59 protein-coding genes (2 of these 59 cut by a window edge) are annotated in these 55,796 nt (G+C 62.9%); 44 read left to right on the top strand and 15 right to left on the bottom strand.

The window, feature by feature from the left end; translation table 11 throughout:
- Nucleotides 1–131 carry the 3' portion of a trans-3-hydroxy-L-proline dehydratase gene (locus OKW20_RS27920; RefSeq protein WP_429177433.1) on the top strand. 901 nt of this gene lie to the left of the window's left edge, so only the last 131 of its 1,032 coding nucleotides appear in the window; its start codon lies beyond the left edge, outside the window; the stop codon is at nt 129–131.
- 70 nt (nt 132–201) lie between these two features.
- Here OKW20_RS27920 and OKW20_RS27915 read toward each other — a convergent pair whose 3' ends face one another.
- Nucleotides 202–822, bottom strand: coding sequence for a helix-turn-helix domain-containing protein (locus OKW20_RS27915; protein ID WP_429177430.1), 621 nt, complete (start codon nt 820–822; stop codon nt 202–204).
- 226 nt (nt 823–1,048) lie between these two features.
- Between OKW20_RS27915 and OKW20_RS27910 the strand changes: the two genes are divergently transcribed.
- The 15 genes from OKW20_RS27910 (at nt 1,049) to OKW20_RS27840 (ending at nt 19,082) form a co-directional block, all read left to right on the top strand.
- Complete coding sequence (locus tag OKW20_RS27910; protein ID WP_429177428.1) at nt 1,049–2,626, top strand: ABC transporter substrate-binding protein; 1,578 nt, start codon at nt 1,049–1,051, stop codon at nt 2,624–2,626.
- Between the two features lie 63 nt (nt 2,627–2,689).
- Nucleotides 2,690–3,631, top strand: a complete 942-nt coding sequence (locus tag OKW20_RS27905; protein ID WP_429177426.1) for an ABC transporter permease — start codon at nt 2,690–2,692, stop codon at nt 3,629–3,631.
- A complete protein-coding gene (locus tag OKW20_RS27900) occupies nt 3,628–4,497 on the top strand; it encodes an ABC transporter permease (protein ID WP_429177424.1) in 870 nt (289 codons plus the stop codon). The genes OKW20_RS27905 and OKW20_RS27900 overlap by 4 nt, the downstream gene beginning before the upstream one ends.
- A gap of 1 nt (nt 4,498) precedes the next feature.
- On the top strand, nt 4,499–5,512 hold the full coding sequence (locus OKW20_RS27895; RefSeq protein WP_043613545.1) for an ABC transporter ATP-binding protein: 1,014 nt from the start codon (nt 4,499–4,501) through the stop codon (nt 5,510–5,512).
- A gap of 2 nt (nt 5,513–5,514) precedes the next feature.
- Entirely contained in the window at nt 5,515–6,522 is a 1,008-nt protein-coding gene (locus OKW20_RS27890; protein ID WP_371258845.1) for an ABC transporter ATP-binding protein, read from the top strand.
- Between the two features lie 24 nt (nt 6,523–6,546).
- Nucleotides 6,547–8,349: an aminopeptidase P family protein gene (locus OKW20_RS27885; protein ID WP_429177422.1), complete on the top strand. Its 1,803-nt coding sequence runs from the start codon at nt 6,547–6,549 to the stop codon at nt 8,347–8,349.
- Nucleotides 8,350–8,578: 229 nt separating this feature from the next.
- Nucleotides 8,579–9,310, top strand: coding sequence for a DeoR family transcriptional regulator (locus OKW20_RS27880; RefSeq protein WP_429177421.1), 732 nt, complete (start codon nt 8,579–8,581; stop codon nt 9,308–9,310).
- 173 nt (nt 9,311–9,483) lie between these two features.
- A complete protein-coding gene (gene deoC / locus OKW20_RS27875) occupies nt 9,484–10,497 on the top strand; it encodes a deoxyribose-phosphate aldolase (protein ID WP_043613541.1) in 1,014 nt (337 codons plus the stop codon).
- A gap of 5 nt (nt 10,498–10,502) precedes the next feature.
- Complete coding sequence (locus OKW20_RS27870) at nt 10,503–12,887, top strand: aldehyde dehydrogenase family protein (RefSeq protein ID WP_429177419.1); 2,385 nt, start codon at nt 10,503–10,505, stop codon at nt 12,885–12,887.
- 136 nt (nt 12,888–13,023) lie between these two features.
- Nucleotides 13,024–13,476 carry an RbsD/FucU family protein gene (locus OKW20_RS27865; RefSeq protein ID WP_429177417.1) on the top strand — a complete coding sequence of 151 codons (453 nt, stop codon included), beginning with the start codon at nt 13,024–13,026 and terminating at the stop codon, nt 13,474–13,476.
- A 101-nt stretch (nt 13,477–13,577) separates the two neighbouring features.
- Entirely contained in the window at nt 13,578–14,510 is a 933-nt protein-coding gene (rbsK, locus tag OKW20_RS27860) for a ribokinase (RefSeq protein WP_429177415.1), read from the top strand.
- On the top strand, nt 14,507–15,382 hold the full coding sequence (locus tag OKW20_RS27855; protein ID WP_429177413.1) for a carbohydrate ABC transporter permease: 876 nt from the start codon (nt 14,507–14,509) through the stop codon (nt 15,380–15,382). Before rbsK ends, OKW20_RS27855 begins: the two co-directional genes overlap by 4 nt.
- Complete coding sequence (locus OKW20_RS27850) at nt 15,379–16,407, top strand: carbohydrate ABC transporter permease (RefSeq protein ID WP_429177411.1); 1,029 nt, start codon at nt 15,379–15,381, stop codon at nt 16,405–16,407. Before OKW20_RS27855 ends, OKW20_RS27850 begins: the two co-directional genes overlap by 4 nt.
- 40 nt (nt 16,408–16,447) lie before the next feature.
- Nucleotides 16,448–17,905, top strand: coding sequence for an extracellular solute-binding protein (locus OKW20_RS27845; RefSeq protein WP_429177409.1), 1,458 nt, complete (start codon nt 16,448–16,450; stop codon nt 17,903–17,905).
- A gap of 85 nt (nt 17,906–17,990) precedes the next feature.
- Nucleotides 17,991–19,082 carry an ABC transporter ATP-binding protein gene (locus tag OKW20_RS27840; RefSeq protein ID WP_429177407.1) on the top strand — a complete coding sequence of 364 codons (1,092 nt, stop codon included), beginning with the start codon at nt 17,991–17,993 and terminating at the stop codon, nt 19,080–19,082.
- 42 nt (nt 19,083–19,124) lie between these two features.
- Here the strand turns inward: OKW20_RS27840 and OKW20_RS27835 are convergent, their stop codons facing one another.
- The 5 genes from OKW20_RS27835 to OKW20_RS27815 form a co-directional block, all read right to left on the bottom strand.
- Nucleotides 19,125–19,631 (bottom strand): GAF domain-containing protein, encoded by a 507-nt coding sequence (locus tag OKW20_RS27835; RefSeq protein WP_192449675.1) that lies wholly within the window; start codon nt 19,629–19,631, stop codon nt 19,125–19,127.
- A gap of 67 nt (nt 19,632–19,698) precedes the next feature.
- Nucleotides 19,699–20,439, bottom strand: coding sequence for an ABC transporter ATP-binding protein (locus OKW20_RS27830; RefSeq protein WP_429177405.1), 741 nt, complete (start codon nt 20,437–20,439; stop codon nt 19,699–19,701).
- A complete protein-coding gene (locus tag OKW20_RS27825; protein WP_429177403.1) occupies nt 20,436–21,269 on the bottom strand; it encodes an ABC transporter ATP-binding protein in 834 nt (277 codons plus the stop codon). Before OKW20_RS27825 ends, OKW20_RS27830 begins: the two co-directional genes overlap by 4 nt.
- On the bottom strand, nt 21,269–22,174 hold the full coding sequence (locus OKW20_RS27820; protein ID WP_402322037.1) for an ABC transporter permease: 906 nt from the start codon (nt 22,172–22,174) through the stop codon (nt 21,269–21,271). The genes OKW20_RS27825 and OKW20_RS27820 overlap by 1 nt, the downstream gene beginning before the upstream one ends.
- A 13-nt stretch (nt 22,175–22,187) precedes the next feature.
- Nucleotides 22,188–23,177, bottom strand: coding sequence for an ABC transporter permease (locus tag OKW20_RS27815; protein ID WP_429177629.1), 990 nt, complete (start codon nt 23,175–23,177; stop codon nt 22,188–22,190).
- Nucleotides 23,178–23,389: 212 nt separating this feature from the next.
- On the opposite strand from OKW20_RS27815, the gene OKW20_RS27810 reads away from it, so the two are divergent.
- The 3 genes from OKW20_RS27810 (at nt 23,390) to OKW20_RS27800 (ending at nt 26,227) form a co-directional block, all read left to right on the top strand.
- On the top strand, nt 23,390–24,073 hold the full coding sequence (locus OKW20_RS27810) for a helix-turn-helix domain-containing protein (protein ID WP_429116605.1): 684 nt from the start codon (nt 23,390–23,392) through the stop codon (nt 24,071–24,073).
- Nucleotides 24,074–24,083: 10 nt separating this feature from the next.
- Entirely contained in the window at nt 24,084–25,673 is a 1,590-nt protein-coding gene (locus tag OKW20_RS27805; RefSeq protein WP_429177401.1) for an ABC transporter substrate-binding protein, read from the top strand.
- Between the two features lie 125 nt (nt 25,674–25,798).
- On the top strand, nt 25,799–26,227 hold the full coding sequence (locus OKW20_RS27800; protein ID WP_429177399.1) for an OsmC family protein: 429 nt from the start codon (nt 25,799–25,801) through the stop codon (nt 26,225–26,227).
- A gap of 80 nt (nt 26,228–26,307) precedes the next feature.
- Here OKW20_RS27800 and OKW20_RS27795 read toward each other — a convergent pair whose 3' ends face one another.
- The 5 genes from OKW20_RS27795 to OKW20_RS27775 form a co-directional block, all read right to left on the bottom strand.
- Nucleotides 26,308–27,603, bottom strand: a complete 1,296-nt coding sequence (locus OKW20_RS27795) for an MFS transporter (protein ID WP_429177627.1) — start codon at nt 27,601–27,603, stop codon at nt 26,308–26,310.
- 185 nt (nt 27,604–27,788) lie between these two features.
- Nucleotides 27,789–28,184: a MarR family winged helix-turn-helix transcriptional regulator gene (locus tag OKW20_RS27790; protein WP_043613607.1), complete on the bottom strand. Its 396-nt coding sequence runs from the start codon at nt 28,182–28,184 to the stop codon at nt 27,789–27,791.
- Between the two features lie 69 nt (nt 28,185–28,253).
- Nucleotides 28,254–28,805 carry an N-acetyltransferase family protein gene (locus OKW20_RS27785; protein WP_429177396.1) on the bottom strand — a complete coding sequence of 184 codons (552 nt, stop codon included), beginning with the start codon at nt 28,803–28,805 and terminating at the stop codon, nt 28,254–28,256.
- The gene (locus OKW20_RS27780) at nt 28,795–29,316 is read right to left on the bottom strand and encodes a hypothetical protein (protein ID WP_043613605.1); all 522 of its coding nucleotides are present in this window, start codon (nt 29,314–29,316) and stop codon (nt 28,795–28,797) included. Before OKW20_RS27780 ends, OKW20_RS27785 begins: the two co-directional genes overlap by 11 nt.
- Before the next feature lie 50 nt (nt 29,317–29,366).
- Complete coding sequence (locus OKW20_RS27775) at nt 29,367–29,792, bottom strand: Lrp/AsnC family transcriptional regulator (protein ID WP_043613515.1); 426 nt, start codon at nt 29,790–29,792, stop codon at nt 29,367–29,369.
- 92 nt (nt 29,793–29,884) lie between these two features.
- On the opposite strand from OKW20_RS27775, the gene OKW20_RS27770 reads away from it, so the two are divergent.
- The 8 genes from OKW20_RS27770 to OKW20_RS27735 all read left to right on the top strand — a co-directional run bounded on the left by OKW20_RS27770 (nt 29,885) and on the right by OKW20_RS27735 (nt 37,146).
- Nucleotides 29,885–30,967 carry an ornithine cyclodeaminase gene (locus OKW20_RS27770; RefSeq protein ID WP_429177625.1) on the top strand — a complete coding sequence of 361 codons (1,083 nt, stop codon included), beginning with the start codon at nt 29,885–29,887 and terminating at the stop codon, nt 30,965–30,967.
- 1 nt (nt 30,968) lies between these two features.
- Complete coding sequence (ctlX, locus tag OKW20_RS27765) at nt 30,969–31,940, top strand: citrulline utilization hydrolase CtlX (RefSeq protein WP_429177383.1); 972 nt, start codon at nt 30,969–30,971, stop codon at nt 31,938–31,940.
- Nucleotides 31,941–31,971: 31 nt separating this feature from the next.
- On the top strand, nt 31,972–32,775 hold the full coding sequence (locus tag OKW20_RS27760; protein WP_043613513.1) for a dimethylarginine dimethylaminohydrolase family protein: 804 nt from the start codon (nt 31,972–31,974) through the stop codon (nt 32,773–32,775).
- A 28-nt stretch (nt 32,776–32,803) separates the two neighbouring features.
- Nucleotides 32,804–33,604: a transporter substrate-binding domain-containing protein gene (locus tag OKW20_RS27755; RefSeq protein ID WP_077964471.1), complete on the top strand. Its 801-nt coding sequence runs from the start codon at nt 32,804–32,806 to the stop codon at nt 33,602–33,604.
- A 164-nt stretch (nt 33,605–33,768) separates the two neighbouring features.
- Nucleotides 33,769–34,482 carry an ABC transporter permease gene (locus tag OKW20_RS27750; protein WP_043613509.1) on the top strand — a complete coding sequence of 238 codons (714 nt, stop codon included), beginning with the start codon at nt 33,769–33,771 and terminating at the stop codon, nt 34,480–34,482.
- Nucleotides 34,482–35,183: an ABC transporter permease gene (locus OKW20_RS27745; RefSeq protein WP_043613507.1), complete on the top strand. Its 702-nt coding sequence runs from the start codon at nt 34,482–34,484 to the stop codon at nt 35,181–35,183. Before OKW20_RS27750 ends, OKW20_RS27745 begins: the two co-directional genes overlap by 1 nt.
- 36 nt (nt 35,184–35,219) lie before the next feature.
- On the top strand, nt 35,220–35,984 hold the full coding sequence (locus tag OKW20_RS27740) for an ABC transporter ATP-binding protein (protein WP_043613505.1): 765 nt from the start codon (nt 35,220–35,222) through the stop codon (nt 35,982–35,984).
- Between the two features lie 10 nt (nt 35,985–35,994).
- The gene (locus OKW20_RS27735) at nt 35,995–37,146 is read left to right on the top strand and encodes a M20 aminoacylase family protein (protein WP_429177379.1); all 1,152 of its coding nucleotides are present in this window, start codon (nt 35,995–35,997) and stop codon (nt 37,144–37,146) included.
- A gap of 24 nt (nt 37,147–37,170) precedes the next feature.
- Here the strand turns inward: OKW20_RS27735 and OKW20_RS27730 are convergent, their stop codons facing one another.
- On the bottom strand, nt 37,171–38,547 hold the full coding sequence (locus OKW20_RS27730) for an FAD-containing oxidoreductase (protein ID WP_429177377.1): 1,377 nt from the start codon (nt 38,545–38,547) through the stop codon (nt 37,171–37,173).
- Entirely contained in the window at nt 38,544–39,011 is a 468-nt protein-coding gene (locus OKW20_RS27725) for a DUF4126 domain-containing protein (protein WP_429116628.1), read from the bottom strand. Before OKW20_RS27725 ends, OKW20_RS27730 begins: the two co-directional genes overlap by 4 nt.
- Before the next feature lie 333 nt (nt 39,012–39,344).
- On the opposite strand from OKW20_RS27725, the gene osmF reads away from it, so the two are divergent.
- The 14 genes from osmF to OKW20_RS27655 all read left to right on the top strand — a co-directional run bounded on the left by osmF (nt 39,345) and on the right by OKW20_RS27655 (nt 52,011).
- Nucleotides 39,345–40,256: a glycine betaine ABC transporter substrate-binding protein OsmF gene (gene osmF / locus OKW20_RS27720; RefSeq protein ID WP_192449690.1), complete on the top strand. Its 912-nt coding sequence runs from the start codon at nt 39,345–39,347 to the stop codon at nt 40,254–40,256.
- Between the two features lie 98 nt (nt 40,257–40,354).
- Complete coding sequence (locus OKW20_RS27715; protein WP_429177375.1) at nt 40,355–41,524, top strand: ABC transporter permease; 1,170 nt, start codon at nt 40,355–40,357, stop codon at nt 41,522–41,524.
- A complete protein-coding gene (locus tag OKW20_RS27710; protein WP_429177373.1) occupies nt 41,521–42,459 on the top strand; it encodes an ABC transporter ATP-binding protein in 939 nt (312 codons plus the stop codon). The genes OKW20_RS27715 and OKW20_RS27710 overlap by 4 nt, the downstream gene beginning before the upstream one ends.
- Nucleotides 42,459–43,196, top strand: coding sequence for an ABC transporter permease (locus OKW20_RS27705; protein ID WP_043613488.1), 738 nt, complete (start codon nt 42,459–42,461; stop codon nt 43,194–43,196). Before OKW20_RS27710 ends, OKW20_RS27705 begins: the two co-directional genes overlap by 1 nt.
- Nucleotides 43,197–43,274: 78 nt before the next feature.
- Nucleotides 43,275–44,087 (top strand): pirin family protein, encoded by an 813-nt coding sequence (locus tag OKW20_RS27700; protein WP_429177370.1) that lies wholly within the window; start codon nt 43,275–43,277, stop codon nt 44,085–44,087.
- Nucleotides 44,088–44,350: 263 nt separating this feature from the next.
- Nucleotides 44,351–45,508 carry a Gfo/Idh/MocA family protein gene (locus OKW20_RS27695; RefSeq protein WP_429177367.1) on the top strand — a complete coding sequence of 386 codons (1,158 nt, stop codon included), beginning with the start codon at nt 44,351–44,353 and terminating at the stop codon, nt 45,506–45,508.
- A 13-nt stretch (nt 45,509–45,521) separates the two neighbouring features.
- Entirely contained in the window at nt 45,522–46,406 is an 885-nt protein-coding gene (locus OKW20_RS27690; RefSeq protein WP_043613481.1) for a carbohydrate ABC transporter permease, read from the top strand.
- Nucleotides 46,403–47,260 carry a carbohydrate ABC transporter permease gene (locus OKW20_RS27685; RefSeq protein WP_429177365.1) on the top strand — a complete coding sequence of 286 codons (858 nt, stop codon included), beginning with the start codon at nt 46,403–46,405 and terminating at the stop codon, nt 47,258–47,260. Before OKW20_RS27690 ends, OKW20_RS27685 begins: the two co-directional genes overlap by 4 nt.
- 38 nt (nt 47,261–47,298) lie before the next feature.
- Entirely contained in the window at nt 47,299–48,528 is a 1,230-nt protein-coding gene (locus OKW20_RS27680; RefSeq protein WP_429116641.1) for an ABC transporter substrate-binding protein, read from the top strand.
- Between the two features lie 95 nt (nt 48,529–48,623).
- A complete protein-coding gene (locus tag OKW20_RS27675; RefSeq protein WP_402322104.1) occupies nt 48,624–49,757 on the top strand; it encodes an ABC transporter ATP-binding protein in 1,134 nt (377 codons plus the stop codon).
- Between the two features lie 155 nt (nt 49,758–49,912).
- Nucleotides 49,913–50,689 carry a helix-turn-helix domain-containing protein gene (locus tag OKW20_RS27670; protein ID WP_429177362.1) on the top strand — a complete coding sequence of 259 codons (777 nt, stop codon included), beginning with the start codon at nt 49,913–49,915 and terminating at the stop codon, nt 50,687–50,689.
- Between the two features lie 113 nt (nt 50,690–50,802).
- The gene (locus OKW20_RS27665; protein ID WP_429116647.1) at nt 50,803–51,198 is read left to right on the top strand and encodes a VOC family protein; all 396 of its coding nucleotides are present in this window, start codon (nt 50,803–50,805) and stop codon (nt 51,196–51,198) included.
- Nucleotides 51,199–51,253: 55 nt separating this feature from the next.
- Nucleotides 51,254–51,658 carry a VOC family protein gene (locus OKW20_RS27660; RefSeq protein ID WP_429177360.1) on the top strand — a complete coding sequence of 135 codons (405 nt, stop codon included), beginning with the start codon at nt 51,254–51,256 and terminating at the stop codon, nt 51,656–51,658.
- The gene (locus OKW20_RS27655; protein WP_429177358.1) at nt 51,655–52,011 is read left to right on the top strand and encodes a DUF1801 domain-containing protein; all 357 of its coding nucleotides are present in this window, start codon (nt 51,655–51,657) and stop codon (nt 52,009–52,011) included. The genes OKW20_RS27660 and OKW20_RS27655 overlap by 4 nt, the downstream gene beginning before the upstream one ends.
- A gap of 36 nt (nt 52,012–52,047) precedes the next feature.
- On the opposite strand, the gene OKW20_RS27650 is transcribed toward OKW20_RS27655, so the two are convergent.
- Nucleotides 52,048–53,523 carry a M81 family metallopeptidase gene (locus OKW20_RS27650; protein ID WP_429177356.1) on the bottom strand — a complete coding sequence of 492 codons (1,476 nt, stop codon included), beginning with the start codon at nt 53,521–53,523 and terminating at the stop codon, nt 52,048–52,050.
- A 122-nt stretch (nt 53,524–53,645) separates the two neighbouring features.
- Nucleotides 53,646–54,143, bottom strand: a complete 498-nt coding sequence (locus tag OKW20_RS27645; protein WP_429177354.1) for a hypothetical protein — start codon at nt 54,141–54,143, stop codon at nt 53,646–53,648.
- A 114-nt stretch (nt 54,144–54,257) separates the two neighbouring features.
- On the opposite strand from OKW20_RS27645, the gene OKW20_RS27640 reads away from it, so the two are divergent.
- The 3 genes from OKW20_RS27640 to OKW20_RS27630 all read left to right on the top strand — a co-directional run.
- Nucleotides 54,258–54,647 (top strand): RidA family protein, encoded by a 390-nt coding sequence (locus OKW20_RS27640; protein WP_043613462.1) that lies wholly within the window; start codon nt 54,258–54,260, stop codon nt 54,645–54,647.
- 71 nt (nt 54,648–54,718) lie between these two features.
- Complete coding sequence (locus OKW20_RS27635) at nt 54,719–55,582, top strand: MurR/RpiR family transcriptional regulator (RefSeq protein WP_043613460.1); 864 nt, start codon at nt 54,719–54,721, stop codon at nt 55,580–55,582.
- A gap of 21 nt (nt 55,583–55,603) precedes the next feature.
- Nucleotides 55,604–55,796 carry the beginning of an SDR family oxidoreductase gene (locus tag OKW20_RS27630; protein WP_043613458.1) on the top strand. Its footprint extends 584 nt past the window's final position, so only the first 193 of its 777 coding nucleotides appear in the window; the start codon lies at nt 55,604–55,606; its stop codon lies off the right edge, out of view.

Raw genomic sequence — 55,796 nt, 5'->3', positions numbered from 1 at the left:
GCCGCCCGGCGATCGTGCCCGAAATCTCCGGTCGCGCCTGGATCACCGGCACCCATCAGGTGATGCTCGATCCGGCCGATCCGTGGCCGGCCGGCTACCGCCTTGCCGACACCTGGCCGCGCAAGCAGTAAGGCCTGACCTTACGGGCCGCCTTGTGCGGCCCGTACCTTTCGGCCCTGTCCTTTGGATAGTTCCGGCGGTTCAGTCTTCCTTGATGATCCGGGTGGTGCCGACCCAGAGTTCGCGGGCTGGTCCCGCGCCGACATTGCGGGCACGGTGGGGCAGCGAGGCGGGGAAGTGCAGTGTGTCGCCAGCCTTTAAGAGATAGTCCTTGCCGTCGATCTGGTAGAGCATCTCGCCCTCGATCAGGTAGAGGAAATCCTCGCCCTCGTGGCTGGTCAGTTCCGACGCGTAACCGGGCGGCATATGGGTGATACAGCCATTGAGGGCAGCGCCCGGAAAGCCGCGCTCGATCAGTTCGTAGACACGCTCCTTGGTCTCGACATTGTATCCGGGGCGTTCGCCGGCATGCGAGACCATCGAATGCGAATGCTGCGGCGGCTGCGACAGGAAGGTATCGACGCTGGTGCCGAGCGCGTTGGCGACGTTGTAAAGCGAGATCAGCGACGGGGTGGAAATGCCGCGCTCGATCTGGCTGATGAAGCCCTCCGTCAGCCCGGCCTCGCGCGCCACGTCCTTCATGGTCTTGCCGATTTCCTTGCGGCGGGCTCTGAGCATTTGCCCGAGCGAGGCGGGTGTCGAGGCTGCGGGGAGGGAGGCGCCTTCATGGGCTTCGGGCGCCTCTTCGATCTTCAGGGGCATGACTTTCTTTCCGCTTGACTCACGTCTATCGATGTACTTTAGTCCAGCTAAAGTTGGTTCGGCAAGCCGATCAGATCGCGTGCCGCCTTCTTGAAAAGGGGAACTACAAGAACGTCTTCGCGGCAATCCGTCGGCGGCAAAAAACACTAAGAAAAATTGGATCCAATATCCAATAAACGTGTTTGGCACACGATCGATGACGGCTGCGGTCAAAAGGAGGAGTGAGATGAAACGTATATTGCCTATTCTGCTCGGCACGACGCTGGGTCTGCTTGCGGCCACCTCGGCCTTTGCGATCGAGCGCGGCGGCGCAATGACCTTTGCGCGCTACGACGACTCGACCGTCATCGATCCCGTTTACGCCGACCGCAATCCCGATCTCTGGATGGTGAACGGTCTCTACGAGACGCTGCTGCGCAACGGGCCTGACGGTTCGATCGTGCCGGGTCTCGCCGAAGCTCACGAGGTTTCGGCCGACGGCAAGACCATCACCCTTACTCTCAGAAACGCGCTCAAGTTCTCCGACGGCTCAGACCTGACCGGCACGGACGTCGTCTTCTCGCTCGACCGGGCGCGCAATGCCGAACTCGGCCCCTGGGCCGGGTTGCTCGGCGCGGTCGACAAGGTCACGGCCGATGGCAGCAAGATCACCGTGTCGCTGAAGAACCCCGACCCGACGATCATCTCGATCCTCGCAACCTTCAACACCGGCATCATGCCGAAGGCAGCCTTCGAAAAGGCGGCAGGTGCCACGGATCAGGAAAAGGCGCGCGCCTTCTTCTCGGCCGGTCCAGTCACTTCGGGGCCTTTCGTCATGAAAAGCCACGTGCAGGGCTCGAGCATGAGCTTCGAGCGCAACCCGAACTACTGGCGCCAGGGCGAAGACGGCAAGCCGCTGCCCTATCTCGACCGGGTGGAATTCCTCGTCATTCCCGACGATGCGACCCGCATCCTCAAGCTGCAGGCCGGCGAGGTCGACGCCGCCGAGTTCATTCCGTTTGCCCGCGTCGGCGAACTCGGCGCCGATCCGAACCTGAAGATGGAGCTCTTCCCCTCGACCCGCATCGTGTATGCGCCGATCAATACGCGCGAGGCGAAGAAGGACGGAGCGAAGAACCCGCTTGCCGACGTCAAGGTGCGCCAGGCGCTGAACTATGCGACCGACAAGAGCGTGCTGATCAAGCTCGTGACCTTCGATACCGGCAAGCCGATGACCTCGCTGATGTCGGCAGCGACGCAGCTTCATTATGGCCCCGAGCCGCTCTATCCCTATGATCCGGAAAAGGCCAAGCAGCTGCTGGCGGAAGCCGGTCTCAGCGGCGGCTTCGAGGTGAAGCTCACCACGCTTGCAGGCAGCGCCGACGATGCGACGCTGTTTACAGCACTTCAGCAGATGTGGGCGCCGCTCGGCGTCAACCTCAAGGTCGAGCAGGTCGACAACCCGACCCGCGGCGAGAAGAACCGGTCCGGCGACTTCGATATCCACACCTACGGCTGGGCGAACGACGTCAACGACCCCGCACAGGTGACCGGCTGGCTCGGCTACTACAAGCAGCGCCAGGCCGTCGGCACCGGCTGGAACAACCAGGAATTCAACACGCTGTTCGAGGCCTCCAACGTCGAGACCGATCCGGCCAAGCGCAAGGACGAATACAAGCGCATGCAGGAAATCTACGCGGCGGAAGCGCCGTTGCTCTTCCTGTTCGAAACGCCCTTTGCCGTCGCCGTGTCGAAGTCGATCGAAGGCTACGCCCAGACGCCGCTCGGCGCCAACGACTTCTCCGAAGCCTGGCGCGCCGATTGATAGCGGAACGATCTGCAAGAGCCGGGCGGCAAGCCGCCCGGTTTTCCGTTGAAGGTTGGAACCATGCCCTCACTTTCCTATCTCGTGGCACGGCTGCTGCAGATCATCCCGACGTTCCTGTTGGTAATGATCTTCATCTTCCTGCTCGTGCGCATGCTGCCGGGTGACCCGGCGATCGCCATGGCCGAGGCCAAGGCGACCGATGCCCAGCTTGAACAGATCCGGCACAATCTCGGTCTCGACCAGCCGCTGCCGATGCAGTTCCTCGTCTTCGTCAAGAACACGCTGACCGGCGATCTCGGCCGCTCGATCATGCTGAAGGCGCCGGTGACCGAGGTCATTCTGAGCCGGTTGCCGACGACGATATTCCTGGCGCTCTATTCGGTCGTGCTCGCGGTCTTTCTCGCGGGACCGCTGGCCTTTCTCGCGGCATCGCGCGTCAACAGTCCGGTCGATGTCGCCATCCGTGGCGTCTTCCAGGTTGGCCTGTCCATGCCGGTCTTCTATATCGGGCTTTTGCTTTTGACGGTGCTTGCGGCGCAGCTGCGCTGGTTTCCGGTCGGCGGCTACGGCAGGACCTTTCTTGCAAACCTCTACCACCTGATCCTGCCCGCACTCAGCGTCGCGCTCTATACCTCGGCGATCATCCTGCGCAATCTCCGGGCCTCTCTGATCGAGGTGCTCGACGCGGAATACGTGCAGTTCGCCCGTGCGAAGGGCCTGTCGCCGCGCATCATCATGACCCGGCATGTGTTGCGCAATGCGCTGGTCTCGACGGTGACGCTGCTCGGCCTTTCGATCGGCAACCTGATGAGCGGCACGCTGGTGACCGAGACGGTCTTTGCCATTCCCGGTGTCGGGCGGCTGATGCTGGAGGCGATCTTTGCCCGCGACTATCCGCTGATCCAGGGCCTTACGCTCACCTTTGCCGTGCTCGTCTCCGTCGTCTTCCTTTTGACGGATGTCGTGCAATCCTGGCTCGATCCGAGGCTTCGCCAATCATGACGGTCCTGACCCAAACCCATCCGCGGACGCAGGGACGGCTGGCCGCCTTTCTGGCGCGCGCCTTCGCCCGCCCGTCCTTCGTGATCGGCATCGCCATTCTCGGCCTGTCGCTGGCCTTTGCGCTGTTTCCTCAGCTCTTTGCGCCCTATGATCCGCTCGCCTTCGATCTGCAGGCGATCCAGCAGGGGCCAAGCCTTGCGCATCCCTTCGGCACCGACAATTTCGGCCGAGACGTGCTTTCGCGCGTCATCTGGGCCTATCGGGTCGATATGCAGATGGCCTTTTTCGCGACCATCTTTGCGCTTTTGATCGGGCTCACCGTCGGCGCCTTCGTCGGCTATTACGGCGGCATTGCCGACATGATCTTCGGCCGTTGCGTCGACGCGATCATCACCTTTCCGTTCCTGGTGCTGGTGATCGCGATCGTCGCGGTCCTCGGCCCCGGTCTCGTCAACATGTATGTGGCGATCACCGCGGTGAACTGGGTCTATTACGCACGGCTGACGCGCGCCGAAATCATGGCGCAGAAGGCCAACGACTATGCGGCCGCCGGCCGGGTGCTCGGCTATTCTGATCGCCGCATCATCTTCCGCCATCTTCTGCCGAACGCGATCTCGCCGATCCTCGTCTACTGGATGACCGACATGGCGCTCGCGATCCTGCTCGGCTCGTCGCTCGGCTATCTCGGCCTCGGCGCGCAGCCGCCGGCCGCCGAATGGGGTGTCCTGATCGCCGAGGGCCGCAACTTCCTGATGACGGCCTGGTGGATGAGCCTGATGCCGGGCATTGCCATCGTTCTGACCGGGCTCGGCTTCAGCCTCGTCGGCGACGCGCTGGCCGATCTGCTTCGACCGAAGGGGCGCTGAGATGGGAACCACAGAAAAGCCCCTCGTACTCGACGTCAGGCACCTTCGCACCGAGTTCGGCGCGCGCGAGCGGCCGCTGGTGGCAGTGGACGATGTGTCGTTCCAGGTGGGGCAGGGGGAAATTCTTGGGCTGGTCGGTGAATCCGGCTCGGGCAAGAGCATCACGCTGCGCTCGATCCTCGGCATCATCCGCCCGCGCGGGCGTGTCTCGGGTGAAATCCTCTGGAATGGCCGCGATCTCGTTCCGCTCGACGAGACGTGTCTCCGGCGCATCCGGGGCCGCGAGATCGCGATGATCTTTCAGGAGCCGATGTCGTCGCTCAATCCGCTGCTCACCGTCGGCCTGCAAATCCAGGAAAACCTCGTGGCCCATACGGATCTCGATGCGAGGGCGCGCAAGGCGCGCGCGATCGAATTGCTCGATCTCGTCGGCATTCCCGGTGCGCGCAATCGTCTCGACGATTTCCCGCACGAGTTCTCCGGCGGCATGCGCCAGCGGGTGATGATTGCGATTGCGCTCGCCTCCAACCCAAAGCTGCTGTTGGCAGACGAGCCGACGACGGCGCTCGACGTCACCATCCAGGACCAGATCCTGCGCCTCATCCAGTCGCTGAGCCGCGATCTCGGCATGGCGGTCATTCTCGTCACCCATGACATGGGCGTCGTCGCCGAAACCTGTGATCGCGTCGCGGTCATGTATGGCGGCAGGCTTTGCGAAGTCGGCACGACGACGGATGTGATCGCCGACGCGCGCCACCCCTATTCCCTGGGCTTGCTACGCTCGATCCCGCGCGACGTTGCGCCGCGAACACCGCTCTATTCGATCCCCGGTGCGCCGCCGGCACTGAACGCGCTTCCATCGGGTTGCGCCTTCAGCGCCCGCTGTCCGGTCGCCGGGCGCGAATGTCCCGATCGTCGCCCGTCGCTCGAAGCGATCGGCTCGTCGCGGCTCGTTGCCTGCCATCATCTTGAGGATGCCCAAGCGCATTTCGGACCGCGGGAGGCGGCGCAATGACTATGCCCATGTCAACCAGCGCCACTCCCTTGCTCTCGCTCCGTGCGCTGTCGATCCAGTTCGAGAAACGGCGATCACTGTCCGACACGCTCGCCCGCCGTCCGCAGCAGGTCGTCTCGGCGGTTAACGGCATCGATCTCGACGTGATGCCCGGCGAGACGCTCGGGATCGTCGGCGAGTCCGGCTGCGGCAAGTCGACACTCGCGCGCCTGATCGCCGGCCTGCACCGGCCGACATCCGGCGATATCCTGTTCGAGGGCGAGAGCGTCGTCGGCCTCAAGGGGGCACGACGGCGCGCCTATAACCGGCGCGTCCAGATGATGTTCCAGGACCCCTATACCTCGCTCAATCCGCGCATGACCGTGCGCGATACGCTGCGAGAGGCGATCACGGTGCACCGCATGCGCGAGGGTGCGGCGATCGACCGAAGGGTGGACGAGCTGTTGGATCTGGTGCGGCTGCCCGATGGAGCCGCGGACAAGTTCCCGCATGAATTCTCCGGCGGCCAGCGGCAGCGCATCGGCATTGCGCGGGCGCTGTCGCTGGAGCCGACCTGTCTCGTCGCGGACGAATTGGTCTCGGCGCTCGACGTTTCTGTCCAGGCTCAGGTCGTCAATCTGCTGATCGAGCTTCAGGACGAGCTCGGCCTGACGGTGTTGTTCGTCGCGCACGACCTTCGCCTCGTGCGCCATGTCTCGCATCGCGTCGCCGTCATCTATCTCGGCGCGATCGTCGAGATCGGCCCATCGGAGGCGCTGTTTTCGAAACCGATGCATCCCTATTCCAAGGGTCTGCTTGCGGCTGCACCGTCGCTCGATCCGGGCGCCAGGCGTCGTGCGCCGGCACTGTCGGGCGAACTGCCGAGCCCGCTCGCCATCCCACCCGGCTGCCCGTTTCATGTGCGCTGCCCGCACGCCGCCGAACTTTGCCGCCGCGAAAAGCCGGCGCTACGTCCGGTCGGATCGGGCATGACCGCCTGCCATTTCGCCGAAACGATCGGCGACGCCTGAAACTCACTTGATAGGAAAGACATCATGGATACGAGAGCAAGGCCGGATATCTCCGGCCGCATCGGCGCGCTGCGCCGCAAGCTTACGGAAACCGGGCTCGACGGCTACGTCGTGCCGCGCTTCGACGAACATCAGGGCGAGTATTGCGCGCCGCACGACCATCGCCTGGCTTTCGTCTCCGGGTTCACCGGTTCAGCCGGTGTGGCGATCGTCATGCGCGACCGCGCAGCGATCTTCGTCGATGGCCGCTACCAGGTGCAGGTGCGCGACGAAGTGGATCTCGGTACCTTCACGATCGAGCACTTCTATGACGCTCCGCTCAAGGATTGGCTGAAGAACAATCTGCGCAAGGGCGAACGTGTCGGCTTCAACGCCATGCTTTTGCCGTCCACCTGGGATGCCGATTGCAGCCGTTCGGTCGAACTGGCCGGCGGCGTCTGGATGCCTGTCGATGGGGATCTCGTCGATGCGGTATGGACGGACCAACCGGAAAAGCCACTCGGCAAGATCACCGCCTTTCCGGTCGCCAATGCCGGCGAGAGCGTTGCCGAGAAGAAGCGCCGCATCGCCGCCCTGCTGGCGGAGCAGGGCGCCGACCTCCTGATCGAGGCGCAGCCGGACAATATCGCCTGGTTCCTCAATGTCCGTGGTCGCGACGTCGCCTTCAACCCGATGCCGCAGTCCTTCCTGATCTTCGACCGCGCCGGGCAAACGGAATGGCTGGTCGATCATCGAAAGCTCCCGAACGCTCTCTCGGACTTCGAGCTTGACGACGTCGGGATTGCCGAGCCTGGCCAACTGCTTGACCGCGTCAAGGCGATGGCGGCGGGCCGCACCGCGTTGATCGATCCCGGCTTCGCCCCGTCGGCAACGGCCCACGCCACGCGCGCTGCGGGCGGCACCGTGCAGCTCGCGAAAAGCCCGATCACGCTCGCCAAGATGCACAAGAACGCGACCGAGCTTGCGGGCTTCCGGGCTTGTCACCGTCTGGACGGCGCCGCCTGGGTTCGCTTCTTTGCCTGGCTCGAGCGGCACGCCGCCGAACGGGAGGCGAGCGGCAAACCGGTAACCGAACTGGAAGCGGAAGAGCGTATCCTCGCCTATCGCCAGATGGCCGAAAGTTTCATCGAGCCGAGCTTCCGATCGATTTCGGCGGCCGGCGGCCACGCGGCCATGTGCCACTATGCTGCCACCGAGGCGAGCAACGGGCTGATCCGCAGGGACGGTGTCTACCTGCTCGATTCCGGCGGGCAGTATCTGACCGGCACCACCGACGCCACGCGCACCACGGCGATCGGCCCGGTCAGCGACGAGATCCGCCGGGCCTATACAGCCGTCCTCAAGGGACTGATCTCCATGGCATCGCTGAAATTCCCCAGGGGAAGCTTCGGCCACCAGCTCGACGCCTTTGCCCGCCGCCCGCTCTGGGATCTTGGTCTCGATTATGACCACGGCACCGGCCATGGGGTCGGTCATTTTCTCTCGGTCCACGAACAGCCGCAACGCTTCGATCGGCGCGTCAACGAGATCGAGCTGAAGCCGGGCATGGTGACGACGATCGAGCCGGGCTACTACAAGGCCGGCGCCTTTGGCATCCGCATCGAGAACCAGGTTGAGGTGGTGGACGACGGCGACGGGTTCCTGAGCTTCCGCAGCCTGACGCTGGTGCCGATCGACCTGCGGCTCGCCGATCTCGGTCTGCTGACGACGGCAGAGCGGTCGTGGATCGACGCCTATCATCGTCGCGTCGCGCAGGAACTGGACGGCTTGCTTGAGCCGGAGACGCTGGGCTGGCTTTCCGACCGGACGGCGCCGATCGGCGCGTGATAGCGTCTCGTCCGCTTCTTCTCGCGGATTGATATGACGATTGTGGAGCGGCGGGCCGGTTGGTCCGCCGTTACCATTTTTGGTGATCGGCTCCCCGGCCGTGATCGGCACAGAGGTCGCTTTCAATCAATGTGACTCCTCTTGCTTGGGAGAGAGATTTTGTGATATTTTTCACAAAACCTGTTCGCGCCATGGACGGCTGCAGAACACGTCGGACACGGAAGAAATCATGGTCAGCCGCAAGACAGCCCGCATCATCCAACTCGCCGATGCCCTTTCAGGACGGAGAGTCCTGCACTTGCGCGATGCCGCGGCCCTGCTTGGCGTCTCGGAAATGACGATCCGTCGCGACGTTGCCGACAATCCCGGCCAGTTCGCCTTTCTCGGCGGACATATCGTCCCGGCGTCCGAGATCGAAGGCGACGCGCCTTATGAGCTGGCACGCGAGGCCGACAGCCATGCAGCCGCCAAGCGCGAGGCCTGCGTCCACGCGGCGCGCCACATCCGCCCGGACGAGACGATCTTCATCGATTGCGGCACCACGCTCGAATATCTCGTCGATCTCATTCCTGAAAATTATTCAATAACGGCAGTATGTTACTCTCTGAACGTCGCGGAGAAGCTGACCCATAAGCCGAATGTCCGGATCGTCATGCTTGGTGGCGTCTATCATCCCTCGTCGGCGTCCTTCTCCGGTAACTCGGGTCTAGAGACGCTCGATTCGCTCGGCATCAACGTCGCCTTCCTGTCGGCCGCCGGCGTCGATCCGGCGCGTGGCGCGACCTGCGTGCACTTCCACGAGGTGTCGGTGAAGCAGAAGGTCATCTCGCTGGCGCGCGAGAGCCATCTGGTCGTCGACCTCAGCAAGATCGGCAAGCTGAAGCCGGCTTTTTTCGCGCCAATCGGCGTTTTTCGCTCTATCATCACCGAAGAAGGCGAAACGCAGCTGCCGAGCCTGTGAAGGCGGCATCCGCAAAAATATTACGAAATCGTCAAAACGGCAGTGTCTCGCTTGACACGCTCTGTTCTTGATGGAATAGTCACAAAAATTCGATAGAAAAATAACAAAAATGAGTTCTCGGCGGCTGTGCTCGAGTGCGGCTGGTCGTGACAGGGAGTTCAAGGAGCCATCGCTTGGAAGACCTTGCTGTGAAGACTGGCGCGCCGAAGGCCGCGCATTCGCCGGCGGCAGGCCATAACTGGCCGCGCAACAATGGCATCGATCTCGATCTTGGCTGGGTGCTGGACCAGCGCGTCAATCTCTCGGCTGCCGAGCGTCGCGTTGCGACGCTGCCCGGCCGTCGCACGGTGAAGAAGGACGCGCAGGCTGCCTGGCTCTTGAAGGCCGTCACCTGCATCGACCTCACGACGCTCAATGGCGACGATACGACGGAGCGCGTCAAGCGCCTCTGCGCCAAGGCGCGCCAGCCGGTGCGCCAGGATTTGCTCGATGCGCTCGGCATGGGCGGTCGCGGCATCACGACCGGCGCTGTCTGCGTCTATCATCGCTTCGTCTCTACCGCCGTCGAAGCGCTCGAAGGGTCCGGTATCCCCGTTGCTGCCGTCTCCACCGGCTTCCCGGCCGGTCTTATCCCGCATGACGTCAAGTTGCGCGAGATCGAGGCTTCCGTTGCCGATGGCGCCAAGGAAATCGACATCGTCATTACCCGCGAGCATGTGCTGACCGGCAACTGGCAGGCGCTCTACGACGAGATGCGCGACTTCCGTGCCGCCTGCGGCGACGCCCATGTGAAGGCGATCCTTGCGACCGGCGACCTGAAGACGCTGCGCAACGTCGCGCGCGCTTCGCTCGTCTGCATGATGGCCGGTGCCGATTTCATCAAGACCTCGACCGGCAAAGAAGGCGTCAATGCGACGCTGCTGGTAACGCTTATCATGCTGCGCATGATTAGGGCTTATCAGGAGCAGACCGGCCTCAAGGTGGGCTACAAACCGGCCGGCGGCATTTCTGCCGCCAAGGACATCCTGAACTACCAGTTCCTGATGAAGGACGAGCTTGGCCGTGAATGGCTTGAGCCGGATCTCTTCCGCATCGGCGCATCGAGCCTGCTTGCCGATATCGAGCGTCAGCTCGAACATCACGTTACCGGCGCCTACTCGGCCCTCAACCGTCACCCGATTGGATGATCCCGATGACTGTCGCAAGGTATTTTGACGAAATGTCCTATGGTCCAGCACCCGAGGCCGACACCGAAGCCCGCCAGTGGCTGGCGCGCCATAAGGGCGAGTTCGGCCACTTCATCAATGGCGCCTTCGTTGCTTCCGCATCCGGCAAAACCTTCGAGACCAACGAACCGGCAACCGGCAAGCTGCTCGCCAAGGTCGCGCTCGGCGGTGCCAAGGATGTCGACGATGCGGTCGCCGCGGCCCGCAAGGCGCAAGGCGCCTGGGCGAAGCTGCCGGGCCATGCCCGCGCCCGTCATCTCTATGCCCTCGCCCGCATGATCCAGCGCCATGCGCGCCTGATCGCCGTGGTCGAGGCGATCGACAACGGCAAGCCGATCCGCGAGACCCGCGACATCGACGTACCGCTCGCGGCCCGCCATTTCTATCACCACGCCGGCTGGGCGCAGCTGCAGGAAACCGAGTTTGCCGATCAGGTGCCGGTCGGCGTCGTCGGCCAGGTCATCCCGTGGAACTTCCCGTTCCTGATGCTCGCTTGGAAGGTTGCACCCGCGCTAGCGCTCGGCAACACCGTGATCCTGAAACCAGCGGAATTTACGCCGCTGACGGCGTTGCTCTTTGCTGAACTCGCCGCTGCTGCGGGCCTTCCGGCCGGCGTGCTCAATGTCGTCACCGGCGAAGGTGAAACCGGCGCACTGATCGTCGAGCACTCGGACATCGACAAGATCGCCTTTACCGGCTCGACGGAGGTCGGCCGCCTCATCCGCGAGCGCACTGCCGGCACCGGCAAGTCGCTGACGCTCGAACTCGGCGGCAAGTCGCCGTTCATCGTCTTTGACGACGCCGATATCGATGGCGCGGTCGAAGGCGTGGTTGATGCCATCTGGTTCAACCAAGGCCAGGTCTGCTGCGCCGGCTCGCGCATCCTCGTGCAGGAAGGCGTGACGCCGCTCTTTTACGAGCGGCTGAAGCGCCGCATGCAGACGCTGCGCGTCGGCCATCCGCTCGACAAGGCGATCGACATGGCAGCGATCGTTGCGCCGGTGCAGTTGCAGCGGATCGAAGACCTTGTCGCCAAGGGTGTCGCCGAAGGGGCAGCCCTGCATCAGCCTGACATCGACCTGCCGAAGGGCGGAAGTTTCTATCCGCCGACGCTTCTGACCGGTGTGCAGCCGACCTCGATCGTTGCGACCGAAGAGATCTTCGGCCCCGTCGCCGTCTCCATGACTTTCCGCACCCCGGAAGAGGCGATCCAGCTTGCCAACCACACGCGCTACGGCCTTGCCGCCAGCGTCTGGAGCGAGACCATCGGTCTGGCTCTGCATGTCGCGGCCAAGCTCGCCGCCGGCGTCGTCTGGGTCAATGCCACCAACCTCTTCGATGCTTCTGCCGGTTTCGGCGGCAAGCGCGAATCCGGCTTCGGCCGCGAGGGCGGTCGTGAGGGCTGCTACGAATATCTGAAACCGAAGGCATGGCTCGGTCGCAAGCTGCGTCCCGCCGTCGCCGAACCGGTGCTGAAGCCCGTCGCCGGCGATTTCGCCATGCCTGACGTCGACCGCACCGCCAAGCTCTTCATCGGCGGCAAGCAGGCACGCCCGGACGGCAACTATAACCGCAACGTGCTTTCGCCGAAGGGCAAGGTGCTTGGCGAGGTCGGCGAGGGCAACCGCAAGGACATCCGCAACGCGGTCGTCGCAGCGCAAGCCGCATCCGCCTGGTCCTCGGCAACGACGCACAACCGCGCGCAGATCCTCTATTACATCGCTGAAAACCTGAGCGGCCGCGCAGGCGAATTCGCCGATCGCCTTGCCGACATGACCGGTGCGTCCTCAACGAACGCCAAGGCAGAGGTCGAAGCCTCGATCGCGCGGCTCTTCACCTATGGTGCCTGGGCCGACAAGTATGAGGGGGCGATCCACCAGCCGCCGCTTCGCGGCGTCGCACTTGCGATCCCCGAGGCGATCGGCGTCGTCGGCGTCGTCTGCCCGCCGGAAGCGCCGCTGCTCGGCATGATCAGTCTCGTCGCGCCGCTGATCGCCACCGGCAACCGCGTCGTCGTCGTGCCGAGCGAACAGCATCCGCTGGCAGCAACCGATTTCTATACGGTTCTGGAAACATCCGACGTTCCGGCCGGTGTCGTCAACATCGTCACCGGTTCGACGATCGAACTGGCCAAGACGCTCGCAAGCCACAACGACGTGGATGCGCTCTGGGCTTTCGGCTCGGCGGAACTCTCGACCCTTGTCGAGAAGCTTTCGGTCGGCAACCTGAAGCGCACCTTCGTCGACTACGGCAAGGCAACGAACTGGCTCGACCGCGAGGCGGCGGAAGGCCCGGCCTATCTGCGCCGCGCGACGGACGTCAAGAACATCTGGATCCCCTACGGCGAGTAGGGGACCCACCACGCGCGGGGCGGGGGGAGCCGGTCCGCGCGGTGGAGGAACGTGAACAGTTAGGGAGACGCATTCGCCTGTAAGGGGGAATGCATTGCGCGCCACGGAAACCGGAGCGCGCCAGGAGGAGGACTGCATGCTGAAGAATATCGATCCGGCGCTGAATGCCGATGTGCTGCACGCGCTGAGGTCCATGGGACACGGCGACACGCTGGTCATCTCCGACACCAATTTCCCGTCCGACGCCATTGCCCGCAAGACCACGCTCGGCACGCTGCTGCGCATCGACAACGTGTCGGCCGCGCGTGCCGTCGAGGCGGTGCTTTCCGTGCTGCCGCTCGACACACCTTTGCAGCCCTCCGCCGGCCGCATGGAGGTGATGGGTGCGCCGGACGATGTCCTGCCGGTGCAGCAGGAAGTGCAGGCGGCGATCGACCGCGCCGAGGGCAAGTCGGCTCCGATGTACGGCATCGAGCGCTTCAAGTTCTACGAGGAAGCGAAGAAAGCCTATTGCGTCATCACCACGGGCGAGACGCGCTTCTACGGCTGCTTCCTCTTCACCAAGGGCGTCATTCCGCCGAAGACCTGACGATCCGCTGCGCAACGCAGCGTTCGAACAAATGATTGAAATCGCGAGAGATTGCCTGGGCACACCGTTTCACACCGGTGCGGTTGCAGGGGGAGGCTTGAATGAAGGTTGGTGTTTCGATCCTGGGTATCTTCGTGGCCGACACGGCCTATCTGGCGCGGCGCATGCCTGTCGTCGGCGAAACGATTACCGGCAGCGGCTTTTCCGTCGGGCCGGGCGGAAAGGGCTCGAACCAGGCGGTTGCCTGCGCTCGGGCGGGAAGTCCCGTCTCCTTCATCTCCAAGCTCGGTCGCGACACCTTCGGCGAGATGGCGCTGCGCACCTATGCGGAAGCCGGCGTGACGCCGAAGATCGTCGAGATGGACGACCTGCCGACGGGTGCTGCCTTCATCTATGTCAACGACCAGAACGGCGAAAACGCCATCATCGTCTATCCCGGTGCTGCCGGCTCGATCGGTATCGACGATGTCGAGGCTGCGCGTGAGACGATCGAGGGCTCGCGCATCTTCGTGACCCAGCTCGAACAGCCGGTTGCCGCCGCGCAGCGCGCGCTCGAGATTGCGCATGCTGCCGGCGTCACCACCGTCTTCAACCCGGCACCGGCCGAAGCTTTCCCTGATGCGTTCTATCCGCTCTGCGATTACCTCGTGCCAAACGAGACGGAAGCCGCAGCCATCGTCGGCTTTGCGCTTTCTTCCGAGGACGACATTCGGCGTGCCGGTGACGCGATCCTGAAGAAGGGTGCGAAGACGGCGCTGATCACGCTCGGCGAACGCGGCGTGCTCTATCACAACCACGAGCAGTCGGTGCTCGTTCCGGCGATCGCCAGCGGACCGGTGATCGATACGACCGGGGCAGGGGATGCGTTTGTCGGCGGCTTCTCCGCTGCACTGGCGCGTGACCTTGCTCCGGTCGACGCGGTCCGATTCGGCTGCGCCACGGCCGGCATCGCCGTGACCCGTCGCGGCACGGCGCCTGCCATGCCGAGGCTGGCAGAGATTGAGGCGCTGCTTGCCAGAGGTCCGGCCGCATGACGCGCAACGACCCGATCAAGCACTTCTTCATCTGGCCGGCCCTGATCATCGTCTTGATGATCTCGATCTTTCCGCTCGTCTATTCGTTGACGACAAGCTTTATGAGCATGCGGCTGGTGCCGCCGACACCGGCCCGTTTCGTCGGCTTCGGCAACTACATCGACCTCTTGCAGAACCCGCGCTTCTGGCATGTGGCGGGCACGACGACGCTGATCGCCTTCATCTCGGTCGGGCTGCAATATGTGATCGGTCTTTCGGTGGCGCTGGCACTGAACTCAAAGATGCCGGGCGAGGGCATCTTCCGCGTCAGCTTCCTGCTGCCGATGTTGGTGGCGCCGGTCGCCGTTGCGCTGATTGCCCGCCAGGTGCTGAACCCGACGATGGGCCCGCTCAACGAGCTGATGACGGCAATCGGCTTCCCCAATCTGCCCTTTCTCACCCAGACCAGTTGGGCGCTCGGCTCGATCATCGCTGTCGAAGTCTGGCAATGGACACCCTTCGTCATCCTGATGCTGCTCGCCGGGCTGCAGACGCTGCCCGACGATGTCTACGAGGCGGCGGCACTCGAGAACGCCACGCCGTGGCAGCAGTTCCGCGACATCACGTTTCCGATGCTGCTGCCGATCTCGGTTGCCGTCGTCTTCATCCGGCTGATCGAGAGCTACAAGATCATCGATACCGTCTTCGTCATGACCGGCGGCGGGCCAGGCATATCGACCGAGACGCTGACGCTGTTTGCCTATCAGGAAGGCTTCAAGAAGTTCAACCTCGGCTACACCTCGGCCCTTTCCTTCCTGTTCCTGATCGTCATCACCGTGATCGGCCTCGTCTATCTCGCCATCCTCAAGCCCTATCTGGAGAAGCACAAATGAGCGTGCGGACTCTCAAAGGGAAACGGCGCTGGCTGGCGCTCGGCGGCTGCCTTATCTGGCTCGCCATCACTTTCTTCCCGCTCTACTGGGTGCTCATCACCTCGTTCAAGACGCCGATCGCCGTCGTCGGCGGGCCGACCTATCTGCCCTTCGTCGATTTCGAGCCGAGCCTGACGGCCTGGAGCGAGCTTCTGTCGGGCCAGCGCGGTCAGTTTTTCAACACCTTCCTGGCATCGACGATCATCGGCCTTTCGGCCTCGATCGCAGCGACCTTCATCGGCGCAATGGCGGCCTATGCGCTGGTGCGCTTCACCTTCCGCTTCCGGCTGCTCTCAGCGCTGATCTTTGTCGTCATCGCCTTTGGCGGCTTCCTTGTCGGCCGTCATGTGCTTGGCTATGGCCAAGGCATCTCGCTGGTCTATTCCTTCGTCGCAGCCCTTGCGCTTGCGGTCATTTCCAGCCGATTCCGGCTTCCAGGACCCGAGCTCGGCAACAACGACATCGTCTTCTGGTTCGTCAGCCAGCGCATGTTCCCGCCGATCGTCGCCGCCTTCGCCCTCTACCTGATGTACACGGAGATGGGCAAACTCGGCTTCAAGCTGGTCGACAGCTACATCGGCCTGACCTTCGCCTACATTGCCTTCTCGCTGCCGATCGTCATCTGGCTGATGCGCGATTTCTTCGAGGCGCTGCCGGTCGAGGTCGAGGAGGCGGCCATGGTCGACAACGTGCCGTCCTGGCGCATCTTCTTCGGCATCGTGCTGCCGATGTCGAAGCCGGGGCTGATCGCCACCTTCATGATCACGCTTGCGTTCGTGTGGAACGAGTTCCTGTTCGCGCTGTTCCTGACCAATTCCAAGTGGCAGACGCTGCCCATTCTCGTTGCCGGCCAGAACAGCCAACGTGGTGACGAATGGTGGGCGATTTCCGCTGCCGCCCTCGTTGCCATCATCCCGATGATGGTCATGGCTGGGCTTTTGAGCCGGCTCATGCGCTCCGGCCTGCTTCTGGGAGCGATCAAATAATCAACCGCTTTGGCATGTATTCATTCAACAGGAGGATAGAATGAGGAAATTGCTACTGGCTTCTGCATCGCTTGCCGCACTCGCGACGGGGAGCGCGGGAACGGCGCTTGCCGCCTGCGATCCGGATTACACCGGCGTCGAACTGACAGCCACCACCCAGACCGGTCCCTACATCGCCTCGGCGCTGCAGCTTGCGGCCAAGGGCTGGGAAGAAAAGACCTGCGGCAAGGTCAAGGTCGTCGAGTTCCCGTGGTCGGAACTTTATCCGAAAATCGTGACGTCGCTCACCTCGGGCGAAGACGCTTTCGACGTGATCGCCTTCGCGCCTGCCTGGGCGCCCGACTTTACCGACTTCCTGTCGGAAATGCCGGCCGATATGCAGAAGGGCGCAGACTGGGACGATATCGCCCCTGTCTACCGCGAACAGCTGATGGTCTGGAACGGCAAGGTGCTGTCGCAGACGATGGACGGCGACGCCCATACCTATAGCTACCGCATCGACCTCTTCGAAAATGCCGACAACCAGAAGGCCTTCAAGGAAAAGTACGGCTACGACCTGGCGCCACCGAAGACCTGGAAGCAGTATCTCGACATCGCCGAATACTTCAATCAGCCGGCCAACAACCTCTGGGGTACGGCCGAGGCCTTCCGCCGCGGCGGCCAGCAGTTCTGGTTCCTGTTCAGCCATGTCGCCGGCTACACCAGCCATCCGGACAATCCGGGCGCCATGTTCTTCAATCCGGAGACGATGGACGCTCAGGTCAACAATCCCGGCTGGGTTCGCGGTCTTGAGGAATATATCCGCGCCTCCAAGCTCGCGCCGCCGAATGCGCTGAACTTCTCCTTCGGCGAAGTGAACGCCGCCTTTGCCGGCGGCCAGGTGGCGGAATCGATCGGCTGGGGCGACACCGGCGTCATCGGCGCCGACCCGAAGCAGTCGAAGGTGGCCGGCAACGTCGGCTCGGCGTCGCTGCCCGGATCGGACGAGATCTGGAACTACAAGACCAAGAAGTGGGACAAGTTCGACCACGTCGTCCAGACCTCCTTCATGGCCTTCGGCGGCTGGCAGGCGGCGGTGCCCGCGACCTCGACCAAGCAGGAAGCGGCCTGGAACTACATCCAGTACCTGACGAGCCCTGCCATCTCCGGACAGGCGGCGATCACCGGCGGCACCGGGGTCAATCCCTATCGCATCTCGCACACGACCAACCTCGATCTCTGGTCGAAGATCTTCTCCGAGCGCGAAGCGAAGGAATATCTGGGCGCCCAGAAGGACGCGGTGACGGCCAAGAACATCGCGCTCGACATGCGCCTTCCCGGCTACTTCTCCTACACGGAAGTGCTGGAGATTGAGCTCTCCAAGGCGCTTGCCGGTGAAGTGACGCCGCAGCAGGCGCTCGATAGCGTCGCCGAGCAGTGGAACAAGCTGACCGACGAGTTCGGCCGCGACAAGCAGCTCGCCGCCTATCGCGCCTCGATGGGCCTGCCGAAGCAGTAACGAGACCATGCCCGCCCCGAGATGATCGGGGCGGGCGCCACCGTCCCCGGCGAGACCGGGCACAGACAGCAGCAAGGGTTTTCGCATGTCACAGGTCCGATTGCAGCAGATCACCAAGTCCTTCGGGAGCGTCACGGTCATTCCGCCGCTCGATCTTCAGATCGCCGATCGCGAATTCGTCGTGCTCGTCGGTCCGTCCGGCTGCGGCAAGACGACGACGCTCCGGATGATCGCCGGCCTTGAGACGGCGACCTCGGGTTCGATCCGGATCGGCGACCGCGACGTGACAGACCTTAGGCCGGGCCTGCGCAACTGCTCCATGGTGTTTCAGAACTACGCGCTCTATCCGCACATGACGGTCGCCGAGAACATCGGCTACGGCATGAAGGTGCGCGGCACGCCGAAGGTGGAGATCGACAAGGCGGTGGCGGACGCCGCCCGCATCCTCAATCTCGGCGCCTATCTCAGCCGCAAGCCGAGCGCGCTATCCGGCGGCCAGCGCCAGCGTGTCGCGATCGGCCGGGCGATCGTGCGCCAGCCGGATGTGTTCCTCTTCGACGAGCCGCTGTCCAATCTCGACGCCAAGCTGCGCATAGAAATGCGCACGGAAATCAAATTGTTGCACCGACGTCTTCAGACGACCGCCGTCTACGTCACGCACGATCAGGTGGAAGCCATGACCATGGCAGACCGGGTGGTCGTCATGAACCAGGGGCGCATCGAACAGGCGGCCGATCCGATCACGCTCTACGAGCAGCCGGCCAATCTCTTCGTCGCCGCCTTCATCGGTGCGCCAAGCATGAATTTCATCGAGGGGCGGCTGGAACGCGGCGATGGCGGGATGCAGTTCATAGCGGATGGTGATGTGGCGGTTGCTATCCCGGAAAGCCGTGCCGAAAAACTCGGTGCCTATGTTGGCAAGGCCGTCGTGCTCGGCATCCGGCCGGAACATACGATGGCGACGGACGCCAATGCGCCGACAGTCAGGCTGACCGTTCGCGATATCGAACCACTCGGCCCGCATACGCTGGCGCTCGGCAGGGTCGGGCCCGCAGCCTTCACGGCGCAGGTTCACGCAGCATCACGCATCGGCCCCGAAGACCAGATCGCGGTGCCGATCGAGGCGGAGAAGATGCACTTTTTCCTGAAAGAAACCGGTGGGGCGATCGGCCGCTGACCGGGAAATGGCCGAAGGCGATGACGCCTCCGGCCTGCTGTCTTACTTCTTCTCGGCGCGCGCGGCGGCGAGGAAGGCGAGCTTTGCCGGCAGTTCCAGATGCTTGGAGAGTGCCACACGCTCGGGCGTGTAATGATGCTCGACGTCGAGGCAGTTGACGGTGCCGAGCAGCTCGCCGCCGACAACGACCGGGATGTTGGCGACCGAGCCGCAGCCGAGCGACCAGATGGTTTCGTGGTCGCCGAAGACCTTCGAGATGTCGACGATGGTGTTGGCGACAAAGGTCTGGTGCGCCTTATGCACGATGTCGAACCAGCTGTCGTAGCGGATCGGCTTGGTGCCCGAGGTCGGATACTCCTCGGGATGCGAGGTATAGGCGCGGCGGGCGACTTCATTGACCATGTCGACGGTCATGATGGTGAAGAGCTTGGCGCCGATCACCTGGCGGCTAAGCGTCTGCAATGCGGTCCATACCGTATCGGCATCGGTGGCTTTGGCAATCGCCGCGTCGAATTCCGCCAGCGCGGCAGCGATCTGTTCACTGTTCATGCTATGTCCTTGGGGTTACTCGATATCTTAGGAGGGAACGGACGAGAAATCGTCCTGTTGTCCCATCCTAGTTGGCATGCGCGGCGCTGATCTGCATCAGTTCACGCGAATAGGGATCCTTGAGGTCGCCGCGCCTGAGGTCGGCGACATCGGCAATCTCGACGATACGGCCCTGGCGCATGACGGCAAGGCGATCGCAGAGGAAGGAGACGACGGCCAGATTGTGGGTGACCATCAGGAAGGTGAGGTTCTGCTCGCGCCTGAGGCGCTTCAACAGGTTGAGGATTTCGGCCTGGACCGAGACGTCGAGCGCCGAGGTCGGCTCGTCGAGCAAAAGCACCTTCGGCTTGAGCATCAATGCACGGGCAATCGCGACGCGCTGGCGCTGGCCGCCCGAGAGCTGATGCGGAAAGCGGAAGCGGAACTTGCGGTCGAGGCCGACCGAGGTCATCACCTCCTCGATGCGCGCACTGCGGTCGCCGATACCGTGGATCGTCAGTGCTTCGCCGAGGGTCGCGTCGACGGTCTTTCGCGGGTGCAGCGAACCGTAGGGGTCCTGGAACACCATCTGGCACTGGCGCGAGAAGGCGCGGTCGATGCCATGGCCGCGCGGTGCGCCGAGCACGGTGATCTCGCCGGTCCACTCCGGCGCGAGGCCGGCGATGGCTTTCAGCACGGTCGATTTTCCCGAGCCACTTTCGCCGACAAGCGCAAAGCTCTCGCCGTCGGCGATGTCGAGATTGACGTCGTGGGTGATCTGCACGTCGCCATAGGAGATGTCGAGATTTTTCAGAGAAAGCGCGGTCATGACTTGGCCCATGCGCTGCGGTCGAGGACCGGCAGCTCTTCCCGTGTTTCATCGAGGCGCGGGATCGAGGCGATCAGCCCACGCGTATAGGGGTGCTTGGCCGCCATCAGTTCGCCGGCCTTGCATTCCTCGACCACCTCGCCGGTGTTCATCACGAGGATGCGGTCGCAATAGCTGGAGACGAGGTTGAGGTCGTGGCTGATGAAGATCAGCCCCATGCCCTTGCGCTTGACCAGTTCGTCGATGATGTCGAGGACTTGCGCCTGGACGGAGACGTCGAGCGCCGAGGTCGGCTCGTCGGCGATCAGCAGGTCCGGCTCCGGGATCAGCATCATCGCGATCATCACGCGCTGGCCCATGCCGCCGGAGACTTCGTGCGGATAGAGCTTGGCGACGCGTTCCGGGTCGGCGATGCGCACCGATTCCAGCATCGCGAGCACGCGATTGTTAACTTCGCGGCGCGGCAGCTTCTGGTGCGTCAGAAGCGCCTCGGCAATCTGCTCGCCGATAGTCATGACCGGGTTCAGCGAGAATTTCGGGTCCTGCATCACCATGGAGATGCGGGCGCCGCGGATGGCGCGCATCTGCCGCTCGGATTGCTTGAGGAGGTCAACGCCGTCGAAGACGAGCTTGTCGGCGGTGACGCGACCTGGCGCGCGGATCAGCTGCAGGATGGAGCGGCCGGTCATCGACTTGCCGGAGCCGCTTTCGCCGACGATGCCGAGGCGCTCGCGGCCGAGGGTGAAGGAGATGCCGCGCACCACCTCAAGATCACCGCGGGGCGTCGGGAACGTGACGCGCAGGTTTTCGACTTCGAGAAGATTGCTCATCAGCGTTGCTCCCCGCTTTTCGGATCGAGCACGTCGCGCAGGCCGTCGCCGAGGAAGCAGAAGCCGAGGCTGACGAGAATGATGGCAAAGCCCGGCATGGTCGCAACCCACCACTGGTCGAGAATGAACGAGCGGCCGCGCGAGATCATCGCCCCCCATTCGGGAAGCGGCGGCTGGGCGCCAAGTCCGATGAAGCCGAGACCGGCAGCCGTCAAAATGATGCCGGCCATGTCGAGCGTGACGCGCACGATCATCGAGGAAGTGCAGAGCGGCAACACGTGGCCGAGATTGACGCGCAGGCTGGACGCGCCGAGCAGGCGCACCGCCGAGATGAACTCGGAGTTCTTGAAGGTGAGCGTTTCGGCGCGGGCCACACGGGCGTATCCGGGCCAGGAGGTGATCGCGATGGCGATGATTGCGTTCTCGATGCCGGGGCCGAGGGCTGCGACGAAGGCCAGCGCCAGGATGAGCTTCGGCAGCGACAGAAAGATGTCGGTGATGCCCATCAGGATACGGTCGACCCAGCCGCCGAAATAGCCGGCAGCCACGCCGATCACGAGACCGGCGGGTGCTGCGAGCACGGCGACCAGTGTGACGATGGCGAGCGTGATGCGTGAACCGTAGACGACACGGGACCAGATGTCGCGGCCGAGCTCGTCGGTTCCCATCCAGTGGGCCGCACTCGGCGGCAGCAGGCGTTCGCCGAGCGACTGGCGCAGCGGATCATGGGTGGCAAGCCACGGGGCAAAGAGCGCGGTCAGCACCAGAACGAGGATGATGACGGCGCCGACGACGGCGAGCGGATTGCGCATCAGCGCGCCGAAGATGCGGTAGAAGCGCCCGAGGCGCGCCTGCATCGGCGAAGCTGGGCTGTCGTCTATCAGCCATTCACGAAGTGCGGTCATGGTCGCTCCTCCCTTAGCGTGCACGCGGATCGAGCACGCGGTAGAGCACGTCCGAAATCTTGTTGATGCCGATGAAGACCGCGCCGATGACGAGGGTCGAGCCGAGCACGGCCGCCATGTCGGCGTTGAGCAGAGCGACGGTCAGGTAGTTGCCGATGCCGGGCCAGGAGAAGATCGTCTCGATCATCACGGAGCCTTCAAGCAGGCCGGCATAGGAAAGCCCGATGACGGTGATCAACGGCACGCGGATCGGACGGAAGGCGTGGCGCCAGATGACGAGGCGCTCCGGCACGCCCTTGACCCGGGCGGTCGTCACATACTCCTGGCTCAGCTGGTCCAGCATGAAAGAGCGCGTCATGCGGGCGATATAGGCGAGCGAGAAGAAACCGAGGCAGGAGGCCGGCAGGATCAGGTGCCAGACGGCGTTGCGGAAGATCTCCCATTCGCCGGCAATGATGCTGTCGATGAGGATCAGGCCGGTCACGGGCGACACCATGCCGTCGTAAAAGATGTCGACACGGCCGGGCCCGCCGACCCATTTCAGCTTCGCGTAGAAGATCGCCAGGCCGACGAGACCGAGCCAGAAGGCGGGCACCGAATAGCCGAGCAGACCGATGACGCGGATGCCCTGGTCGAGCCAGGAACCGCGGCGGGCGGCGGCAAACACGCCGAGCGGCACGCCGATCAGAACGCCGAGGATGATGCCGAGCGTCGCCATCTCGAGCGTCGCCGGGAAGACGCGCGCGAGATCCTCAATCACGGGCTTGCCGGTCGAGACCGATGTGCCGAAATTGAAGGTGGCGACGTCACGTACGTAGCTGACAAACTGGGTTATGAGCGGCTGGTCGAGACCCATCTCCTGGCGCACGCGTTCATAGACGGCGACGGGCGCGCGGTCGCCGACGACGGCCAGGACCGGGTCGATCGGGACAATGCGGCCGATGAAAAAGGTGATGGCAAGCAGGCCGAGGAAGGTTATCGCAAGCGTAACCAGGAAGCCCATGAACGAGAAAAGGCGCTGGCGTGCCCGGCTGGGCCGAGCGGCGCGTCGTACAGGCGCTGCTGCTGTGGTGCTGTTGTTTGCCACGTGGCGATTCCATCCCTCTTCGCTTGCGGTCTGAATTGTCGATACCGCAAAAATTCGCTTGGAGTATATAAATAAGTTTGCTTAAATCAAAAAAATTTTACTGGGCGGAAACGGGAGGAATAACCGCTGTGAGCGATCCGTCTGAGGATACGCAAGCCGCTTCGGGCAAATCGGCCGGGGCAGGGCAGCCGAAGGTGGGCGCGCTGGTGCGTGCGCGCCGCCGACAGATGCATATGACATTGCAGGCGCTCAGCGATGCGGCCGGCGTTTCGGTCGGCTATCTCAGCCAGATCGAGCGCGATCTCGCCATGCCGTCACTCGGCACCCTGGCGCAAATAGCCCAAGGGCTCGGCGCCGAACTCAACCATTTCATCCTCGCACCGGCGATCGACACCGGGCTCTCGCGTGCCGAAGGCCGCATGGTGTTTTCGGTCGGCGGTTCGCCGGTTTCCTATGAGCGCATCGGCGCGGATTTTGCCGGCAACCAGCTGTCGAGCTTTGTCATCACCATTCCGCCGGGGCATCGGTCCGAGGTCTTCAGCCACGAGGGCGAAGAGCTCGTCTACATGCTTGAAGGCGAAATCCTGTTCGGGCTCGACGGCGACGACACCATGCTTTCGCCCGGCGACGGTCTGCATTTTCGCGGCATCCAGCCACATTACTGGTGGAACAGGACCGACAAGCCCGTGCGGCTGATATGGACCGGCACGTTGCCGCTCTTCCGCCTGCGCGCTTCCCAATTCAACGAGACCGGCGCGCCGCAATCGGCGCTGAAGCCGGCACCCACAAAAACCAAGCCTCATCGAAAATAGGAGAATGATGATGAGAATGTTCAAGGCCGCGGTCTTCGCGGCGTCCCTGATGATGAGCGTGGCGCCGGCCGCACTCGCCGAAACGCCGGCCGATGTGCTGGTCGTCGCCCAGAACATCGACGACATCGTCAGCATCGATCCGGCCGAGGCCTACGAGTTCTCGTCGGGCGAATACGTCACCCAGACCTATGACCGCCTGGTGCAGTACGATGCACCCGACGTGAAGAAGCTGGCGCCGGGTCTGGCCTCCGAATGGACGGCCGACGATGCGGCAAAGACGATCACCTTCACGCTGCGTGATGGCGTTACCTTCTCCTCGGGCAACCCGTTGCGCGGCGAAGACGTCGTCTACTCCTTCAAGCGCGTCGTCGTTCTCAACAAGGCGCCTGCCTTCATCCTGACGCAGCTCGGCTGGACCCCTGAGAACATCGACAAGATGGTGACCGCCGACGGCAACAAGGTCACGATCAAGTACGAAGGCGACTTCTCGTCGGCCTTCGTTCTCAACGTTCTCGCCGCCCGCCCGGCTTCGGTCGTCGATGCGGAAACCGTCAAGGCCAACGAGGCCGACGGCGACTTCGGCAATGCCTGGCTGAAGGCCAATTCGGCTGGTTCGGGTCCGTTCGTTCTCAAGGCCTTCCGCGCCGGCGAACTCTTGAACCTTGCCAGCAACCCGAACTACTTCGGCGGCGCTCCGGCAATCAAGGGCGTGATCATCCGCCACGTGGCCGAAGCCGCGACCCAGCAGCTGATGCTGCAGACCGGTGACGTCGACATGGCCAAGAACCTGACGCCGGACCAGGTGTCGGGTCTCGAAGGCAAGGACGGCGTCAAGGTCGAATCCTATCCGCAGGCCGCCGTGCACTTCCTGTCCTTCAACCAGAAGGACGCAGCCCTGCAGCCGCCGGCCGTCTGGGAAGCCGCCCGCTATCTCGTCGACTACAAGGGCATGACCGACAGCTTCCTCAAGGGGCAGATGGATGTTCACCAGGCCTTCTGGCCGAAGGGCTTCCCCGGTTCGCTCGATGAGACGCCCTACAGCTACGACGTCGAAAAGGCGAAGAAGATTCTCGCCGACGCCGGCATCAAGACGCCGATCAAGGTGACCCTCGACGTCATCAACTCGACGCCGTTCACCGACATGGCGCAGTCGCTGCAGGCATCGTTTGCCGAAGCCGGCATCAACTTCGAAATCGTCCCGGGCACAGGCAGCCAGGTGATCACCAAGTACCGCGCCCGCACGCATGAAGCCATGCTGCTCTATTGGGGCCCGGATTTCATGGACCCGCATTCGAACGCCAAGGCGTTTGCCTATAACGAAGACAATGCCGACGACAAGTACCAGTCGACGACCACCTGGCGGAACGGCTGGGCGGTTCCGGCCGAACTTAACGAGGCGACCAAGGCAGCCCTCAAGGAAGCCGATCCGGCCAAGCGCGACGCGCTTTACGTCGACCTGCAGCGCAAGGTGCAGGAAAAGTCGCCGATCGTGATCATGTTCCAGGCAGCGACCCAGGTCGCGATGAAGGACAAGGTTGAAGGCTACGTCAACGGCGCCACCTCCGACTTCGTCTTCTACCGCCTGGTGAAGAAGAACTGATCGGCCAGCGATCGCCCTTGCGCCGATGAGAAAAAGGCGCACATATCAAAACGCCCTGGGCCTTCCGGCCCGGGGCGACGTGTTTCTACCGATTGGTTTGATCAAGTTCTGGGAAGGTTTGCGAAATGGCGGATGTGAAGGTGAGAACGCGGGAAACCGGTGCGACGGCGGTCGTCGGCAAGGCCGGCTTTCCGCATGTGACGTCGGTGACCGGCGGCGAACTCGATATCGTCACCGGCCCGTCGCAGGCGGGCTACGGCCCGCTCGACCTGCTTTACGCGTCGCTCGCAAGCTGCCTGGTGCTGAGCGCGCGTATTGCCGCCAGCCGATTTGGCGTGCTCGACCGGCTGACGGAAGTGAGCGCCAAGGTGACCGGCGAGAAGGCCCATGACGAGCCCTCCCGTGTGGCGAAGTTCAACATCGTCTTCGATATCAAGGGCGATTTCGACGACACGGTCCGTCATGCAATTGCGGAAGCGGCCGAAAACGAAATCTGCACCGTCAGCAACACGATCCGCGGCAATCCGGAGTTTGTGACGACGTTCGGCCACTGACCTTCATCGGTCTCAGTCTGACGCAAAAGGGCGGGCTGCCATCGGTAGCCCGCCCTTTTTGATCCAGCTGGCAGAAGGGGTCAGGCCGGCTGCGGCGTGAGCGCCTCAGGCTGGCGCCGACCGATCGTCAGCACCAGCAGGGCCGCGACGATGCAGAGCATGCCTGCGGCGAGCAGCGCCGGCGTATAGGTCTCCAGCGACGTGCGGCTGGCGCCTGCGAGAAAGGTCGCGCTGGCGGCTCCGAGCTGATGGCCGGTGAAAACCCAACCGAAGACAAGGGCAGCGCGCTCCGGTCCGAAGCGTTCAGCCGAGAGCTTCACGGTCGGTGGAACCGTGGCGACCCAATCCAGGCCGTAGAAGATCGCAAAGATCGACAGCGTGTAGATGTTGAAGCCGCTAAACGGCAGGAACATCAGCGACAGGCCGCGCAGGCCATAGAACCAGAAGAGCAGCCAGCGGTTGTCGTAACGATCCGACAGCCAGCCGGAGCCGATGGTGCCGATGAGGTCGAACACGCCGATCAGCGCCAGCAGGCTGGCTGCGGCGACGGGAGCTATACCCACGTCGCCGCAGATCGAAACCCAATGGGTCTGGATGAGCCCATTGGTGCTGAAGCCGCAGACGAAGAAGGTGGCAAATAGCACCCAGAAGGTGTCGGTCCTGGCGGCGTCGACGAGCGCCCGGATCGGTGCGATCAGCAGTTCCCCGAAGCTCTTCGCCTTTGGCGGCGCCGGAGCCATCTGCTTCGAGCCGAAGGGCGAAAGGCCGAGGTCGCCAGGGCGATCCTGCATGAAAAGCAGGACCAGCGTGAAGGCCGCAAGCAGGATGACGATGATCAGCGTCAGCGCCGAGCGCCAGCCGATCGTTTCGGTGAGGGATGCAAGAAGCGGCAGGAAGACCAGTTGCCCAGTGGCGTTGCTGGCGGTCATTAGCCCGACGACGAGCCCGCGTCGCTTGTCGAACCAGCGGGTCGCGACCGTGGCCCCGAGCACAAGCGCCGTCATGCCGGTGCCGACACCGAGCACCACGCCCCAGATAGCGACCAGGTGCCAGAGTTCCGTCATGTAGAAGGAGGCGGCGATGCCGGAGATGATCAGGATCAGTGCCGTGGAGACGACCGGGCGCACGCCGAAATGGTTCATGAAGGATGCAGCGAACGGACCGAGCAGACCGAAGAGGCAAAGCCGGATGGCGAGCGCCAGCGAGATTTGCGCGTTGGTCCAGCCGAATTCAGTCTCGAGCGGCTTGATCAGCACGCCGGCCGAGCCCATGGCGCCGGCGGTTGACAGCATGACCAGAAAGGTGACGGCGGCGACAGCCCAGCCGTAGTGGATATTGCGTCTGGCAAGATAACGCGCAAGCGCCGGACCGAGCATCGTCGATTTCCTTTCGTCCATGTTTTCGGGCATGCGACAGCGCTGCGCGGGCGGTTGGGAGCGCAGGTCGCAGATTGAACCGTTGTTTGGCAGTATTCTTCCGGTTCCGGGCAGCGCAGGCTGCCTGGACTATCCTGGCCACAAGTCGCAGAGCGCGACCAGAAAGTTGATCTGGAAACGAGGCGCTAAAGCGCCAGCAGCAGGTCCTCCAGCTGGGCGGTGGCATCGGCTCCCAGCCGACCCTCGATCTTGTCCTGGGCGGCCTGCCAGAGCGGTGCGGCGTCAGCCAGTATCCGGTGGCCGCTCTCGGTTAGTTCGACAATGGCCTCCCGCTGGTCCTTTCCGCTTCCCGTCGCGGCCAATCCCATTCCCTCCAACACCTTGACGTTGCGACTGACCGTCGATCGCTCGAGTTCAATCTTCCGGCCAAGCTCGGTCATCGAGATCGGTTCATCGCGCGCGATGTGCCGAAGCAGGCTGAACTGAGCAAGGTTGAGGCCAATCGGCTGAAGTGCATCGTCATAGACGGACGTCACTCTCCGAGTGGCTTTGCGTAGGAGGGCACAGTAACAACGGGACATGATGTGTGTATATACACGTAAACGATTGACGTCAAGCGTTCCGTGGCGCGAGGCTCCGGTTCGGAGCGATCAGCGGTTCAAGCGAAACTGAAGAACGTGGTTGGGATAAGCCTGGTCCCCGATGATGAAATGGGTTTGTCCTGCCATCTCAAAACCGTTCGCGTGGTAGAAGGCCGTGGCCTTTTCATTTTCAGCGTTCACCGCCAGCCACGTGCTTGGCTGGCCAGTGTCCAGGCAGAATCGCAGGCCGGTTTTCAGGAGAGCTTTCCCGAGGCCGCGACCATGGTGGCGGGGCTGGACGTAGAGCGTCGTTATTTCCAGGTCGGAGGCGATGTCCACCGGCGCTGGCGAACTCGCCGACATGCGCAAGAAGCCGTCGATGCCGACGGCGTTCTGCGAAACCCAGACGGTCTCGTTGCCGTCGCGCAGGATCTCGTCGAAGCGCGCGGTGGTAAACTGCTCCAGCGCATAGTCGGCGAAGAATGCGTTGACGCCTTCCCTGATGTACGTATGCAGCCAGACTTCCAGGCTGATCGCCGCAAGGCTGGATGCATCCGCCATGGTCGCACGTCTGATCGTCGTCTCGTTCGTCACGCGGCTGTTCTCGATCTCAATCGACAAAGGCTTCGAGTTCCTTGTCGAACTCGACCTCGACGACGTTGTTGAAGAGCGCCGTCGCCACCATGATGCCGGCGAAGGCGACGAGGTCGACCAGCGCCTTGGCGTCGTAGCGCGCCTTGAGGCCCGTCCAGATTTCCTCCGCAACGGCATTGCTGTCGGCGACGATCGCGCGACCGAAGGCAATCAGGCGCTGTTCGTCTTCGCTCGGCACGACGGTATGAAAATCGATGCCGGCATTGGCAAAGGCGCGGCGGAAGAAGCCCATGGCGATCGGCGACTTCATCGCTTCCGAGATGGAATGGGAAAGGAACCAGATCGCCCTGTCGTCGAGGGCCGGGCGCAGTTCCTCGCGCAACGTGAACCATTCCGCATAGATGCGGTGCGCGACCGGTGAATGCAGGAGCGTGCGCTTCATGTTGGTCATGCGGCCGCGCACGCGGACCTCCTCGTCATGCGCGGAGCGGATATCGTCGGAAGCGGTGTCGTAGTCGATCTGGGGGATATGGCTCATGGTCATGCCTGTCTTGGTGGCGCGAGCTGCGCAGATGATGGTTAGAAGCGTTAGACGGTGCTGAGCAGGATGCTCGTTTCGCTGTTCGACACGCCATCGACGTCGCGCACTTCGCGCAGGATGCGATCGAAATCGCTGAGACTGTTGGCGCGGATTTCGGCGACCAGATCCCAGCCGCCGTTGGTGGTGTGTAGCGCATAAAGTTCCGGCAGGCCGCGCAGGTATTTGATCACCTTGGTGGTGTTGCGGCCGCTGACCTCGATCATCATGATCGCACGGATGGCGCGATCGTCATAATCCTGCCGCACGCGCAGGGTGAAGCCGAGCACCGCCCCGCTCTCGAGCAGCCGGTCGATGCGAGTCTGCACCGTCGCCCTCGATATGCCGAGCACCGCAGCGATCTTGGAGTAGGGCGCGCGGCCGTCTTCTCGCAGGAGCGAGATGAGCTGGTGATCGAGGTCATCGAAGATATGCATGAAAGATGTATATTACGATTGCGCAAATTGCTCAATATGCCCCTCAATTTTACGCAAGTTTAAAATTTCAACTCACTTCTTGCGAGCCTACGCTGACTTCATCGAATTTCTCCGATGGAGTTTTAAACGTGGTTCAGTATGTCGGTGTCGGCAACGTAATCGAGCTGGTCAAATCGATCGGCATTGAGACGTTCCTTGTGGGTCTTGCGGAATATATCGAGGACGATTTCCGCCGCTGGAACGCATTCGAGAAAACCCCGCGGCTTGCGAGCCACTCGAAGACGGGCGTCATCGAGTTGATGCCGACCTCCGATGGCGAGCATTACGGCTTCAAATACGTCAACGGCCACCCGAAAAACCCAAATGTCGGCCTGCAGACGGTGACCGCCTTCGGCGTTCTCTCCGATGTCAGCACTGGCTACCCCTGCCTGGTCTCCGAAATGACGATTATGACGGGCCTGCGCACGGCGGCGACTTCGGCGCTTGCGGCGAAGTACCTCGCTCGTCCCGACGCCCGCTCGATGGCGATCATCGGTCTCGGCGCCCAGTCCGAATTCCAGGCGCTCGCCTTCCGCGCGCTTCTCGGCGTCAAGCGGCTGCAGGTTTTCGACATCGACAGCGAAGCGGCGACCAAGTTCTGCAACAACCTCGCGGATATGGACTTCGACATCGTCGTCGCCGCGACCGCGGAAGAAGCCGTTGCTGGCGCCGACATCATCACCACCGTCACGGCCGACAAGCGCAACGCCACGATCCTCTCCGACAACATGGTCGGCGCCGGCGTGCACATCAATGCGGTCGGTGGCGATTGCCCCGGCAAGACTGAACTTCAGGGCGATATCCTGCGCCGCGCCGACGTCTTCGTCGAATATCCGGAGCAGACCCGTATCGAAGGCGAGATCCAGCAGATGGCGCCGGACTTCCCGGTCACCGAACTCTGGCAGGTGATTGCCGGCGAGGCCGAAGGCCGTCGCTCGAGCGCCCAGATCACCATCTTCGATTCCGTCGGCTTTGCCACCGAAGACTTCTCGGCGCTGCGCTTCCTGCGCGACAAGATCCAGGGCACGGCGTTCTATACCGAGCTCGATCTGACGACCCAGCCGGACCATCCGCGCGATCTTTACGGCCTGTTCCGGCAGCAGCCGGCAGCCCCTGCCGAGCGGAGCGCTGCATAACATGAAGAGACTGTCCGTACAGGCGCCGAAGGGCGTCGTGATGATCCGCCCTCACCATTTTGGCCCGAACCCGATGACGGCCAAGGACAATGCCTTCCAGGCGACCGACGAAGCACGACAGCCGACGGTAATCGCCAAGGCCGCCTTTGACGAAGTCAGCCGCATGGCCGACGGCCTTTCTGACGCCGGTGTTGCTGTTCATCTCTTTGAAGATGAAACCACGACCCGTCCCGACTCGGTCTTCCCGAACAACTGGTTCTCGACCCATTCGGGCGGTCACGTGGCGATCTACCCGATGTATTCGGAAAGCCGCCAGAGCGAGCGCCGCGTCGACATCATCGAGATGCTGAAGAGCGAGTATCGCGTTCAGGATGTGATCGACTATTCCGGCCTCGAAAAGGACGGCGTCTATCTCGAAGGCACCGGCGCCATGGTGCTCGACCATATCGGTCGCGTCGCCTATGCCGCCCGCTCCAACCGCACCAATGAAGTGGCGCTGGAACGTTTCTGCACCCACTTCAATTTCGAGCCGATGATCTTCGGCGCGGTCGACCGCCAGGGCAACTCGATCTACCATACCAACGTGCTGATGTGCATCGGCACCGAGTTTGCGCTGATCGGCACGAGCATGATCCCGGATGCGGCCCGCCGCCAGGAAATCTGCGCCCGCCTGGAAGAGACGGGCCGCCAGGTCATCGATCTCACGCTGGAGCAGATCGAGAACTTTGCCGGCAATGCCATCGAACTCGATGGGGCCGACGGCCGCGTCGTCGTCATGTCGGCCCGCGCACTCGCTTCGCTCCGCCCCGACCAGATCAAGGCGCTGGAAGTCTCGGCGCGTGTTCTCGCCTTCGACGTTCCAACCATTGAGCTTGCTGGCGGGTCCGTGCGCTGCATGCTCGCTGGCGTTCACCTGTCCCGTCGGGAAAACGTGAACAAGCAACCGCTTTACGCCGCCATGTCCGATCGCTAGAAGCACCTCATCCAAGCCAAAGGTATTACAAATGTCGCAGTCACGCCCTGTCTACCAGTTCAACAATATCATCGTGCGCACCCCGTCGAAGTCGGTCGTCAACGGCCTGCGTGCCGACGATCGCGGCAACCCGACCTTTGAGGGTGTAAAGGCTGAACACGACGCCTACATCGCGGCGATGAAGGATGCGGGCGTGAAGGTCACGGTGCTGCCGGCGCTCGAAGCCTTCCCGGACTCGATCTTCGTCGAGGATCCGGCGCTGGTCTTTACCGAAGGCGCGATCCTTCTGCGTCCGGGTGCCGAAACCCGCGTCAAGGAAACGCCCGAGATCGAGCCGACGCTGCGCGCCATGTTCGAGACCGTGCTCGATCTGCCGGGCGAAGGCTTTGCCGATGGCGGCGACGTGCTGACGACCCGCGAAAGCGTGATGATCGGCCTTTCGGCCCGCACCAACAAGGTCGGCGCCGAAGCCCTTCAGGCTTGCCTGACGAAGCTTGGCCGCAAGAGCGAGATCGTCGCGACGCCGGAAGGCGTGCTGCACTTCAAGACCGATTGCTCGCTGCTCGACGACGAGACCGTGCTGTCGACCGCCCGTCTTGCCAAGTCCGGTGCGTTTGAGCGTTTCAAGCAGGTGATCATTCCCGAAGGCGAAGAGCCTGCGGCCAATGCACTGCGCGTCAACGACGTTGTCATGGTCGGCTCGGACTTCCCGCGCACGATCGAGATGCTCGACAAGCTCGGCTACAAGGTCGTGCCCATGAAGACGACGGAGATCGGCAAGATCGACGCGGGCCTGTCCTGCATGTCGCTGCGCTGGTTCAGCAACACGCTCTGATCCGACGCAATCCCCGAGGAGGAACATTATGAAGACGTTGAAGACCGCCCTGTTCGCAGGGATCGCCCTTTCCATGGCTGCGGGCAGCGCCCTTGCCGAGGACACGCTGCGCCTCGGCATGACGCCGGAGCCCTACATGCCCTTCACCCAGGTCAACGCCGGCGGTGAGTGGGAGGGCCTGGAAGCCGATCTTTCCCGTGCGCTTTGCGAGAAGATGGCCGTCAAGTGCGACATCAACCAGATGGCCTGGGACGGACTGATCCCGTCGCTCAAGGAAAACAAGATCGACTTCATCATCGGCGCCTTCTCGATCACCGATGAGCGTCGTCAGGTCGTCGATTTCTCGGCGCCGTACTACACCGAGGGCACGTCTTTCGTCGGCTCCAAGGGTGATACCAGCGAGATCAAGACGATCGACGCGGCTGACGGTTCCGGCAAGATCATCGATCCGGCAAGCGTCGAGGGCAAGATCATCGGCGTGCAGGCGTCGAGCGTCCAGTCGGCCTATGTCACCAAGTACCTGACCGGCGCCGAAGCCAAGAGCTACGACACCGCCGACAATTCGGTCGCAGACCTCATTGCCGGTCGCGTCGACTATGTGCTGATCCCCGACCTCTACATCCAGACGTTCCTGAAGACGCCTGAAGGTGCGGACTACGAGGTCAAGGTCGAAGTGCCGAAGAACGTCACGCTCGGCGAAGGTGTCGCCTATGCCGTGCGCAAGGGCGATGCCGCAACGCTCGACAAGGTCAATGCCGGCCTTGCTGCCCTGGAAAAGGACGGCACGACGCAGAAGCTCGTCGACAAGTGGATCTTCGGCAAGAAGTGATCGCATGACTTGGAAGCCGGCGGCGGTCTTGGATCTCCGCCGGCCTCGATCGCCAAACCGGCCGCAGCGTCGGGGCACCATCGCAGCAGGCGCGACAGCACCTTCCAGACCTGAGGGCGGGCGGCGCCAGGGCTGACGAGACACTCGGGAACAGGTAACGACGGATGGACTATTACTGGCAATTGCTTGCCTGGGGCGGCGAGGGCTGGGGCGACGATTTCGCCTGGGGCCTGCTGATGACCTTGCAGGTATCCGTGGTCGCCTATGCGGTTGCGGTTCTCTTCGGTTTCCTCGGGGCTGCCGGTAAGCTGTCGAAACACCGCGTGCCGCGGTTTCTCGCCGACATCTACACGACAGTCGTGCGCTCGCTTCCTGAGCTGCTCGTCATCCTGCTTCTCTATTTCTCGGTCGCAAGCGGTGCTGAGCGGCTGTTGAAACACTTCGGCCTCGTTGCCGAGAGCTTCCAGTTCAGCCCGTTCTGGGCGGCGATCATCGCGCTCGCCTTCGTTTCCGGCGCCTTCATGACCGAGGTGCTGCGCTCCGCCTTCCTTTCGGTGCCGCCGGGCCAGATCGAGGCGGCGGTCTCGATCGGCATGTCCAGGCAGAAGATCTTCACCCGTATCGTCTTCCCGCAGATGATGCGCCACGCGGTTCCCGGCATGGGCAATCTCTGGCTGTCGATCACCAAGGAAAGCGCCATCATCAGCGTGCTCGGCTCCTTCAGCGAGCTGCTCTACACCGGCTACCGTGCAGCTGCCGGCACCAAACAATACATCTTTTTCTATGGGCTGACGGCCATCCTGTTCCTGGCGATCACGCTCGTTTCCGTGCTGGTGATCGCGCAGATCGAACGCCGCCTCAATCGGGGGCACCACTGATGGATACGATCTCCAACGTCCTCGGCTTTCTGCCGGCGCTGCTCAAGGCCACTCCGCTGACGCTGCTGCTGACGGCGGTCGCCGGCGTCTTCGGTCTCGTCCTCGGCACGCTGGTCGCGCTCGCACGGCTGTCCGGCCGCCGCGTGCTCTCGGTCCCGGCCTATGTTTTCACGTTCGCTTTCCGCGGCACGCCGCTGCTCGTGCAGATCTATCTGATCTACTATGGCCTCGGGCAGGTCCTGCCTGGCACCTGGGTGCGCCACAGCTTCCTTTGGCCCTATCTGCGTGATGGCCTGTGGTATGCGATCTTTGCGCTCAGCCTCAACCAGGCGTCCTATAACGCAGAGGTTATCCGCGGCGCGATCAAGGCAATCCCGCGCGGACAGATCGAAGCGGCAAAATCGATCGGCATGCGCTCGTCGATGATCCTTCGCCGCATCACCCTGCCGCAGGCGTTCCGCTCCTGCCTGCCGGTGCTGACGGGCGACCTGATCATCCTGCTGAAGACGACGTCGCTCGCCTCGACGATCACCGTGCTTGAGGTGATGGGCACCGCCCGCATCCTGCAGCGCCAGTCGCTGTTGACGTTCGAGCCGCTGATTGCCGCAGGCATCATCTATTTCACCGTCGTCTTCATCCTGACGCGCATCATGGGCGTCGTCGAGAAGCGGCTCACCCGCTACCGCACGGCGAAGGCATAAAGAGGAGGCGCGCCAAGGCGCGCGAGAGGAACGAACATGGTCGCATCAGCGCTTTCGGTGAAGAACATTCACAAGAGCTTCGGGTCCGTCGAGGTGCTGAAAGGCGTCTCCTTCGAGGCAAAGTCCGGCGACGTCATCTCGCTGATCGGCAGCAGCGGCTCCGGCAAGAGCACGCTTCTGCGCTGCATCAACTATCTGGAGACGCCGGACGAGGGGGAGATCTCCGTCTCGGGCGAGGTGATCCGGACGGCCAAAGGCAAGGACGGCAAGTTCCATGCCGTCGACAAGCGACAGCTCGAACACATCCGCACCCGTCTCGGCATGGTGTTCCAGAGCTTCAATCTCTGGTCCCACAAGACCATCCTTGAAAACATCATCGAAGGGCCGATCCATGTGCTCGGCATGACGAAAAAGGATGCGATCGGCGAAGCCGAACTGTTGATGGAAAAGGTCGGTATCACGCCGAAGCGCGATCACTATCCCAACCAGCTTTCCGGCGGCCAGCAGCAGCGCGCGGCGATCGCCCGGGCGCTGGCGATGAAGCCCGAAGTGATGCTCTTCGACGAGCCGACTTCGGCGCTCGATCCGGAACTTGTCAACGAAGTGCTGCTCGTCATCAAGAAGCTCGCTGAAGAAGGCCGCACCATGGTGATGGTCACCCATGAAATGTCACTCGCCCGTGATATCTCCAGCGAAGTGATCTTCCTGCACAAGGGATTGGTCGAAGAACGCGGTGCGCCCCAGCAGATGATGCGCGATCCGCAATCGGCGCGGCTGCGCCAGTTCCTGCAGATGGCTTGAGGAGGCCGAAATGCGCGACGCCAATTTTTCCGAGTTCCTGCCCGAGCTCGTCGACATCCGCCACACCCTGCACGAGATGCCCGAGATCGGCCTTTCCGAGGTCAAGACCTCGGAGTTTGTTGCCGGCCTCTTGCAATCCTGGGGCTTCGAGGTCACCCGGGGTCTTGCGACAACCGGCATCGTTGCGACGCTGAAGCGCGGCAACAGCAACCGCGCCATCGGCTTTCGCGCCGATATGGATGCGCTGCCGATGCAGGAAGAGACCGGCCTTGCCTATCAGAGCAAGCATCCGGGCGCGATGCACGCCTGCGGCCATGACGGCCACACCAGCATGCTGCTCGGCGCGGCCTGGGCGCTGTCGAGGGACGAGAGCTTCAACGGCACGGTTCACCTGATCTTCCAGCCGGCCGAGGAAAACTTTGGTGGCGGCAAGCTGATGATCGAGGACGGCCTGTTCGAGCGTTTCCCCTGCGAGCGCGTTTATGCCCTGCACAACTGGCCGGGTCTTTCGGTCGGCCAGTTCTCCAGCCGCGCCGGCGCCATGGCGGCATCGATCGACGTGCTGACGCTGACGATCAAGGGCAAGGGCGGCCACGGCGCGCAGCCGGAACTGACGGTCGACCCGGTTGTCGTCGGTTCCAGCGTGGTGATGGCGTTGCAGACGCTGGTCTCGCGCAACGTCTCTCCGCACCAGCCGTCCGTATTGACGGTCGGCTCGTTCCAGGCGGGTTCCGCCTCCAACATCATTCCGGATACCGCGGTGCTGGAAATCAGCATGCGCGCCATGGACCCTGTCGTCCGCAAGCAGTTGCAGGAGCGTGTCGAGCAGATCGCCCGCCTGCAGGCGGAAAGCTACAACGCCGAAGCCGTCTTCGACTGGCAGGTCGGCTATCCCGCGACGATCAACGATGCCGAGGCGGTCGGGGATGCGCGTGCGGTGATTGCCGACACATTCGGCGCGGATGCCTATGTCGAGTTGCCTGAGCCGCTGATGGGCAGCGAGGACTTCTCGTTCCTGCTGGAAAAGGTGCCGGGCGCCTATGTGCTGATCGGCAATGGCGACAGCAGTGGGCTGCACACAACCCGCTACGATTTCAACGACGACATTCTTGAGCGCGGCGCGACCTACTTCTACCAGCTCGCACGCGCGGCGCTCGTTTAAGCGCGGCATCAAACGCCCGGTCGCTCAGGGGGCCGGGCGAAGGTCGCCGAAGACCGTCGGGATCAGCTCCGACACGGTCGGGTGGATATGAACCGCGTGCGTGATCGTCGTGTAGGACTTGCCGGCATACATGACGTCGAGGATGCTCTGCACCGCCTCGTCGCCGCTCGTTCCGAGGATCGAAGCTCCGAGGATCTCCTTGCTTTCGGCGTCGACGATCACTTTCATGAAGCCTTCGGTTTCTCCCTTTTCCACCGCGCGGCCGACGCGGGTCATCGGCCGCGTGCCGATGAGCAGCTTGCGCCCCGACTTGCGCGCCTCGGTTTCCGTCATGCCGGCACGTCCGAGCGGCGGATCGATGAACAGGCCGTAGGTCGAGATGCGGTCGCTAACCTTCCGCGCCTCGCCGTCGAGCAGATTGGCGGCAATGATTTCGAAGTCGTTGTAGGCCGTGTGGGTGAAGGCGCCGCGGCCATTGCAGTCGCCCATCGCGAAAATATGCGAGACGTTGGTTCTGAGCGTCTCGTCGACTTCGACATAGCCGCGGGCGTCAGTCTTGACGCCGGCGCGGTTAAGATCGAGATCGTCGGTGTTCGGCCGGCGGCCGGTCGCGAGCAGCAGGTGGGAGCCGACGATCTCGGGCGCCCCCGCCGTGCAATCCACGCCGGCGACGACATCGCCGCCGCTCCTGGCAAAGCGGATGCACTCGGCATTGAGGCGAAACTGGATGCCCTCTTTCTCCAGGATGGCGAGAATGGCGTCGGAAACGTCCGTATCCTCGCGGCCGATCAGCCGCGGCCCCTTCTCGATCACGGTGACTTCGGAGCCGAAGCGACGGAACATCTGCGCAAACTCGAGCCCGATGTAGCTGCCGCCGACGACGATCAAGTGGCGGGGCAGGGTGTCGAGATCCATGATCGAGACGTTGGTGAGATACGGTACGTCCGCGACACCGGGGAAATCCGGGGTCGCGGCGCGCCCGCCGACATTCAGAAAGATCTGGTCGGCCGAGAGCAGCGCGTCGCCGACCCGGATCTCATGCGGGCTTTCGAAGCGCGCATGGCCTTGGAACACGGTGCAGTTCTCCATGCCTTTCAGCCAGTTTTCGATGTTTCCCCGGGACGTGAACCGCACCGTGTCCTTGCGCGCCATGACGCGGGCAAAGTCGATGGTGACCGGGCCGGTCGTCACGCCATAGTCTGCGCCCCGTCGCGCCAGATGCGCGGCATAGGCGCTCGCGACCATCGCCTTGGTCGGCATGCAGCCGGTGTTGACGCAGGTGCCGCCGAAGTGCTTGCGCTCGATCAAGGCGACGGTTTTGCCGGCCGCCGTGAGCCGCCCGGCAAGCGATGGGCCGGCCTGGCCAGCGCCGATGATGATTGCGTCGAAATGTTTCGTCATGAGACCGAGGACACCACCCAGAGTGCGAGGAGAACGGCAACAGCATCCTCGAGAAGGGCGATCGGCAGGTCCTTGCCGCCGATGGCCGCAACGAGGCGCTTGCGCGCTTCATAGCCGCCGAGCGTTCCGATAATTGCACCGATGACGCCGGCGACCAGTCCGGGGAGCATAGCACCTCCGACCGTGCCAAGCACGGCGCCGCAGAAAGCGCCCGAAACGATGCGGGCGCCGAACTGCTGGGGAACCTTGCGGCTTGGCGTGCTCGGCAACTGATCGCCGACGAACTCCACGAGCGCCAGAAGGCCGGCGACATAGGGCGTGAACCGGAAGCCCATGAAGGCCGCCCAGGTACCGCTGAGCGGCAGCCAGCCGGCGGCTGCGCCAATGCTGACGGCGGCGGGTGCGGTCATGGTGCGCAGGCCGGCAACCACGCCGAGAAGCAGCGCGAGAAGATAGATCGACATGAATTCCCCGAACGTTCGCCGGGCGAGCCCGGCCGTCAGCCCCAGACGGGTCGGGTCGGGCGGCTTCGCGACCAAGAATGAAAGCGGTTGTTTCTGGCGGGCCGCAATCAGAGTGACGGACAATGCCGGCCTTTGCAATCGCGCAATCACCGGCGGTTTCTCTTAGTCTATGCTTTCGATCGTCTTAGTCGCCGGCGAGATTATTCACCTGCTACAGTCTCTGCGTGCAACCCTATTTTTTGCCGGGGCCTGACATATATGGAATGCCTTGCCCCGACGGAGCGGGCGTTCCGTGATCAAACTTGCGGAGCGAAACTCGAGGAGAGACCCATCATGCGCCTGACCAGACTGCTTATCGGAACTGCCCTTGCCTTCACGCTGACTGCTGCCGCGGCGAGTGCCGATGTGGTCGTATCCTCGAAGATCGACACGGAGGGCGGTGTGCTCGGCAACATCATCCTTGCGGTGCTCAACGCCAACAACATCAAGACGGTCGACCGCGTCCAGCTCGGGGCGACGCCCGTCGTGCGCAAGGCGATCACCGCCGGCGAGATCGACATCTATCCGGAATACACGGGCAATGCCGCCTTCTTCTTCGAAAAGGCCGACGATCCGGTTTGGAAGGATGCGGCCAAGGGCTATGAGACGGCCAAGAAGCTCGACTACGACGCCAACAAGATCGTCTGGCTGACGCCGTCACCGGCCAACAACACCTGGGCGATTGGCCTGCGCAAGGAAGTCGCCGACGAAAACAAGCTCAAGACGCTGAGCGACTTTGGCAAATACATCGCTGGCGGCGGGAAGGTCGTGCTGGCGGCGTCGTCTGAATTCGTGAACTCGGCCGCCGCACTGCCGGCGTTCCAGACGACCTACGGCTTCACCTTGAAGCAGGACCAGCTCATCACGCTTTCCGGCGGTGATACCGCGGCAACGATTGCGGCCGCGGCGAACCAGACGAACGGCGCGAACGCGGCCATGGTCTATGGCACCGACGGTGGCATCGCGCCTTCAGGCCTCGTCGTGCTGGAAGACGACAAGGCGGTGCAGCCCGTCTATCAGCCGGCCCCGATCATCCGCGAAGCGGTACTCAAGGAAAACCCGCAGATCGAGGAACTCTTGAAGCCGGTGTTCGAGAAGCTGGACCTGGTGACGCTACAGGAGCTGAACGGCCGCGTGCAGGTCGGTGGCGAACCGGCCAAGGCGGTCGCCGAGGACTTCCTGAAGAAGAACGGGTTCCTGAAATAAGTTGACGGACACCCGGGACGCTGGTCGGATGGCCGGCGTTCCGGGATAGGCCTGCAGGTGCCGTAGACGCGCCGGCACAGGCGGGGAGGGAATGTGGTTTGAAAGCACTCCGCTTTGACAAGCTCGGAGCGATCATTGCGGCCCTGGCGCTCGGCGGCGCCTTCATCGCGCCTTTTGCAACGTTTCGTGCCAACCGTATCGTCGCCGGCGAGGTCAAGTCGGTGGCCGACGCCCTGCCTGCGGGCTGGAGTGCCGTGCTGCTGGCCGTCGTGGTCTGCGCGGTCGTCGGCGCGCTACTGCGCTCGCCAGCCGCACTGCGTCTCGCTGCGGCCCTTGTCGCGCTCGCCACGCTGGCGCTCGGCATCGGCGTTGCCGCCACGCATCTGACGCCTGAAGCCAACACTTATGCCCGGGTGTCGCCCGCTTCGGGCTTCTGGACCATGCTCTTTGCCTTCGGGCTGCTCGCCGCCGACGCCTTGACGCGACTGCGCCCGGCGCCTTTCGTGCGCGTGGTGGTGCTCGTCGCCGTGCTTGGCTTTATCGGGATACTCTTGCTTTCAGGCACCTGGGATGGTCTTTCCATCCTGAAGGAGTATGCGAGCCGCGTGGACACGTTCTGGGCGGAGGCCCGCAAGCACGTGACCCTGGCGCTCGGCTCGCTCGTCGCCGCGACCGTCGTCGGCATCCCGCTCGGCATCCTCTGCCACCGGGTCACGCGACTGCGCGACGGATTGCTCGGCGCGCTGAACGCGATCCAGACGATCCCGTCGATCGCGCTCTTCGGCATTCTCATCGCCCCGCTCGGCTGGATCGCCCTCCATGTGCCGGGCGCCGCCGCGATCGGCATTCGTGGCATCGGCGTTGCTCCGGCCTTCGTCGCCCTCTTCCTCTATTCGCTGCTGCCTGTCGTCGCCAACACCGTCGTCGGACTGGCCGGCGTTCCGCGAGACGCGAACGACGCCGCGCGTGGCATCGGTATGACCGATTGGCAACGGCTGGTCGGCATCGAATTTCCGCTGGCCTTTCCGGTGATCCTCACCGGGATCCGCATCGTGCTCGTCCAGAATATCGGCCTTGCGACCATCGCTGCGCTCATCGGCGGCGGCGGCTTCGGCGTCTTCGTCTTTCAGGGCGTCGGCCAGACCGCGATGGACCTCGTGCTGCTCGGTGCCGTCCCGACGGTCGTGCTGGCGTTCGCCGCGGCGATCGTGCTCGACGCGGTCATCGAGATGGCAACACCCAACACCAGGCAGGCAGAGGCCGCATGATCGAGATCGAGAACATCACCAAGCGCTATGGCGAAAGCACCGTTGTCGATGACGTCAGCCTGACGATCGCGCCGCGCACGGTCACGGTCGTCGTCGGGACCTCCGGCTCCGGCAAGACCACGCTCCTGCGCATGGTCAACCGGCTGGTCGAGCCAACGTCGGGCACAATCCGCCTCGACGGCGAGGACAATCGTTCGCTACCCGGTTATGAGTTGCGCCGGCGGATCGGCTACGCGATCCAGGGGCACGGTCTGTTTCCCCACCGCACCGTCGCCCAGAACATCGCGACCGTGCCGACCTTGCTCGGATGGGAGCGTGCGCGCACCGATGCGAAGGTGGAGGAACTCCTGCGCCTTTTCCAGCTCGATCCTACCGATTTCGGTCCGCGTTTCCCGCACGAACTGTCCGGCGGCCAGCAGCAGCGTGTCGGCGTCGCCCGGGCGCTTGCGGCCGAGCCCAAGGTGCTGTTGATGGACGAGCCCTTCGGAGCGCTCGATCCGATCATCCGCGCCAAGGCGCAGGACGATCTGCTTGCCATCCAGAAACACTTCCAGACGACGATCATTCTCGTCACCCACGATATGGAAGAGGCCTTTCACCTGGCCGATCGCATTGCCGTCATGGACAAGGGCAAAGTGGTGCAGTACGCGACCCCCGCCGAAATGCTGCTGAAGCCGGCCACCCCCTTTGTCGAAAGCCTGATTGGGTCGGGCGAACGGCCCTATCGTCTGCTGGCGATCGCGTCGGTTTCGAGCGCGGTGGAGCCCGGCACTGCCGAAGGCGCGCCGATTTCGAGCGATGCCAGCCAGAGGGAAGCCTTGGCCGAACTCCTCTGGTCCGGACGAGATGCCCTGCCGGTTGCAGGTCCCGACGGCGCCGTGATCGGCAGGGTCAGCCTCAAGGGGCTGGCCAAACGCGCGGCCGGTCCAGCCTGATGCCAAAGCTCGCCACGCTCATTCGCATCGCGGTTTTCCTGGCTCTGGTCGCATTCCTGCTGCAGCCCCATTGGTTTGAGCCGCTGCTGCGACCGCTGGTGCAGGACAACGCCCCTGTCATCTACAACCAGGGAAGCCTGCTGCAGCTGACGTTCCTGCATCTGCGCACGGTGGCGCTGGCGGTGGCAGCGGCTGCGCTGGTTGCACTTGCGCTTGCCATTCTCGTCACGCGTACCTCCGGAGCGGAATTCCTGCCGCTCTCGCGCAGCCTGGTGAACATCGGCCAGACTTTTCCGCCCGTTGCGGTGTTGGCGCTCGCGGTTCCGATCTTCGGCTTCGGCGAAAAGCCGACGCTGATTGCGCTCTTTCTCTATGGCCTGCTGCCGATTTTCGAGAATGCGCTGACGGGGCTGACGACCTTGCCCCCGTCCGTCATGGAGGCGGCGCGTGGCGCCGGCATGACGAGCGGCCAACGGCTTCTCAAGGTAGAGCTGCCGCTGGCGATGCCGGTGATCCTGGCGGGCATCCGGCTGTCGGTCGTCATCAGCCTCGCAACCGCGACGATCGGATCGACGGTCGCCGCAAAAACGCTTGGCGAAGTGATCATCGCCGGGCTGCAGTCGAACAACCTTTCCTTCGTCGTTCAGGGTGGCCTGATCGTCGCAACGCTTGCGGTGCTTTTGCACGACGGGTTGCAGGCGGCGGAGCGGAAGCTTGCCGCGCGCATGGGCCGCTGAAGCCGCCTCACGGAACTGCCCAGGGGGCGCTCGCCATTCATCGGCGTGCCAAGCCGCGGCGCCGTGCTAGAATGGACGATGCTTTATCGAGGGGCCAGAAGTCCTGTCGTCAGGGATACCGGCGGATTTGTCGCCAGGCTGAACATGCCCGGATGGCTGCAGCCCTGGCCGCGCGATCATGGTTATGGTCCCCTGGCGATGGTCGTGGAATCGATGCTTTCGCCGGGTCGGCTGATCGCCATGCACGAGCACCGCAACGACGAAATCCTGTCCTGGGTGCCGGATGGCGTCATGCGCCACAACGACCGCGCGATCGGCGAGCTGGTCATCGACAGCGGACACCTGATGGTGATGAATGCGGGCACGAGCTTCTGGCATTCCGAAGAGACGTTGCCTGATGATCCGCCGCTCAGGATGCTTCAGATCCTCGTGCGCCCGCATGGCCTCGATCTGCCGCCGAACATCCAGCATGGGCCGATTGCCGCCGGGGCGGTCAACGAGTGGCGGCACCTTGTCGGGCCGGAAGGTTGGGCGGCCCCGTTTTTCGTCCGCAACGCCATCGACATTTTCGATCTCCGGCTCGAGGCCGGGACAGGGACAGCGTTTCCCCGAGTGGCAGGCCGTCACCTCTATTTCTACGTCTTCTCCGGCGCGATACAGGCGGGTCGAGCCAGTTTCTGCGCGACGGAGCAGGGCCTGCTCCCCTCCGATGAAGGCTTGGACCTTGTCGCCACGCGCGACGCGCTGGTCGTTGCGTTCCTGATCGAGCCGGATGCGCCTGTCGCAAGAGGAGGGACGGTCGGTGATCACCGAAAAATCCCGCCGCCCTATCTGGCTCGGCCCTTGCTCGGGCTTCTGCGTTGGCGTGATCGCCTGGTCGGAAAGGCGTGATCGCCTGGTCGGAAAAACGTGAGCCGTGAAAAAGATCGTTCCGCAACGTGCAGTGGTCTGGACCGCTTTCCTCCTGCCGTAGAGTTGCGCTGTGTGCACCCTCTTTAGTTGTCCATGAAATGCCTGCTTTGTCAGCATTTGCCTGAGATATGAAAATGAATTTCACAATTTTACGAAATATGCGGATTTGAGTTGACGGCCTGAAAAAACTGTCCCAGTCTGCGAAAATAAATTACGCCAAAAGGCAGGGGAACAGGACGAGCATGAAAGTTGGCATCATCGGACTCGGATTCCGTTTGGGTTATCTCGGCTATGTCTTCAAGGCCATGGACGAGAGCTTCGAAATCGCCGGATACGTCGATCCGAACCCGGCCGGCCTGGCCACGCTCACCGAAAAAGGCATCTCTCCCGGCAAGGCCTATGCCACACCGCAAGAGCTGATCGCCAACGAGAAGCTCGATCTCCTGATGATCGGCTCGCCCAACCACATGCACCTCGACCACATCCGGATCGGCCTTGAAGCCGGCCTGAAGGTCTTCAGCGAAAAGCCGATCGTCACCACGGTCCAGGAAAGCCTGGAACTCGCAGCGCTGATGGCGAAGTTCGGCCATGAGCGGCTGATGGTCGGTCTCGTGTTGCGCTACGCGCCGATGTACCGCGACCTTCGCCAGGCGCTTGCCGAAGGCAAGCTTGGACAGGTGGTCTCGATCGAAGCTTCCGAGCACATCGAACCCTATCATGGCGCCTTCTTCATGCGCGACTGGCGACGCTACGAGCGCTATTCCGGCAGCTTCATGCTGGAAAAATGCTGCCACGACCTCGACCTCTACAATGGCGTCGTCGGTGCTCGCCCGGAACGTGTCGCGAGCTTCGGTGGCCGCAAGAGCTTCATCCCCGCCAACGACCCGGCCCGCGAAGGCATCAACGACCTAGAGCTCTTCCACCGCAAGCCGAGCGGCTGGATGGGGTCTGACAAGGTCTTCGACAGCGACGGCGACATCATCGATTACCAGGTTGCGATCGTCGAATACGCCAATGGCGTCGGCATGAATTTCCACACCAATCTCAACGTGCCGGACCAGTTCCGCCGCTTCTGCATCATGGGTTCGCGCGGCATGGCCGAGGGCGATTTCATTCGCGGCTACTTCGACGTGCACGAGATGCTGACCGGCAAGAAGGTCATCGAGAACAAATACAAGGCCACCGAACTGTCGCAGCACTACGGTGCCGACGAGCAGATGGCGACCGATATCATCGGCCACGTCCGCGACGGCCGGCCGCTGCCGGTTTCGACGCGCGATGCGCTGGAAGCCGGCATCCTGGCTCTCTCCATGGACGAGGCTCGGCGCAAGAAGAGCGTCATAGACCTCCGGCCCATATGGGACCGCTTCGACGAAGCCCTGCATTCCCGCGCGGCGTAAGGGGAGGCGACGGATGAGTGTTCAACGCAGCACAGTCATCTTCGCCTGGATCCTGCTTCTTCCTGCTGTTCTTTACGTCACGGTGATCGTCGCCTATCCGCTGGTCGACACCTTCATCCTGTCGTTTACGGACGCGTCGCTGAAGAAGACGACCAATTGGGTCGGCTGGACCAACTACGACAAGATATTCAACGAGACCTTCGCCGAGGTCATCTTCCGGACCTTCATCTGGACGTTCTTCTCGGTGTCGATCAAGATGATCATCGGCGTTTTCGGCGCGACGATGCTGAACGCGGCCGTGCCCGGTCGGGCGCTTTTCCGCCTGCTCACCATGCCGCCATGGATCGTGCCGATGGCCATCGGCATCTTCATGTGGGGCTGGATGTACAACGGCCAGTTCGGCATGATCTCCGGCGTGCTGCAGAACCTCGGCCTCACCAATGGGCCGATCGCTTTCCTGGCGCGGGGCGAAACCGCCTTCTGGGCGACGATCGTCACCGACGTGTGGATCGGCGTGCCGCTGGTGACGCTCTATATGCTGGCGGCCATGCAGGCGATCCCGCAGGATCTCTACGAGGCCGCCTGGACCGACGGGGCAGGGCGCTTCTATCGCTTCCGCCGCATCACGCTGCCGCTGCTCGTGCCGTCGCTGATCACCATGTCGATGTTGTCGCTGATTGCGACCTTCAACTCCTTCGACATCATCTGGATCCTCACCCAGGGCGGTCCCAATGGTGAGACGACCACGATGATCATTGACACCTATCGCACCGCGATCGGGTCGAAAAAATACGGCGAAGGGGCGGCGCGTGCGGTGCTGATCTGCATCTTCCTGTCGATCTTCTGCTTTGCCTATTTCCGGGTTACCAGCCGGCTTTCTCAGGGGGAACAGAAATGAGCCAGCCTGCCCTGATCAATCGCTACCGCTGGTACGAGCTCCTTGGCATCTATGCCGGCATCTTCGTCTTCCTCACCTTCATCCTGGCGCCCTTCGTGGAAGGGTTCCTGGTGTCGCTGAAGCCGCTGGGTCTCCTGTTCTCGTCGCCCTATCGCTTCTGGCCGGAAAACGGGTCGTTTACCGCCTACTACACGATGTGGGAGAGCGTACCGGGCTTTGCCCGCTACATCTTCAATTCCTTCTTCATTTCCACCATCGTCACGGCCATCGTGCTGGTGCTCGTCATTCCCGCAGCCTACGCTTTTGCCCGCTTCAATTTCCGCGGCGCCGGCGTGTTGCTTGGCGCATTCCTCGCCGTCAACATGTTCTCGGGCGCGGTGCTGCTCATTCCGCTGTTCCGGCTGATGCGCACCTTCGGCGTGCTCAATACCTATCTGGCGATGATCGTGCCGGGTGTCGCCTTCCTGATCCCGTCTGCGATCTGGCTCTTGCGCACCTACATGATGCGCATCCCGCGCGAACTGGACGAGGCCGCCTTCGTCGATGGCGCCAGCCACTTCTATACGCTGCGCCGGGTGATCCTGCCGATCGCCATGCCCGGTATCACTGTGGTGGCGATCACCACCTTCATCGGCGCCTATGCCCAGCAGTTCATCTACGCGCTGACCTTCAATTCCAAGAGCGAATTCATGCCGCTGCCTGTCGGTCTCTTTGCCTATTTCGGACGCCAGGAAGTGGTCTGGAACGAGCTGATGGCCGCGAGCTTCGTCGGCATCGCGCCGGCCGTCGTCGTGATCTTCCTCTTGCAACGCTATCTCGTCAGCGGGCTCACCGCGGGCGCGGTGAAACAATAAGACTTAAGTCAACCACCAGAGAACGGGAGCATAAAAACGTGTCTATTCAATTCAAGACGGGGGTGCTCGCCCTTGCCCTGCTCGGCTCGACCGCGCTCGGCGCCGTGACCGCCAAGGCGGCCGACCAGGAGATCAGCTGGATCTACTGCGGTGACACCATGGATGCGGTGCACGAGAAGTACATCAAGCAGTGGGAAGAGAAGAACCCGGGCTGGAAGGTGACCCCGGAAGTCGTCGGCTGGGCCCAGTGCCAGGACAAGGCAACGACGCTTGCTGCCGCCGGCACGCCGGTCGCGATGGCGTATGTCGGTTCGCGCACGCTGAAGGAGTTCGCCCAGAACGACCTTATCGTCCCCGTTCCGATGACGGACGAGGAGAAGAAGAGCTACTATCCCAACATCGTCGACACCGTGACCTTCGACGATAACCAGTGGGGCGTTCCGATAGCGTTTTCGACCAAGGCGCTCTATTGGAACAAGGATCTGTTCAAGCAGGCCGGTCTTGATCCGGAAACGCCGCCGAAGACCTGGGCCGAAGAGATCGCGTTCGCCAAGCAGATCAAGGAAAAGACCGGCGTCGCCGGCTATGGTCTTCCGGCCAAGACCTTCGACAACACCATGCACCAGTTCATGCACTGGGTTTATACCAACAACGGCAAGGTCATCGACGGCGACAAGATCGTCATCGACAGCCCGGAAGTTCTGGCGGCGCTCCAGGCCTACAAGGACATCACGCCTTATTCCGTCGAAGGTGCAACCGCCTACGAACAGAACGAGATGCGGGCCATCTTCCTCGACGGCAAGGTCGGCATGCTGCAGTCGGGTTCCGGTGCCGCCGTGCGCCTGAAGGACACCAAGGTCAATTGGGGCGTCGCGCCGCTGCCGCTCGGCCCCTCGGCCAAGGGCGAGGGCACACTGCTCATCACCGACAGCCTGGCGGTCTTCAAGGGCTCCGGCGTCGAAGAGAAGGCGATCGAGTTCGCCAAGTTCATCACCTCACCCGGCCCGCAGGGCGAGTATGAGCTTCAGGGCGCTGCTGGCCTGACGCCGCTGCGGCCGTCGCCGATGGTCGATGAATTCGTCAAGAAGGATCCCTACTGGAAGCCGTTCATCGACGGTATCGCCTTTGGTGGTCCCGAGCCGCTCTTTACCGATTACAAGGGCTTCCAGAACGTCATCATCGAGATGGTCCAGTCGGTCGTGACCGGCAAGGCCGAGCCGGCCGACGCCTTGAAGAAGGCGGCTGCCGACCTCGAAGAGTACAAGTAAGGCCACCGGGGCCGCGCGCCGACAAGATCGGTTCGCGGCCCCACCTAACTCTGCTATAAATGAGCCGCTTCTCGCCGGTGGCCGGAGACAGTTTCTTGGGACAGCTCAATCTCAATCGGGTTCAGAAATTCTACGGGACATTCGAGGTGCTGAAAGGCATCGATCTCGAAGTCAGGAACGGTGAGTTCGTCGTTTTCGTCGGACCCTCCGGTTGCGGCAAGTCGACCTTGCTCAGGATGATCGCTGGTCTCGACGAGACCAGCTCGGGGGACATCCTGATCGAGGGCAAACGCGTCAACGACCTGCCGCCGGTCAAGCGCGGCATCGCCATGGTCTTCCAGTCCTACGCGCTTTATCCGCACATGAGCGTCTTCGAGAACATCGCCTTTCCGCTTCGCGTGGAAAAGATGGCTGAGGAGAAGCTGAAGGCAAAGGTGGAGCATGCGGCGCGCATCCTGCACCTCGACCAGCGGCTGCAGCAAAAGCCGGGCATGCTGTCCGGCGGTCAGCGTCAGCGTGTCGCGATCGGGCGGGCGATCGTGCGCGAGCCGAAGATCTTCCTCTTCGACGAGCCGCTCTCCAATCTCGACGCGGCGCTTCGCGCCGACATGCGCATCGAACTGGCGAAACTGCACCGGCAACTGCGGGCAACGATGATCTACGTTACGCACGACCAGGTCGAGGCGATGACGATGGCGGACCGGATCGTCGTTCTCAATGCCGGCCAGATCGCCCAGACCGGCGCGCCGCTCGAGCTCTATCACAAGCCGGCCAACACCTTCGTTGCCGGCTTCATCGGCAACCCGAAGATGAACTTCCTGCCGGTCACCTGCAAGGGCGTCAGCGACGCGGGTGTCGAGGTCGATTACAAGGGGCAGTCGGTGGTCGTTCCGGTCGTGCCGCAAGCAGGCCTCGCCGGTCGGACGCTGACACTCGGGGTTCGTCCGGAACATATCGTGCTCGGCGCCGGGGACCTGACGCTCAAGGTAACGCCGACGGTCATCGAACGTCTCGGTGCCCACACGGTTGCCTATGCCGCGATCGGCGGAGAAGGTGAGAACTTCTGCGCCATGTTGCCGGGAACGGCGGCGATCCAGCCGGAACAAACTGTGCAGGCCGGTATCCGTACTCCCGATTGCCACCTCTTCGACGAGGCCGGCATAGCGCTCGAACGTCGCGTCGAGTTGACCGACATCGATATGGGCGTGCTCAACCCCGCGGCAGCCTGAAACCAGGAGGCCAGGATCACGGTCGCGTCCGATCAGGGCGCGGCCAGTGCTTGGTGGTGTGGCTGGATATCCGGCAGTTCTGTCTGTAAAAATCGCCCGCCGCTGGCGCCATTCCTCCTGTTCAAAGGCGATCAAGCGCACTCGGATAGGGAATCATGACGCTTGGCCGTTATACGGAGCTTCCTCATCTCGTTGACGCCAATGCCGGGATCGAAGCCGTCTGGGCGTCTGTCAGCCGCAACGAGGGCAGCTACCGGGTCCTGCCGGATGGGCGATGCGACATCATCCTCAGGTTCGCGCTCAAGGCTTCGTCAATCCGCGATCTGATGCCGATCGTGACCGGTCCAACGACGGGCTATTACGACGTCCCGCTGGAACCGGGTGCCGCCTTCGTCGGCGTACGGCTGAGGCCCGGCCATTTTCAGAGAATTCTCGGGCTAGAGCCGATCCGGTTGCACGGTGACGCGCTGATCGGCGCGGCCGCTCTGGGCCAATGGCCCGACCTCGCCGCCCTCTGCGCACCGGCATTAGACCAGCAGGAACTTGCCGGTCGGTTGGTGCAGTTCGTCCGCAAGCGCGATGCCGAGAGTGACTTTGAGGTGACACCGCTCAGCCGCAACATCATAAGCGCGCTGCACGCCTCCGGTGGTCGGTTGCGCATCGCCGAGCTCGCCGCGATGCACGGTGTCTCCGAGCGCACCGCCAGACGCATCCTCCTTCACGCGACGGGTCTTACGCCGAAGGCGTTTGCGGCGATCATCCAGTTTCATCGGGCCCTGCGTCTTTTGCGCGATCACCGCCTCAGCCCCGCCGATACCGCGTTCGAAGCCGGCTTTGCCGACCAATCCCACATGACCCGGGTCTTCCGGCGGTTGGGCGGGTTCTCGCCGGCGCGCTTGCCCGACGTCACGCTGGTGACGATCTCGGACTGATGTCCGAATTGTTCAAGAACGGAGCCCCGCAATGAACGATGATGGCACGTAACTGTTCGCGGTGCTTCGGGCGTGGCCGATCTCGGCGGCGGGCAACCCTTGGAGACGAAAGCATGACTGTCCGTTTCGGATATACGATCCTCTATGTTCCCGACGTGCCGGCAACGGTCTCGTTCTATGAGGCGGCGTTCGGTCTGAAGCGCGGGTTCGTGCATGAAAGCAACCTCTATGCGGAGATGCAGACCGGTGAGACGGCTCTGGCCTTTGCCAGCGAGACCATGGCGGAGCTGAATGGTTTTGCCGTTCGCGCGAACCGGAAGGGTGACCTCGCTGCCGGTTTCGAAATCGCGCTTGTCTGCTCGGCGCCGCAAGAGGCCTATGAGATGGCAGTCTCTGCCGGAGCATCGCCGGTGAAGCCGCCGGAAGAAAAGCCGTGGGGGCAGGTGGTCGGCTATGTCCGCGATCTCAATGGCTGCCTTGTCGAGCTCTGCTCCGCGATGCCCGCTTAGCGGCCCGGCACGACCGCGCAACCCACGAACGCCATAACTCAGGAGGAACCCGCCTGTGCGCCCGACCACAGCCTCGCCCTGTATTACGACCAACCGGATTGCCGCGTCGCGGGACTTTTACCAGACATACTTCTCTGCGCGGCTGACCTTCGACTGCGGCTGGTACATCAGCCTGGAACTGGGCCAAGGCCTGTCGCTGCAATTCATGGAACCGCAACAGGGGCAGCCCGTGTGCAACACCGAAGGCCTCACCTATAATCTCTGTGTCGAAGATGTCGATGGCGAGTATCGCCGGATCACGGCGGCAGGCCTTGCCGCGGCACTGCCGATCGAGGATCACCCTTGGGGAGATCGTGGCTTTGCGGTGAAGGACCCGAACGGAGTGCTGCTCTACATCTACTCCAACCGCGAACCGGCGCCGGAGTACAAGCCGTTTGTCATCGCCTCGGGTGCCGTATGACGGATGATCGGATCCGGGCCCTTCTGCGGGAGATCGAGCTTCATCGCGGCGATCAGGTCGCGATCATCACCCGACTGCGGGAATTCGCGCTCGCCTCGGGCCCTGCGGTCACCGAGGAGGTGAAATATGGCGGCATCCTGTTTTCGTCCGGTGAGAGCTTCTGCGGCGTCTTTTCCTACGCAGAGCACGTGACGCTGGAATTTAGCCGGGGCGGCGCCTTGCCCGATCCACATGCCGTCCTGGAAGGCTCGGGCAAGCTTCGCCGCCACATCAAGCTCCTGTGCCCGGCGGATATAGATGAGAAACACGTCGCACAGTACATCGAGATGGCCCGCCAGGCCGTCGATCGCTGAAGGAGCGATCGCGCCCTGCGACGCTGCCACAAATCGTCAGGCCGCGCCCTTGTCGGTTGCGTGCGGGTTCTCGACCTTCGGCCAGTTATTCTTCGGTGCGCGCTTGTAGTCGGTCCTGGCCGGATTGTTCGGGTAGGGCGTGCCGGCCGAGCAATAGAGGATCTCCGCCGCGATCTTGGAGAACGAGGCGTAGAAGTGGTTGGTCGACTTGATGACCAGGATCTTCTTTTCCGTCGGGTCGATGCCCATCACCGAAAACAGGCTCGGATCGAAGCTTTGCGCCCGGGTCGAATTGAGGATGATGTCGATACCCTTGAAACGGATGTGAGCCGCATCTCCGAAGGGAGCGAAGCTCTCGCCGAAGCGCATCTCGGCATTCCGCACCAGCTTTACCACCTTGATCGTGCCATCGACCGGATTGCCGGTTCCCGGCGCCGACTTGGCGCCGAAGCGCAAGGGGATTTCGGCGCCTTCGCCCGCCGCCATGCAGATCTGCACCGCCATCGGATCCCAGATCGTGCCGACCGCAACGTCGGTTGCGCCGCGGGCGAGCAACTCTTCAAGCAGCACCGTCGCGTCGCCGGCCGTACCTCCGCCCGGATTGTCCCAGACATCGGCGATGACAACGGGGCCTCTGGTTGCCGCGAGCGCCTCGTCGACCGCCTGCTTCTCGTCGATCTGCGGCATTATGAAGGTGCCGCGGTGGGAGAAGAGTTCGAGACCCAGTTCCCGCGCGAGGTTCGCGCCCTTCTCCGGCCTGCCGTTGGTGACGGCAAGCAGCTTCGTCCCCATTTCCGGGACGTCGCCGGCCATGAAGCCGTGGATCACGGAAAGCGAAAGCACGTCGGCGTCTTCCTTCTCGATGCGCATCAGCTTGTCGACGAAGGAGCGCATCGGATCGCGCGAGGTCGGGTAGACGTCGATCATCCGACAGTCGAAGATCGACATGACGGGTGTCACACGGCCTTCGAGCGTGTCGACGGCGATCTTCCAGAGATCCTCGGCCCGGTCGACGAAGTCGGTGTGCGGAAACTCCTTGAAGTAGACGAAGAAGTTCGAGGCGGCGGCGCGCTTGGCGGTCAGGTGGCTATGGGGGTCGAGTTCGGCGCAGACGAGGATATCGGGGCCGACGATTGCGCGCACGCGCGCCAGCAGGTCGCCTTCGGGATCTTCGTAACCATCGGCGACCATCGCGCCGTGCAGGCCGAGCACCACGGCGTCGACGGGCATGGCAGCGCGCAACTGGCCAAGGATTTCGTCGCGCAGGCCTTCGTAGGTTTCACGGTTGACGAGGCCAGCCGGGTCCGCCCAGGTCGCGGTTCCCTCGATCAGGTCCCAGCCCTTCTCAGCGCAGACGCGCCGGCCGACGGTGATCGGCGCCGTGCAAAGCGTCGGCGTCTCCGGGTGTTCTCCCGGCGGAGCGTATAGCGAGGCTTCAAAGGCCCTGCGGTCGATGCAGATCGGAGAGAAGGTGTTGGTCTCGGTCGCAAGCGCCGCTGTGAAGATCCGCAATGCCGTTGCCTTTTCTATCGCGTCACGCCCGCAGCGCCGCTCATCCGGCCGGATGAGCGAAAGCCGCTGCAAGCTCTAAGTCTGGCGCATGATTTTTCCCGGACGGGTGACGATCCAGGAAATTATGCGGAAATCGCGCCCATCGGGTTTGGCAGGTAGCCGGTAAAGCCGGCGATCTTCCAGCGTCCCTCATGCAGACGGCAGTAATAGACTGTCTGCCATTTCAGGATGTCGACGCTGCCGTCCGTCTTCTTCAGGCTGCCGTCGAACTTCTTGCGCGCCAGCGCCTGCTCGCCGTTGATCTCGATGTCCTCGAGCGTCGTCGTGGTGAAGATCGCAGTGCGCGGATCCTCGGCGAAGCTCTGTGTCGCAAAATCCTGCGCCTGGCGCAGCCACTCTTCGCGATAGGCGGCGAGCGACGGGAACGTCAGTCGCCAATTGTCCGGATTGGTTTCGCGGCGTCCGTCGATGCCGATGAAACTCTCTCCGACGAAATCGTCTGCAACCATCGACCAGTCGGCTGCCAGAAAGGCAGTGATGTCGCGGGAGACCAGCATCTCCCAGATCGAGTGGCGTGCAGCATCGGAAGAGGGGAATGGATTGAGAAAAGGATCCCGCATATTCGCGCCCTGGATTGAAATTCTTTTCATGAATGGTGTTTTTCGCTAGCCAAATTCAGCTTTCTATGGTCACTTGTCAACGATCAAAGAAAATAATTTGCAAGAAGGCTCAAGATGACGATCAAGCGCTATGGTGCGGAACAGGTCGGCGCTGGCGGCAAACCTTTGCCCTTTGCGCGCGCTGTCGAGGCGGACGGCTGGCTCTATGTCTCCGGTCAGGTCGCCATGGAAAACGGCGAAATCATCGAGGGCGGGATCATCCCCCAGACCCACAAGACGATCGCCAATGTGATGGCCATTCTGGCGGAAGCCGGCTACGGCCCGGAGCACGTGGTTCGTTGCGGCGTATGGCTCGACGATCCCCGGGACTTCTGGACATTCAACAAGATCTACCAGGAGTACTTCGGCGCGCATCCGCCGGCACGTGCCTGCGTCCAGTCGTCGATGATGGTCGATTGCAAGGTCGAGATCGACTGCGTGGCCTATAAGCCGAAGGAAGGCTGATTCTGGAGCGGGAGCGGTTTTCGGTCCGCAGCCCGCTCTCATTCGTGATCCGAGCAAGGCGTAAGCGGGCGATGGACATCTTCGCGACACTGCAGGAAGAAAAAGGGCGGCTCTCCCAATCGGAAAACCGCATTGCCGATATTCTCCTGAACGACTTCGAGTTCGCGGTAAACGCCTCCATCATCGAGCTCGCAGGCAAGGCGGACGTTTCGCCGCCGACGGTCACCCGCTTCTGTCGCCGGCTGGGCTGTGACAGTTTCTCCGACTTCAAGGTGCAGCTTGCGCGCACCGCCTATATCGGCATGCGCTACCTGAAGCCCGAGCCGAAGAGCCGCGAGACCGGCGACGTCGCCCAGGACATTATCACCAAGTCGCAGAACGCGTTGTTCTTGCTGCATCGCTCGCTCGATCTGGCCGCGATCGAACAGGCGGTCGAGCGGATTGCCTCAGCGGAAATGATCTATGCCTTTGGTTCCGGTGGCAATTCGTCGATGATCGCCGGCGAACTTCAAAACCGGCTCTTTCGTTTCGGGCTGCGCATCACGTCCAGCTCTGATCACAGCATGCAACTGATGATGACGGCGGCGGCCCGGCCGACGGACGTGCTGATCGGCTCCTCATTTTCCGGCCGCAACGCCGAACTGGTGCGCGCCTTCACGCTCGCGCGCGAACTGAAAGTGCCGACTATCGCACTGACGCAGAGCGGCAGCCCGGTGGCCAACGCTGCCAGCATCACCGTTCCGGTCGACCTGCCCGAGGGCAACAACATCTACCGTCCCACCTCCACCCGCATCGCCTATCTGGCGCTGCTTGACATCCTCTCCAGCCTCGTCGCCTACCGGGTTCAGCCGCAGGCAACAGCCACACTTCGGCGCATCAAACAGCAGCTGGTGACGCACCGCGACGGTGACGACCGCCAGTTGCTCGGAGACTGACGTGCCGCGAAAGGTCAACGCATGACGCAATCTCTCGCGATCGTCACCGGTGCCGCCGGCGATATCGGCCGTGCCATCGCCCGCAAGCTTTCCGACGACCATGACGTGGTCCTGCTCGTCGACATCGATGCGGAGGCCGCCGAAAAGGCAGCACGGGCGCTTGGCGACGATAGGCGCTTCGTCGCTGTCGCCTGTGACGTGACCAACGCGACAA

The sequence above is a fragment of the Ensifer sp. LBL genome (genome assembly GCF_050435225.1).
Classification (GTDB): Bacteria; Pseudomonadota; Alphaproteobacteria; order Rhizobiales; family Rhizobiaceae; genus Ensifer.
Note: the sequence above shows the minus strand (reverse complement) of the source record. Positions and strands in the feature narration are given on the sequence as shown.

Excerpts from the sequence above, each read along its gene's own strand:
- OKW20_RS27915 (WP_429177430.1), bottom strand. The coding sequence starts at position 822 with ATGCCCCTGAAGATCGAAGAGGCGCCCGAAGCCCATGAAGGCGCCTCC.
- OKW20_RS27910 (WP_429177428.1), top strand. The coding sequence starts at position 1,049 with ATGAAACGTATATTGCCTATTCTGCTCGGCACGACGCTGGGTCTGCTT.
- OKW20_RS27905 (WP_429177426.1), top strand. The coding sequence starts at position 2,690 with ATGCCCTCACTTTCCTATCTCGTGGCACGGCTGCTGCAGATCATCCCG.
- OKW20_RS27900 (WP_429177424.1), top strand. The coding sequence starts at position 3,628 with ATGACGGTCCTGACCCAAACCCATCCGCGGACGCAGGGACGGCTGGCC.
- OKW20_RS27895 (WP_043613545.1), top strand. The coding sequence starts at position 4,499 with ATGGGAACCACAGAAAAGCCCCTCGTACTCGACGTCAGGCACCTTCGC.
- OKW20_RS27890 (WP_371258845.1), top strand. The coding sequence starts at position 5,515 with ATGCCCATGTCAACCAGCGCCACTCCCTTGCTCTCGCTCCGTGCGCTG.
- OKW20_RS27885 (WP_429177422.1), top strand. The coding sequence starts at position 6,547 with ATGGATACGAGAGCAAGGCCGGATATCTCCGGCCGCATCGGCGCGCTG.
- OKW20_RS27880 (WP_429177421.1), top strand. The coding sequence starts at position 8,579 with ATGGTCAGCCGCAAGACAGCCCGCATCATCCAACTCGCCGATGCCCTT.
- OKW20_RS27870 (WP_429177419.1), top strand. The coding sequence starts at position 10,503 with ATGACTGTCGCAAGGTATTTTGACGAAATGTCCTATGGTCCAGCACCC.
- OKW20_RS27865 (WP_429177417.1), top strand. The coding sequence starts at position 13,024 with ATGCTGAAGAATATCGATCCGGCGCTGAATGCCGATGTGCTGCACGCG.
- rbsK (WP_429177415.1), top strand. The coding sequence starts at position 13,578 with ATGAAGGTTGGTGTTTCGATCCTGGGTATCTTCGTGGCCGACACGGCC.
- OKW20_RS27855 (WP_429177413.1), top strand. The coding sequence starts at position 14,507 with ATGACGCGCAACGACCCGATCAAGCACTTCTTCATCTGGCCGGCCCTG.
- OKW20_RS27850 (WP_429177411.1), top strand. The coding sequence starts at position 15,379 with ATGAGCGTGCGGACTCTCAAAGGGAAACGGCGCTGGCTGGCGCTCGGC.
- OKW20_RS27845 (WP_429177409.1), top strand. The coding sequence starts at position 16,448 with ATGAGGAAATTGCTACTGGCTTCTGCATCGCTTGCCGCACTCGCGACG.
- OKW20_RS27840 (WP_429177407.1), top strand. The coding sequence starts at position 17,991 with ATGTCACAGGTCCGATTGCAGCAGATCACCAAGTCCTTCGGGAGCGTC.
- OKW20_RS27835 (WP_192449675.1), bottom strand. The coding sequence starts at position 19,631 with ATGAACAGTGAACAGATCGCTGCCGCGCTGGCGGAATTCGACGCGGCG.
- OKW20_RS27830 (WP_429177405.1), bottom strand. The coding sequence starts at position 20,439 with ATGACCGCGCTTTCTCTGAAAAATCTCGACATCTCCTATGGCGACGTG.
- OKW20_RS27825 (WP_429177403.1), bottom strand. The coding sequence starts at position 21,269 with ATGAGCAATCTTCTCGAAGTCGAAAACCTGCGCGTCACGTTCCCGACG.
- OKW20_RS27820 (WP_402322037.1), bottom strand. The coding sequence starts at position 22,174 with ATGACCGCACTTCGTGAATGGCTGATAGACGACAGCCCAGCTTCGCCG.
- OKW20_RS27815 (WP_429177629.1), bottom strand. The coding sequence starts at position 23,177 with ATGGGCTTCCTGGTTACGCTTGCGATAACCTTCCTCGGCCTGCTTGCC.
- OKW20_RS27805 (WP_429177401.1), top strand. The coding sequence starts at position 24,084 with ATGAGAATGTTCAAGGCCGCGGTCTTCGCGGCGTCCCTGATGATGAGC.
- OKW20_RS27800 (WP_429177399.1), top strand. The coding sequence starts at position 25,799 with ATGGCGGATGTGAAGGTGAGAACGCGGGAAACCGGTGCGACGGCGGTC.
- OKW20_RS27795 (WP_429177627.1), bottom strand. The coding sequence starts at position 27,603 with ATGCTCGGTCCGGCGCTTGCGCGTTATCTTGCCAGACGCAATATCCAC.
- OKW20_RS27790 (WP_043613607.1), bottom strand. The coding sequence starts at position 28,184 with ATGTCCCGTTGTTACTGTGCCCTCCTACGCAAAGCCACTCGGAGAGTG.
- OKW20_RS27780 (WP_043613605.1), bottom strand. The coding sequence starts at position 29,316 with ATGAGCCATATCCCCCAGATCGACTACGACACCGCTTCCGACGATATC.
- OKW20_RS27775 (WP_043613515.1), bottom strand. The coding sequence starts at position 29,792 with ATGCATATCTTCGATGACCTCGATCACCAGCTCATCTCGCTCCTGCGA.
- ctlX (WP_429177383.1), top strand. The coding sequence starts at position 30,969 with ATGAAGAGACTGTCCGTACAGGCGCCGAAGGGCGTCGTGATGATCCGC.
- OKW20_RS27760 (WP_043613513.1), top strand. The coding sequence starts at position 31,972 with ATGTCGCAGTCACGCCCTGTCTACCAGTTCAACAATATCATCGTGCGC.
- OKW20_RS27755 (WP_077964471.1), top strand. The coding sequence starts at position 32,804 with ATGAAGACGTTGAAGACCGCCCTGTTCGCAGGGATCGCCCTTTCCATG.
- OKW20_RS27750 (WP_043613509.1), top strand. The coding sequence starts at position 33,769 with ATGGACTATTACTGGCAATTGCTTGCCTGGGGCGGCGAGGGCTGGGGC.
- OKW20_RS27745 (WP_043613507.1), top strand. The coding sequence starts at position 34,482 with ATGGATACGATCTCCAACGTCCTCGGCTTTCTGCCGGCGCTGCTCAAG.
- OKW20_RS27740 (WP_043613505.1), top strand. The coding sequence starts at position 35,220 with ATGGTCGCATCAGCGCTTTCGGTGAAGAACATTCACAAGAGCTTCGGG.
- OKW20_RS27735 (WP_429177379.1), top strand. The coding sequence starts at position 35,995 with ATGCGCGACGCCAATTTTTCCGAGTTCCTGCCCGAGCTCGTCGACATC.
- OKW20_RS27730 (WP_429177377.1), bottom strand. The coding sequence starts at position 38,547 with ATGACGAAACATTTCGACGCAATCATCATCGGCGCTGGCCAGGCCGGC.
- OKW20_RS27725 (WP_429116628.1), bottom strand. The coding sequence starts at position 39,011 with ATGTCGATCTATCTTCTCGCGCTGCTTCTCGGCGTGGTTGCCGGCCTG.
- osmF (WP_192449690.1), top strand. The coding sequence starts at position 39,345 with ATGCGCCTGACCAGACTGCTTATCGGAACTGCCCTTGCCTTCACGCTG.
- OKW20_RS27710 (WP_429177373.1), top strand. The coding sequence starts at position 41,521 with ATGATCGAGATCGAGAACATCACCAAGCGCTATGGCGAAAGCACCGTT.
- OKW20_RS27705 (WP_043613488.1), top strand. The coding sequence starts at position 42,459 with ATGCCAAAGCTCGCCACGCTCATTCGCATCGCGGTTTTCCTGGCTCTG.
- OKW20_RS27700 (WP_429177370.1), top strand. The coding sequence starts at position 43,275 with ATGCTTTATCGAGGGGCCAGAAGTCCTGTCGTCAGGGATACCGGCGGA.
- OKW20_RS27695 (WP_429177367.1), top strand. The coding sequence starts at position 44,351 with ATGAAAGTTGGCATCATCGGACTCGGATTCCGTTTGGGTTATCTCGGC.
- OKW20_RS27690 (WP_043613481.1), top strand. The coding sequence starts at position 45,522 with ATGAGTGTTCAACGCAGCACAGTCATCTTCGCCTGGATCCTGCTTCTT.
- OKW20_RS27685 (WP_429177365.1), top strand. The coding sequence starts at position 46,403 with ATGAGCCAGCCTGCCCTGATCAATCGCTACCGCTGGTACGAGCTCCTT.
- OKW20_RS27670 (WP_429177362.1), top strand. The coding sequence starts at position 49,913 with ATGACGCTTGGCCGTTATACGGAGCTTCCTCATCTCGTTGACGCCAAT.
- OKW20_RS27665 (WP_429116647.1), top strand. The coding sequence starts at position 50,803 with ATGACTGTCCGTTTCGGATATACGATCCTCTATGTTCCCGACGTGCCG.
- OKW20_RS27655 (WP_429177358.1), top strand. The coding sequence starts at position 51,655 with ATGACGGATGATCGGATCCGGGCCCTTCTGCGGGAGATCGAGCTTCAT.
- OKW20_RS27645 (WP_429177354.1), bottom strand. The coding sequence starts at position 54,143 with ATGCGGGATCCTTTTCTCAATCCATTCCCCTCTTCCGATGCTGCACGC.
- OKW20_RS27640 (WP_043613462.1), top strand. The coding sequence starts at position 54,258 with ATGACGATCAAGCGCTATGGTGCGGAACAGGTCGGCGCTGGCGGCAAA.
- OKW20_RS27635 (WP_043613460.1), top strand. The coding sequence starts at position 54,719 with ATGGACATCTTCGCGACACTGCAGGAAGAAAAAGGGCGGCTCTCCCAA.